The sequence below is a fragment of the Mesorhizobium sp. BR1-1-4 genome (assembly GCF_020165375.1).
GTDB classification, from domain to species: Bacteria; Pseudomonadota; Alphaproteobacteria; order Rhizobiales; family Rhizobiaceae; genus Mesorhizobium; species Mesorhizobium australicum.
The window spans coordinates 56203-111754 of sequence record NZ_JAIUIB010000014.1 but is presented as its reverse complement, the minus strand read 5'-3'; the positions used below and the strand labels follow the sequence as shown (position 1 = coordinate 111754).

Sequence of the window (55552 nt, the reverse complement as noted above, 5' to 3'; positions counted from 1 at the left end):
TGGCCGAGGAACTCGGCGACGACCAGGAGACCGAAGATTCCGAGGACAATGACGACAACCAGCCGCAAGGCGAGGAACAGAGCGAGGAAGGCGGCGAGGACGATTCCGGCTCAGAACAGTCGCAGTCCGAGGATGCCGAGGCATCGGCCGACGACGAGCAATCGGCGGAGACGGAAGCCTCCGATGCCACCGCCGACGATCTGTCCGACGATGACGATGCCGATGCCGAGACGCCCGGCGAGGCTAGGCGCAACGACAATCCCTTCACCAATCTGCCGAAGGAAATCGACTACAAGGTTTACACGTCAGCTTTCGACGAGACGGTCGGCGCGGAGGAGCTCTGCGAAGAGGAAGAACTCGACCGGCTGCGCGCCTTCCTCGACAAGCAACTCGCCAATCTGTCGGGCGTGGTCGGACGGCTCGCCAACCGGCTGCAGCGCCGGCTGATGGCGCAGCAGAACCGGTCCTGGGATTTCGACCTGGAAGAGGGCTATCTCGACCCGGCGCGGCTGGTGCGCGTCGTCATCGATCCGATGCAGCCGTTGTCGTTCAAGCAGGAGCGCGACACCAAGTTCCGCGACACGGTGGTGACGCTGGTGCTCGACAATTCCGGCTCGATGCGTGGCCGGCCGATCACGGTCGCCGCCACCTGTGCCGACATTCTGGCGCGCACGCTGGAGCGCTGCGGCGTCTCGGTCGAGATCCTCGGCTTCACCACGCGGGCCTGGAAGGGCGGACAGGCGCGCGAGAAGTGGCTGAAGGACGGCAAGCCGCCGAACCCCGGCCGCCTCAACGATCTGCGTCATATCATCTACAAATCCGCCGATCATCCATGGCGGCGGGCACGCCGCAACCTTGGCCTGATGATGCGTGAAGGCCTGCTCAAGGAGAATATCGACGGCGAGGCGCTGCTGTGGGCCCACAACCGGCTGATTGCCCGGCCCGAACAGCGCAAGATCCTGATGATGATCTCGGACGGCGCGCCGGTCGACGATTCCACGCTGTCGGTCAATCCGGGCAATTATCTCGAGCGGCATCTGCGCGCCGTCATCGAATTGATCGAGACGCGCTCACCGGTCGAGCTGCTGGCCATCGGCATAGGCCATGACGTCACGCGCTACTACAGGCGCGCCGTCACCATCGTCGATGCCGAGGAACTGGCCGGCGCCATGACCGAGCAGCTGGCTTCGCTGTTTGCCGAGGAAAGCGCGAAGGATACGCGTCGCGGCGGCATGCGGCGCGCCGGATGATCTTTTCGCGAGGCGGGTTTAGGCAAACGCTTTTCGCCGCCATCGTCCTGCTCGCCGGTGTGGCTCCGGCAGGTTCGGCCGGCTCGGCTCCAGTTGAACCTGTCGCCGTCTCGGCACGCCCGATCACCGAATTCCACATTGGCCGCGCCGACAAGCAATTCGGTCCGATCGAATTCGTCGGTGGGCTGGAAATGACCTCGCCATCGCGCGATTTCGGCGCGTTGTCGGCCTTTCGGTTTCTGAAAGCCGGCAGCGATTTCATCGGTGTTGCCGACACCGGTTACTGGTTCTTCGGCTCGGTGGCCCGCGACGCCGACAGGCGCCCCCTCGGCATCCAGAATTTTCGCATGCAGCAGATGGCCAACCAGAGCGGGCAGCCGATCGACGAAAAATGGGAAGTCGACGCCGAAGGCCTCGCGGTCAAGGACGGTATTGCCACTGTCGGTTTCGAGCGCAACCACCGCGTCTCCCAGTTCAAGATCGACCCGGACAACATGAAGGCGCCATTCAGGCAGCTGGATTTCCTGGTGCCGGCGTGGGAGTTGCGGCAGAACCGCGGCTTCGAGACAGTCACCCATTCAAATGCCAATGGCCAGCATGAAGGCGGCCTGGTCGTGGTCTCGGAGAAGAGCCTCGACAAATCAGGCAACATCTACGCCGCCATTATCGAAGGCCCGCATAGGGGCGTCTTCACTGTCAAGCGCAACGACGATTTCGACATCACCGACGGCGCCTTCCTGCCGGATGGCGACCTCTTGCTGCTGGAGCGCAGTTTCACGATGGCGGGGGGCCTCAAGATGCGGCTGCGGCGCATTTATGGAGAGAGCGTCGAGAAGGGCGCGGTCGCCGACGGGCCGGTGCTGCTGCAAGCCGACATGGGCTACCAGATCGACAATATGGAAGGGCTCGATGTCTGGAGCCGGGATGACGGCGCGTTGATGGTGTCGCTGATCTCCGACGACAACCACTCGATCCTGCAGCGCAATCTCTATCTGGAATTCATTCTGCACCAGGATTGAGGGGCAGCCCCTTCGCGACGCTCATTGGCGATTTTTTATGCGTCGGCCATTTCCGAGAATCCTGCCCTGACAAGCCAGGGGTTGCGCGGAGCTCGACAAGTCCAGACAGGTCCAAACACTGCTGCTGACGGCTCTGGTCTGGCCCGCTAGCTGTTGGTGGCGATCCAGATGACATGGCGCGCGCCGCGCTTGCCGTTGGCGCGCGTGTTGACTTCCTCGACAGCGAAACCTGCCTGTTTCAACCGCCGCGTGAAGCCGGCATCCGGCCCTTGCGACCATACGGCCAGGACTCCGCCCGGTCTTAGGGCGGTGCGTGCGGCGGCGAGGCCAGCCACGCTGTAGAGCGCGTCATTGCCCTTGTGGACGATGCCTTCGGGGCCATTGTCGACGTCGAGCAGGATCGCGTCCCAGGCAATGGGTGCGGACCGTACGAGCTGACCGACATCGGTTTCGTGGATGGTGACGCGGGGATCATCGAGCGAGCCGGCAAAAATCTCGGCCATCGGGCCGCGCGCCCAGGCGACGACGGCCGGCACCAGCTCCGCGACGACGATCTCGGCATTGTCGCCCAATTCGGCGAGGGCAGCGCGCAGCGTAAAACCCATGCCGAGCCCGCCGATCAGGATTCTCGGCCGACGATGACCCGCAATCCGCTGGCAGGACAGTTTTGCCAGCGCGTCCTCGGAGCCGCTCAGCCGGCTGTTCATCAGCTCGTTGGTACCGAGCATGATCGAGAATTCAGAACCGCGCTGTTTCAGCCGCAGTTCCTGCTGGCCATCAGGCGTTTTCGCGGACTCCAGCTGGATCCAGGGAATCACGGCTAGGCCGCGGCGGCGGCCGGCTGGCTCCAGCGGGCGGCGAGCAGCCGGTAAGGGATCAGAGCCACGACAGCGATGATCAGTTTCACGCTGAGGTCGCCGAGCGCCCAGGACACCCAGCGCATGGCGTCGACATGAAACACGCCCATCAATGGGGCGCTCTCCAGCGCAAACCCGTCGCTTGGGCCGACGAAGGCAAAGGCGGCTGAAAAGGCGACGCCGAAGAACACGAGGGTGTCGAACACCGATCCGACCAGCGTGCCGACGATCGGCGCCCGCCACCAGCTCTGCCGGCGCAAACGGTTGAACACGGTCACATCGAGCAATTGCGCGGACAGGAACGCCGCTCCGGAAGCCGCCGCGATGCGCACCAGCCGGTCGGCTGATGTCTCGAATTCGATCAGGCCATGGCGGAACAGGAAGGGCGGGACGAGGATCGAGCAGACCACCGCCGTCATGAAGCCGACAAAGACGATCCGGCGCGCCACGGCAGGCCCGTAACGGCGGTTGGCGAGGTCCGTGACCAGGAAAGAGAAGGGATAGGTGAAAGCGCCCCAGGTCAAAACGTCGGCGAGCGACAGGCCGCCGACGTTTCCCTGCATGGGAAACTGCACGAGGATGTTCGATGCCACGACGACAAGCGCCATGGCAGCCACGAAAGGCAGGTACCGCGAAAAAGAAGACATTTTTTTATCCTGGGTAATGGAACCAGCGGAGCATCATGCCGAGGCAGCGCTCGCTTCGTAATTGAGCATCGGAGTGTCGAACCTTGCGGATCTATCCGATGCTCAGCGGCCAGCAAGGAGGTTGGCCAGGCGGTCGTCCCCCCTTTATCTGGATGTTACGCAGCGACCTGCTCGGCAAGCTTCTTGGCGATCTGCTTCTTCAAGAGACGCGCGCGCTGCGACAGTTCCTTGACGTCGGCCTTGGCCAGGAAGGCATCGAGGCCGCCGCGATGTTCGACCGAACGCAGCGCGTTGGCCGAGATGCGCAGGCGTACATTCTGGTTCAGCGCTTCCGAAATGAGCGTCACATTGACGAGGTTCGGCAGGAAGCGACGCTTGGTCTTGTTGTTGGCGTGGCTCACATTGTTGCCGGTCTGGACTGCCTTGGCAGTGAGTTCGCAGGTGCGGGACATGGTTCTAACCTTCAGTTCTCTCGGGGCCTGCCAAACCTTTGTACCCGCGCCGGGTGGCGCGCGGTTCTGATCAGGCGGCCTTATGGAAAAGTTGGCGTTCCATAGTTGCATTTCACCGGGGCGTCAAGCTCCGGCTTCCGCAGGGAAGCGCCCGGCTTTTCATATTAAGGCCGGATTTCACCGTATAAGCGGTCTCATAGGGACACGCCAGACCGGAGTCGCCCGCTCCGGCCGAAACCAAGGATCCGATCCCGCCATGCCTCGTTCGTCTCACGCGCTTGTTGCCGCGCTTGTCATCGCGTTGCCGACCGCTGCGTCCGCGGCCTCGCCGCAGTCGTTCAAGGGCGAATACACGGTGTCGTTCCTTGGTCTCTCGATCGCCAGATCGACCTTTTCCAGCCACTATGAGAACGGTGCCTACGCGATCGAAGGCAGTGTCTCGGCGGCGGGTCTGGCCAAGCTGTTCGACGACACGCGGGGCACGATCTCGTCAAAAGGCACGATTTCGGGCCAGAAAATGGTGCCGCAGGCGTTTCGGGCCGACTACACTTCCGGCAAGAAGGCGTCTTCGATCGACATTCGCTTTAGCAATGGCAACGTGACCTCGACGCGGGTGATCCCCGCTCCGGGCAAGCGCGATCCCAAGGCCTGGGTGCCGCTCGGCGCCGGCGACCTGGCATCGGTGCTCGATCCGATGGCGGCGACCGTCATCCATGCCGACAGCCTCGACCAGGTCTGTGGCCGCAAGGTCAAGTTCTACGATGGTGAGATGCGCGCCGACCTGACGCTGACCTACGCCTCGAAAGGAACGATCTCGGTGCCGGGCTACAAGGGCGACACCGTCACCTGCCAGATGGGTTTCGAGCCGGTGGCGGGCTATCGCAAGGGCCGCAAGGCGCTCAATTATCTCAAGAACAAAAGCCGCATGATGGTGACGTTTGCACCGCTCGGCCAAACCGGCGTATATGCGCCGATCCACGCCACGGTCGGAACGCAGATCGGCACCTTGACCATCAGCGCCAGACGGTTCGAAGCGGTACAATAAGGCACGCCACCGGGGACAGAACGGGCGCGCCACTGGAGACAAAATGGGGCGCGCAACACTGATCGGCTTTTCGGCGGTCGCCATGTGGGCATTGCTGGCGTTGCTGACGGATGCGTCCGGCAAGGTGCCGCCATTCCTGTTGTCGGCCATCACCTTCTCGATCGGCACAGGCGTAGGGTTTGTCGCGCGACTGTTCATGCCGGCCACCGACAGGAGCCAAAAGATCCCTCCTCAGGTCTGGGTGATCGGCATTGCCGGCCTCTTCGGCTACCACTTCTTCTACTTCACCGCGCTGCGCAACGCGCCGGCGGTCGAGGCGAGCCTGATTGCCTATCTCTGGCCGTTGCTGATCGTGCTGGGCTCGGCGCTGATGCCGGGCGAGAAGCTGGCCTGGAACCATGTCGTCGGCGCGCTGCTCGGCCTTGCCGGCACCGTGCTGATCGTCACCAAGGGCGGCGGCCTGGCTTTCGATGCGCGCTACGCCTTCGGTTACGCCATGGCCGCCGTCTGCGCCCTGCTATGGTCGTCCTATTCCTTGCTGTCTCGACGTTTCCCGTCGGTGCCGACCAGCATCGTCACCTGGTTCTGCGCGGCAACCGCCGTGCTGTCGCTCGTCTGCCACCTGGCGCTGGAACAAACGGTTCTGCCTGACGGCGCCGGCCAGTGGCTGGCCGTGCTCGGGCTCGGCCTGATGCCGGTGGGCGCGGCCTTCTATGCCTGGGACATCGGTGTCAAGCGCGGCAACATCCAGGTGCTGGGTGCCGCGAGCTACGCGGCGCCGCTGCTGTCGACGCTGGTGCTGATCGCGGCCGGCGTCGCCGAACCGTCGCTGCGCATTCTGGCCGCCTGTGTGCTCATCACCGGCGGCGCGGCGCTAGCGGCAAAATCGCTGTTCCTGCGCAAGCCGGCCACGGAGAGCGGAGTCAGGGCATCCGAAGACGGAGCCAGGGCATCCGAAGGCGAAGCCAGGGCATGACGATGCCGTTTGCCGGGGGCATCGACGGCAACGCCAATGCGACGCTGATCTTTTCGCTGGTGGCGGCGGTGATCTATGGCTTCACGCTTGGCATGCCGCCGACGCTGGCCCGCTCGGCGGCAAAGACACTTGCCGTCGCGATGCTCGCCGTACTCGCCGCAATACAAGGCGGGCCGCTGCTGCTGGTCGCCGCCCTTGCGCTGAGTACCATTGGCGATGCCTTCTTATCGCGCGACGGCGAAAAAGCCTTTCTGGGTGGACTGGCCAGTTTTCTCGTCGCCCATATCGTCTATGTCGCGTTGTTGCTGCGCAGCGGTGCCGGATTGGAGTTGCTTGGCGCCGAGCCCTGGCGCAGCGCGATCGCGCTGGCCATGGCGGTGTTCGCGATCGTCATGCTGGCGGCGCTTTGGCGCCGCGTTGGTCCCGGCTTGCGTATACCGATTGCCGTCTATGTCGTGGCGATCCTGGCGATGGGCATGTCGGCGCTAACGACAAGCAATGTCTGGGTGATCGGTGGCGCCGTGCTGTTCATAGCATCGGACGGGCTGCTCGCCATGGAGAAATTTTTAGTGGCGGCCGTCTCGCAGCATCGCGCCTGGATGCGTTTCACCGTGTGGGTTTTGTACTATGCCGCCCAACTGGCGGTCACGCTGGGATTCCTGCTGGGTTAAATCGGCTTCGGCTGCCAGCCCGGCTCGGCCAGTTCGAAGGCGGCGAAATCAAAACCCGGCGCCACCGTGCAGCCGACCAGTGTCCATTCGCCCAGTGTGCGCGCCGATTGCCACCAGCCCGCCGGCACGGCGATCTGCGGCCGTTCACCCGCCGCGAGCTCGATGCCGAGCACCTGCTCGATAATGGCGCCGCCTTCTTCCCACATCGACAGCGCCAGAGGCGCGCCGGCATAAAAGTGCCAAAGCTCGGCGGCATCCCTGACCCGATGCCAGGCCGAAACCTGATGCTGTTCCAGCAGGAAATAGATGGCGGTCGAATGGCCGCGCGCACCGCCGGCTTCGTCGCGAAAGGTTTCCGCGTACCAGCCGCCTTCCGGATGCGGCTTCAGGGCGAGCGTTGCTATGATTTCCGCGGAACTGGTCATCGGCAGATAGCTGGCATGGTGGTCAGAAATTGTCCTTGCGCTTGCGGATTTCGGCGAAGACCTCGGCATCCCCGGCCTTTTCCATGCCGAGATGCCTGCGGATTGCCGGATCGTGCCAGCGCAGGAAGGGATTGGTCGACAGTTCCTCGCCGATCGTCGTCGGCAGCGTCGGCATGTTGTCGACCCGCAGCGCCTCGATCCGCGCGGCGCGCTCCTTCAACGCCGAATTGGTGGGGTCGACGCTCAGTGCAAAACGGGCATTGGCGAGCGTGTATTCGTGGCCGCAATAGATTGTCGTCTCGGCGGGAAGAGCCGCGAGCTTCTTCAGCGATTCGTACATCACCGGCGGCTTGCATTCGAACAGCCGCCCACAACCCAGCGCAAACAGCGTATCCGCGGTGAACGCCACTTTCGATAACGGCAGATGGTAGGAGACATGGCCAGCGGTATGCCCGGGCGTGGCGATCACTTCGATGCGCTCATGGCCGAGATGCAGGACGGAGCCTTCTTCGACGGTTTCATCGATGCCGGGGATCTTGGCCTTTTCCGCCTCCGGGCCGACGATGCGCAGCTTGAAGCGCTCCTTGAGCGCCAGATTGGCCTCGACGTGATCCATATGATGATGCGTCGTCAGGATCATCGTCGGCGTCCAGCCGGTGCGCTTGATCGCGGTCAGGATCGGCGCTTCCTCGGGCGCGTCGATAATCGCGGTCTGGCCGCTTTCGGGGTCATGCACCAGCACGCCGAAATTGTCGGTGCGGCACATGAACTGTTCGATTTCGACCGGCATCGCATTTCTCCATTTGCCGCCGCAGACATAGGGCGCCGCTGCGTGAATGTCATCCCGGATGAGAAAGCGAATGTCATCCCAGATGGGAGCAAAGCGAATGTTATCGTGGGATGTCAAATTGACATCCGCCGTGCCGGCCGCTTTGGCCTTTTGTTGAATCCGGCTGACATCACGGCTACATCCCTGACATGCATTCCGACATCGTCGACCTTCGTTCCTTCTATTCGACAACGCTCGGCCGGTTCGCCGAGCGCTCGATCACCATGGCGCTGTCGTCGATATGGGCCGCGGTGCCCAATGAGCGGCTGGTCGGCCTGGGCTATACCTTGCCCTGGCTGGAACGCTTCGGCACCGACGCCGAGCGGGTCTTCGCCTTCATGCCAGCGACCCAGGGCGCCGTGGTCTGGCCGGCGGCCGGGCCAACAGCGACGGCCCTGGTGTTCGACGAGGAACTGCCGCTGGTCGATTCCTGCATCGACCGCATGCTGCTCGTCCATTCGCTCGAACACGTCGAAAACCCGCGTGAAACGCTGAACGAGATCTGGCGGGTGCTGTCGCCGGCCGGGCGCGTCGTCATCGTCGTGCCAAACCGGCGCGGTGTCTGGGCGCGCTTCGAACATACGCCGTTCGGCAATGGCCGGCCCTTCTCACGCGGGCAGCTCACCGAATTGCTGCGTGAGGCGAATTTCACGCCCGCCGCCTGGTCGGATGCGCTGTTCTTCCCGCCATCGCGGCGGCGTTTCATGATGCGCTTCCACAATGTGCTGGAGCGCGCCGGCCGGAGGCTGTGGCCGATTTTTTCCGGCGTCATTGTCGTCGAAGCGCAGAAACGGCTCTATCAAGGCGTGCCGGTGGCCCAGCGTGCGTCCCGCCGCGTCTTCGTGCCGGTGCTGTCGCCGCATGGCGCGACACGGCTCGGCCGGCGGGCCGAGGCAAGGGGTGTGGCATCGCCCCGGCAAGTGACACCTTCGTGATCGCGATGGAAACTTGCATCGCGCCGCGTCTTTCCGACCTATCTGTCGTGCTGGGCTCGCGGAGTGGTTGAGGGGCTGCCGCCGTCGGCTCCCTTCATCCGGTTTCAGCTTCGCTACTGAACGCAAGGACCTCGGCCATGGCTGATCAATTGGACAATCAGGCCACCATTCAGCCGGTCGCCGTCGCCAGCAGCCTGCGCGATCAGGTGGCGACGATCAAGCGGGCGCTGATCGGATCGCCGGTTCGCAAGTGGTTGCTGTGGACGTCGCTCGGCATCATGGGCGTCATTATCGCGACGTCGATCGGCCAGGTCTTGCTCAACCGCTGGAACCAGCCCTTCTACGATGCCCTCGCGCGCCGCGACATGGCGGCCTTCCTGCATCAGCTGATGGTCTTTGCCATGATCGCCGGCGGACTGCTGGTGCTCAATATCGGCCAGACCTGGCTCAACCAGATGATCCGGCTGAAGTTGCGCGAGGCGCTGACGCTGGACCTGATCGACCAATGGATGCGGCCGGCGCGCGCCTTCCGGCTGGCCAATGCCGGCGCCATCGGCGTCAATCCCGACCAGCGCATGCAACAGGATGCCGCGCATCTCTCGGACCTGTCGACCGATCTTGGTGTCGGGCTGCTGCAGTCGTTCATCCTGCTCGTGTCCTTTGTCGGTGTGCTGTGGGAACTGTCTTCGGGCTTCGTCTTCCACGTCAACGGCTGGTCGCTGGCGATACCGGGCTACATGGTTTGGGCCGCGTTCCTCTATGCCGGTACCGCCTCGTGGCTGAGCTGGCTGGTCGGGCGGCCGCTCATCAGCCTCAACAGCGACCGCTATACGCGCGAAGCGGAGCTGCGCTCCTCGATGGTGCGCGTCAACGAGAATGTCGATGCCATCGCGCTGTACCGTGGGGAGGATGACGCCAAGCGACGGCTGCAACTCGACCTCGGCACGGTGCTGGGCGCCATGCGGCGCATCTACACCGCCCAGATCAATCTGTCCTGGGTAACCGATACTTATGGCTGGATCACGGTCGTGGCGCCGATCCTGGTCGCCTCGCCGGTCTATTTCTCGGGGGATATCAGCTTTGGCGGGCTGATGATGGCGGTCGGGGCCTTCAACCAGGTCCACTCCTCCCTGCGTTGGTTCATCAACAACATCGGCAGCATTGCCGACTGGCGCGCCACGCTGATGCGTGTCGCCGACTTCCGCATCGCGCTCGATGAAACCGATGTGCTGCACGACAAGGAGAAGCGCATCGAATTCGCCGACAACGCCAATGGCAGCCTGACGTTCGAGAAGCTTCAGGTGGCATCGCCGGACGGATGCACCAAGCTCGCCGACCAGCATGTCGAAATCCATGCCGGCGAGCGCGTCATGATCACCGGTGAGCCGGGCGCCGGCAAGACGCTGTTCTTCCGCGCCATTGCCGGGCTGTGGCCGTGGGGCAGCGGACGGATCGGCCTGCCGGCGGGGGAAACCATCATCTTCGTGCCGCGCGTCCCCTATTTGCCGGCCGGCACGCTGCGCGAAGTCCTCAATCACCCGAACGGGCATGCGCCGGCGAACGACGCCGACATTTCAGCGGTGCTTGCCGAGGTCGGTCTTGGACGGCTGTCGTCGTCGCTCGACCGCGTCGGACGCTGGGACCATGAGTTGGGCGATGACGAACAGCGATTGCTGGGCGTGGCCAGGCTCGCCTTGCGACAGCCAAAATGGGTGATCATCGACGAAGCCATGGATGCGTTCGACGGACCCTCGCTGCGGCGCGTGCTGTCGCTGCTGGAGAAGCGCCTGCCCGGCGCCGCGATCATCAACATCGGGCGCGGCCAGCACAACAATCAGTTCTTCCCGCGTTCCCTGACGATCGTTAAGGATTCCGACGCGCCCGCGCTGAAACCTGCCCACGTCAGGGCGGGTGCCATCGAGCCGCCGCCAGCCGCGGCAAGCCTCCACCACAGGAAGTAGCAGTTTTTCCCCCGTTGCGACCCGTTGCCTGGCCCCCAAGGCCCTGGCGGTCGGCATCTCGCTGCCGGACGAGAAGGAATGCGCCCTGCAACGCGCCGTGCTCGATCGCTGAGCTGTCGCCGGTCAGGCCGGTGGAATTCCAAACTTGCCACGAACTTCGTCGTAGAGGTCGCGCCGCCAGCGGCGGCCGTGGAGATAACCGTTGATCAGTTCCGGCAATGAATAACCAAGCGCGTCAGACGAGCGGTTGGCCATGTATCCCGCAAATGCCTGTGGTATTCGCCCCCGGAGAATATCGGCGATGATCTGCCGCGTGATCATAAAGGGAGGGACATGGGGGTAGGAGCGAGCGATGTGCGGATGCTTACTCATCAGGATCGCGTAGGCTTCGACATAGCCGTCCCTGCGGCCTGAAATCGAATTCTGCGAATTGTGCTTCGTCCAGTCGATATCTTCCGATAATTGCGCGCCGAAGCGCTGTGCGAAGCGCAGCAGAAGCTCGCGGTCCTGCATCCGGGGAATGTCGCTGTCATAGCCGCCGATGGCCAGCAAAGCCTCGCGTCTGGCTGTTATCGCCGATCCGGCTATGAAGGCCGTCTGCGCGACCACCGCCCGCTCCAGCATTGGCGGGTTCAGAAAAGCGCCGCGGTTGACGCAGGCGGTGCCGCGGCCACCCTTCACCGAGACATATGAGGAGAGCAGGACTTCGAGCGCTGGATTGTCGTCGAACCATGCCAGCGTCCGTTCGAGCCGGTGCGGCAGGAAGAGATCGTCCGAATCAAGAAAAGTCACCACGGGCGCCCGGGCTAGCTCGATGCCGGCATTCCTGGCGGCATTGGCGCCGCGCCACTTCGCGCCGACATAGATCAGCCGGGGGTCATGGATGCGGGCGAGCGCCGCCTCGGTCCCGTCCGTCGAACCATCGTCGACGACGATATGTTCAAATCGCGGCATGCTCTGGGAAAGCACGCTTTCGACGGCGCGGAGCACCGTTTCGCGCCGGTTGTGAGTCGGCGTGATCACCGTGACGAGGGGCGCCTGTTCGGTCTTCCCGATCATATCACGTCGGCCGCCTCCAGCGCGTAAACACCCTTCGCGCCAGGTCCTTTGATCATCGGGATGGCTAAATGGATCGGACTTCCCCCTGGATGGGCCTGATCGGATTCGGTGCGACGCTACAAAAAACAACCTGCCATGTCACCCCGTCGTGCCGTCGTTCGACCGACCAGGCATGATGAATTCCAGCTCATGGCGCTTCAACTGCAACACTTCGCACCCGCTGAAAGACGCGCGGCCACCCTCAAGGATTGGCAGTCGCGCCTGCGGGCGGCGCCCATTTCATTATCGCTTCAGCAGGAACACTGCTTGTTGGCCAAAGAAATTCCAGAACCACCATGGCATCGACAGGCCGATCTTCTGGCCGTTGGCGTCGAGCGCGGTCGCCTTCTCCACTGTCGCGCCAAGCTCTTCGCACAAATTGACGAAGTCTCGGATCGTGCAGAAGTGGATGTTGGGCGTGTCGTACCAGGAATAGGGCAGGTCGCTGGTCACAGGCATGCGGCCCTTGACGAACAGCGACAGGCGCACCCGCCAGTGACCGAAATTGGGGAAAGACACGATCGCCCGGTTGCCGATCCTGAGCAGCTCGTCGAGCACCAGCTTCGGGTTGCGGGTGGCCTGCAGGGTCTGCGACAGGACAACGAAGTCAAAGCCCTTGTCGGGATAGAATTCGAGATCGGTGTCGGCGTCGCCCTGGATGACACTGAGTCCGCGCGCCACACATTCGTTGACGCCACGCTGCGACAGCTCGAGTCCGCGACCGTCGACCTGCTTGGTGTCCTGCAGCAATTCGAGCAATGAGCCGTCGCCCGAGCCGACGTCGAGCACACGCGATTGCGGCGGGATGAGGTTGGCGACGACCTCGAGGTCGACGCGTTGGCTGCCGTTGACGCTCATGGCTTCGCCTCGTGGACGGCGCATGGCCTTGGTCCGAAACGTCTGCAACTTTTCGGGGTCATGCGCTGAGCCCCCTGGCGCGCGCGGCCGAGCCGATGAAGCCGTTGATGGCGGCAAACAGTTCCGGCTCGTCGAGCAGGAAGGCGTCGTGGCCGCGATCGGTCTCGATCTCGACGAAGGATACCGAGGCGCCGGCGGCGTTGAGTGCGTGGACGATGGAGCGGCTCTCTTCTGTCGGGAACAGCCAGTCCGATGTGAAGGACACCAAGCAAAAACGGGTTTTCGTGCCGGCGAAGGCGTCGGCCAGCCGGCCGCCATGGTCGGCGGCGAGGTCGAAATAATCCATCGACCGCGTCATGTAGAGATAGGAGTTGGCATCGAAGCGGTCGACGAAGGTCATGCCCTGGTGGCGCAGATAGCTCTCGATCTGGAAGTCGGCATCGAAGCCGAAGGTCAGCGCTTCGCGGTCCTGCAAATTGCGTCCGAATTTGCGGTGCAGGGCGGCTTCGGACAGATAGGTGATGTGGGCGGCCATGCGCGCCACCGCCAGCCCTTTCTCCGGGCGCTTGCCGTGTTCGAAATATTTGCCGCCATGCCAGTCCGGATCCGCCATCACGGCCTGCCTCCCGACTTCGTGGAAGGCGATGTTCTGTGACGAATGGCGCGCCCCGGTGGCGATCGGCAGCGCCGAGAACACGCGCTCGGGATAGCTCGACGCCCATTCCAGAACCTGCATGCCGCCCATCGAGCCGCCGAGCACGCAGAACAGTTTCTCGATGCCGAAATGGTCGATCAGCATCTGCTGCGCGCGCACCATGTCGCGGATGGTGATGACCGGCAGGTCGAGGCCATAGGCTTTACCCGTGGCCGGGTTGGTAGAGGCCGGACCGGTGGAACCCAGGCAGCCGCCGATGACATTGGAGCAGATGACGAAGAAACGGCTGGTATCGATGATCCTGCCCGGTCCGATCAGCACTTCCCACCAACCGGGCTTGCCGGTTACCGGATTGGTGCTGGCGACATGCTGGTCGCCGGTCAGCGCATGGCAGACGAGGATGGCATTGGAGCGGGCATCGTTCAGCGTGCCATAGGTCTGGTAAGCGATCTGGAACGGCGACAGCAACGTACCCGCATCCAGCTTGAGCGGCTTGTCGGGCCCGAACCGCAACACCGGGCTCGACGGTTGGTCGGCCTCGTTGTTGGTCTTTCCTGCACGCAGAGCGGCCATCACGTCTCTCTTGCTGCACCGTGCGCTCGTGGAAATCGCTGCCGATCTCCGCCGCCGATGCGTCCGTCCGGCCGGTCGCGGACAACAAAAAACCGGCATTGCCTTCGCAAAGCCGGTTACGTCACGCAAACGGCCCTTTAGCGAATTGTTTAACGTGGCTGCAAGCCGACCGGCCAAATCACCACGGAACTGTCAATCGTCTTTCTAGAACCCGCCTGCCTCGCCGTCAATGGCGGCGGCTGGCACCACTGCCACTCTCGACATTGCGTGCCATGGCTTGTATTTCCGCAGCGGCCTCCGGATGGAGGCGTTTTCGATGGATTTTGCAAGATATGAACCAGACACCGGATCAGGCACGTCCAACTCCGCGCGCGGGCATCATGGACATAGAGGCCTATGTGCCCGGCAAAAGCTCGGCGCCCGCCGGTGTCGCCAAGGTCTACAAGCTGTCGTCGAATGAGAATCCGCTTGGGCCTTCGCCGAAGGCGATCGAGGCCGCGCGCGAGGTCGCCCGCAAGCTCGACATCTATCCCGACGGCACCGCCAGGCGGTTACGCGAGGCAATCGCCGAGGTGCATGGCCTCAACCCGCAAAACATCATCTGCTCCAACGGGTCGGACGAAATCCTCGGCCTCTTGGCGCAGACCTATCTCGCGCCCGGCGACGAGGCTATGTTCACCGAACACGCCTTCATGGTCTACAAGATCTACATCCAGTCGGCAGGCGCCACCCCGGTCGTGGTCAAGGAGACCGACGAGCGCGCCGACATCGATGCGATGCTGGCGGCCGTCACGCCGCGCACGAAAATCGTGTTCCTGGCCAATCCCAACAACCCGACCGGCACCTATGTGCCGTTCCAGGAGGTGCGCCGCCTTCATGCCGGACTGCCGGGAAACGTGCTGCTGGTGCTCGACGCGGCCTACGCCGAATATGTCCGCCGCAACGACTACGAAGCCGGCATCGAGCTGGCCGGCAGCGCCGAGAACGTGGTGATGACCCGCACCTTCTCCAAGATAGGGCTCGGTGGCGCGCGCATCGGCTGGATGTATGGTCCCCTGCATATCGTCGACGCCATCAATCGTGTGCGCGGCCCCTTCAACGTCAATGCGACAGCGATCGAGGCCGGCATCGCCGCGATCCGCGACCGTGCCCATGTCGAGCGCAGCGTGGCGCATAACGAGACCTGGCTTACCTGGCTGAGCGGCGAAATGACCGGACTCGGGCTGCGCGTGACGCCGAGCGTCGGCAATTTCCTGCTCATTCATTTTCCCGACGATCAGAAGCATTCAGCGGCGGCGGCTGACGATTATCTGAGCGCCCGCGGCTATATTCTGCGGCGCGTTTCAGGCTACGGCTTTCCCAACGCGCTTCGCATGACCGTCGGCACTGAAGAGGCAAATCGCGGCGTTGTCGCCGCGCTCACGACATTTCTGAAAAGCTAGAACGTCTGAAGAGCTGGAACACCATGGCATCACCGATGTTCGAAAAGATCGCGCTGGTCGGTATCGGCCTGATCGGCTCGTCTCTGGCCCGCGTCATCCGACGCGAGGGCTTGGCTCGCCATGTCGCCATCTCGACGCGCAGTGCGGCAACGCTCAAGCGAGCCGAGGAACTGGGCCTTGGCGATTCCTACACCACCGATGCCGGGGACGCGGTGCGTGATGCCGATCTGGTCGTTGTCTCGGTGCCGGTCGGCTCATCCGGCGCTGTAGCGGAGGAAATCGCGCCGGCGCTGAAAAAGGGGGCGATCCTCACCGATGTCGGCTCGACCAAGGCCTCGGTCATCGCGCAGATGCAGCCGCATGTGCCTGAAGGCGTCCATTTCATTCCTGGCCATCCGCTGGCGGGCACCGAAAAATCCGGACCGGATGCCGGGTTTGCCGACCTGTTCGACAACCGCTGGTGCATCTTCACGCCGGTGCCGGGCACCGATCCGGAAGCGCTGGAACGGCTGTCGGAATTCTGGCGCCGCTGCGGCGCCAACATCGACACGATGGACCCGCAGCATCACGACATGACGCTGGCCATCGTCTCGCATCTGCCGCACATCATCGCCTACAACATCGTCGGCACCGCCGACGATCTGGAATCGGTGACCAAGACGGAAGTGATCAAATATTCCGCCTCCGGTTTTCGCGATTTCACGCGTCTGGCTGCCTCCGATCCGACCATGTGGCGGGACGTGTGCCTGCACAACAAGGATGCCATCCTGGAAATGTTGGCGCGGTTCTCGGAAGACCTGGCGTTCCTGCAGCGCGCCATCCGCTGGGGCGACGGCGACAAGCTCTTCGACCTGTTCACCCGCACCCGCGCCGTGCGCCGCTCGATCATCGAGGCGGGCCAGGATATCGACGCGCCCGATTTTGGCCGCCAGGCGGTCGAGCATCCGGCAAAGAGCTAGGTGATTTCAACCGGCCAGGCGGTTGCCATCATGGCGAGCGTCTCCGCCCGATCCGGCGCGCCCAGCCGGCCGCCGAAGCGCAGGCACTTGAGCGCGGCGGCCGCGCTGGCAAAGCGCAGTGCGTGCTCGACCGCCATGGCTTCCGCCAGCCCGACGGCAAAGGCGCCATGAAAGACATCGCCGGCGGCCAGCGTGTCGACCGCCTTGACCCTCGGTGCCTCGACATGGCGGGATGATCCGGCGCTTCGGTCGAACCACCAGGTACCCGCCGCGCCGCCGGTGACCGCGACGAACGCATCGGTGCGGGACGCCAAATCAGTGCAGGCGGTCTCCAGATCCAGCGCGTGGCCGCATATGATGCGGACCGCCGGCTCCGAGGCGACGATGTGCGAGGCGAGCGGCAATAATCGCTCCAGTACCGCCAGGGGCGCGGTATCGGCATCGAGTATGGCTGGGCGGCCGGCGGCGCGCGCCGCCTTAAGGGCAAGCGCCGCGGCGCCCGGCCAGCGCACGTCGGCCAGTACGGCGTCGAATGCCGTTATGTCGGTGAACGGCAAAACCTCGGGATCGGCCTGCGCGCGCGCGTCGTAGAAAGGCACGATGATCCGCTCGCCATGCGCATCGACCAGGATCGAGGCCAGTGCCGAGCGGGCGCCGCTGACGCGGCGTACATGGCTGCAATCGACGCCCTCGGCCTCTATCCCGGCAATCAGCAGATCGCCGACCGGATCGTCGCCGGCGCTCGCCCATAGCGACACCTCGGCACCCAGGCGATGCGCGGCGCAGGCCGCGCTCGTGGCCATGCCCGAGGCGATCTGGATGCCGTCCGAGGCGATGAATTTTCCCTGATGCCTGGGCAGCGATTCGACACGAAGAATGGTGTCAAGCGTCAGTGCGCCGACGCTCAGCAGCTTTGCCGGCCTCTCCATCGTTAATTGACCGGTTTGATCTTGCCCAGCGGAATGAAGCCGAGGGAAGCCTTGCCCTTGACCACTTTCAGCGGCATCGACGGTTCGCTGCCAAGCAGCGCCAGGGCGCCAAAACCCTGCTCGATCGCATTCTTCTGCTCGGGTATGGCGCCGGCAAGAATAGATGCCACCGCCTTGGGATCCTTGATCCTGATCATCAGGTCGGCGTCGACGAGACCCTCGGCATCGACCGACAGCGGCCCGGAAACGGTGACCCGCGCCGTGCCGGACGACAGATCGAGGTTGCGGATTTCGATCCGCTGGCCGCGCAGGCTTTTCACCTGCGTGCCGATCAGCGCCACGCCGTTCTTCAGTGTCACGTCGCCGCTGGCATCGAGCGCCGGCAACACCCGCCCGCCGATCGCGTCGGCATCGATCTCGAGATCGCCAAAGCTGCCGACATAGTCGAGATCGCCGTTGTTGGGCTGCAATTGGCCTGACGCCTTGCCGGCACTGAACAGTTCCACCGGATCGGTGTCGTCGGCCGGGTCGGTCTGGCCGGACAGGCCCTCGGCCTGCAGCGCTACGCGCCGCGGCAGCGGGTACCACAATTTGACGTTGGCCTGCAGATTGTCCCAGTCGATCCAGAGTGGCATCATGCCGGGGACCGAGGTCCGGAGCGGACCGCGTAGATTGGCAACAGGCGACAAGGGCTGGACGATCTGGGCGACGGCGTTGAAGGAGCCGGCCGAGGCGGCAATGTTCTTGGCGTCGTCTTCATACGCCAGACTGTCGCAGGAGACCGTGAAGCTCAGTGGATAGCCACCGACCTGGAGATTGGCGCAGCCGGCCTCGATGCCGCTCTTGTTGAGCGTGGCAACCGCCTTTTCGGCCTCGGACCGGACCCTGCTGGCCAGATAGAACCAGCCGGCGCTGTAAATGGCGAACAGCACGAGGATGAACGCGGCAAGCCACCACAGGCGGCGACGGTTACCCGGTTGGCGTTCGTCACTTGACGTCATGCTTTGGCTCTCATTAACGCATGGATGGTGTGGACGGATTCTCAGGTTCCGAACACTAGGTAGACAGAGACGGATGGAAAAAACACCGGTTACCGGTGCGGTGCTGCCATTCTTTTTGCAATCAGGCGCGGTGATATGGGCGATTTTTGGGTGTTCGGCTACGGTTCGCTGATCTGGCGACCGGGTTTCGCTCATGTCGAGACACGACGCGCCCGCCTGCATGGCTATCGCCGCTCGCTCTGCGTCTATTCCTTCGTGCATCGCGGCACGCGCCAGCGGCCCGGACTGGTGCTTGGCCTCGACCATGGCGGCTCCTGCGTCGGCCTTGCGTACCGCGTCCCTGGCGAATTGCGCGACGAGGTCATTGCCTATCTGCGCGAGCGCGAACTCGTCACCAGCGTCTATCTCGAGCGGACGCTCAAGGTTCGCCTCGACGGCGGTGGCACGGTGGAAGCCGTGGCCTACGTCGTCGACCGCAAGCATGAGCAATATGCGGGCGCGCTGGACGCGGCGGAGGCGGCGGCCGTGGTGCGCGGCGCGGTCGGCCGATCCGGTGACAACGAGGATTATGTGCTGAGCACGCTGAAGCATCTGGAAGCGCTCGAGATTCGCGACCACTGGCTGGAGGATGTGGCGCACCGGATAGCGACTTTGTGAAGCGCTGGCTCCGCGGAAAAGGTGGCCAGGCCTTTGATCTCGATGCGGCAAGACCTAGGTTAGGCTCCGAACCCAGCCAGCGGGCGGCATCCGCCCGGTCCCAATCACCACGGAGATCCGTCTTGCAGAAACGCCGTCTCGGTCGCACCGACCTTTTCATCGCGCCGCTGGTTCTGGGTGGCAATGTCTTCGGCTGGACCGCCGACGAGAAGACTTCTTTCGATCTGCTTGATCGCTTTGTCGGGGCCGGCCTCAATGCCATCGACACGGCCGACGCCTATTCGCGCTGGGTTCCCGGTAACAAGGGCGGTGAATCGGAAACCATCATCGGCAAATGGATGAAGGATCGTGGCAATCGCGACAAGGTCGTGGTGGTCACCAAGGTCGGCTCAGACATGGGGCAGGGCCACAAGGACCTGTCGGCCGCCTATATCGAAAAGGCTGTCGATGCATCGCTGAAGCGGCTGCAGACCGAATTCATCGACCTTTACCTGTCGCACTGGCCGGATCCGGCCACGCCCTATGAGGAAACCCTCGGCGCCTATGAGAAACTGCTCGCCAAGGGCAAGATCCGCTATGCCGGCTGTTCCAACCTCGACGCCGGCCAGTTGCGCGCGGCACTTGACGTGGCAAGCCTGCGCGGCCTGCCGCGCTACGAGGTGCTGCAGCCGGAATACAATCTCTATGACCGCTCCTCCTTCGATGGCCCGCTGCGCGATCTCTGCGTGGCGGAGAATATCGGCGTCATCACCTATTTCAGCTTGGCCAAGGGCTTTCTCAGCGGCAAGTACCGCAGCGAGGCCGATCTCGGCCAAAGCGAGCGCGGCGGCGGGGTGAAAGACTACCTCAATGCGCGTGGCATGCGCATCCTGGCGGCGCTGGACGCGGTGTCGGCCAGGCATTCGGCCAAACAGGCGGAAGTGGCGCTTGCTTGGGTTATCGCGCGGCCCGGCGTCACCGCGCCGATCGCCAGTGCGACCAAGCCTGAGCAGATGGACAGCCTGATCCGCGCGGCGTCGCTGAAGCTGTCCGCGGACGATATGGCCGAACTCGACAAGGCCAGCGCCTGAGGCTGCGACGCTGGTGCTGACCACGGTGCTGGCGGTGTACGGCTGACGGCCCGTGGTCAGGGGGCTTCAGGCCTTCGCGCCGAGCTCCCGAAGCCGTTTCACCGCCGTTCGCGGCAGGGCCGGCGGGTTGGATGCGCGAGATGCCTCGAGGAGAAGCTGGTCGCAGGCAGCTTCGGTCTCACCGATCAGCCGCGCCATGAACTCGTCCTTGCCTAGGCCAGGCGGTATAGGCGGCAGGAAGCGCGCCTTGACGGTGCCGGGATAGCGCAGGAACTTGCGGCGCGGCCAATAGAGGCCAGCGACATGGGCGACCGGCACGACGGGAACGCCGAGCTGCGAATAGATTTCGACGATGCCGTATTTGTAGGCCGGCTCGTCGCCCGGCGCCCGGCGCGTGCCCTCGGGATAGATGATCAGCTGGCGCGGGTTGCGCGCCATTTCTTCCTTGGTCGCCGCGACCACCGCCTTCAAGGCCTTGGAGCGGCTGCCGCGATGCACCGGGATCATCCGCATCTTCAAGATGTACCAGCCGAAGAAGGGGATCCAGGTCAGCTCGCGCTTGAGGATGTAGAGCGGGTCCTGGAGGAAGGGGAAGAAGGCGATGGCGTCCCAGAAAGACTGGTGCTTGGGCGCCAGGATGAAGGAACCCTCGGGCAGGTTTTCCTGCCCGGTGATGTCGTTTTTGGTGCCGGCGATCTTGTCATAGAGCCACATCGAGGTGCGCGACCAGAATTTCGGCACGAACCAGGCGCGGTGGCGGGGCGACAGGAAATAGTACGGGGTCCAGAGGATCATCTGGACGATCAGATTGACGTAGAAGACGAAATTGAACGCCAGCGATCTGACATAGAGCATGGGGGAGGTCCGGTGAGGAAGTGTGCGTTGGTTACACCAAGCGCGGAGAAAAAGGAACGGTGCGATACTGTCCGTCCTACCAGGTCGCCTGCGCCAGGCGTTCCCTCAGGCGGGGGGCGGCGAAGTCGAGGAAGGCGCGCAGTTTCACCGGCAGCCGGCCCTGGCCCGCATGCACCAGGTTTACCGGCCAAGGCTCGGGTTCGAAATCCCTGAGCACGGGGCGCAGTGTTCCCGAGCGTGCGGCGGCGACGATCTGGTAGGAAAGCACCCGTGTCACTCCGACACCGGCGATCGCCGCATCAATCGCCGCCTCGGCGGTGTTGACCCGGAGCCTTGATCGGACCGGCACGACAAAATCAGCCTTGTCCACGGTGAAGGTCCAGGTGGCGAGCGAGCCAAGGCCCTCGAAGGTAATGCAGCTGTGCGTCTCGAGATCTCGCGGAGTTTCTGGAATGCCGCGTCCTGCCAGATAGGCGGGGCTTGCGCAGACAACATGACCGATCGAACCGACCCTGATGGCGACCATGCGCGAATCCGGCAGCCTGCCGATACGGACGGCGAGGTCGATATGATCCTCGGCCAACTGGCTTATCCTGTCGCCGAGCGTCAGGCGGATATCCACCAGGGGATAGGCGGCGAGGAAGTCGGTGACGACCGGTAGCACGTGAAGGCGGCCGAAGACGATCGGCGCGGTGACAATCAATTCCCCTGTCGGGGCGCTGTATTCGCCGCCGGCGGTGCGTTCGGCGTCGCCGACCTCGTCGAGGATGCGGCGGCAGGCAGCGAGATAGGCATGGCCGGCGTCGGTCAGTGTCAGCCGCCGCGTCGAGCGGTTCAACAGGCGTGTCTTCAGGTACCGCTCCAGTTCGGAGACCTTGCGGCTGACTGTTGCCAACGGAACGTCCGAATGGCGCGCGGCGGCGGAAAGGCTGCCGCCCTCCGCCGCCGCGACGAAAAGGGACATGGCTTCGAGACGATCCATCATTTCTTCCAGAAAATGGAAGGGTTGGTTGCAAATATGGCATCTACATCCGCAACATGGAAGGCTGCATATAATGGGGGCACACCTCAACCAGGAAATCTCTATGCCCCGCATCGCTACGCCTTCGTCCATCGCTGCCGCTCCCGCCGCCGCGCAGCCCATGCTGCAAGTGGTGGAAAAACAGCTTGGTGTCGTGCCGAACCTGTTTCGGATGGTCGCCAACAGTCCGGCGGCGCTGGAAGGCTATCTCGGCATGATGGGCGCGCTGGCCAAGGGCCGGCTTCCGGCGCCGACGCGCGAGCGCATCGCGCTGGCGATCGCCGAGATCAATGGCTGCAACTACTGCCTGTGCGCGCACACCTATCTCGGCAAGACGCTCGCAAGCCTCGACGATGCCGAGATGATGGCCAATCGCCATGGCGGCTCCATGGACCCCAAGGCAGCCGCGGCGGTGGGTTTTGCCGCCCGGGTTGCGCAAAGCCGCGGACATGTCGCCCAGGAGGATATCGCCGCTGTCAGGCTCGCGGGCTATGACGACGGAGAGATCATCGAGATTGTCCAGCATGTCGCCCTGAACGTCTGGACCAACTATATCAATGAGGTTGCCCAGACCGAGATCGATTTTCCGGTTGTTACCGCCCGCAATGCTGCCTGAATCCGGATAGGAGCGGCGATGCCCGCCGGTCCCCACCTCATGCCGCAGAGGAAATCCCATGTCTGAGAGCCGCCCGCCGCTTCCGCCCTTCACCGCCGAGACGTCAGCCCAGAAAGCGCGCATGGCCGAGGATGCCTGGAACTCGCGCGATCCGGCGCGGGTGGCGCTCGCCTATACGGCGGACAGCCGTTGGCGCAACCGCGCCGAGTTCCTGCAAGGCCGCGATGCCATCCAGGCGTTCCTGACGCGCAAATGGAGCCGCGAACTCGACTACCGGCTGATCAAGGAGGTCTGGGCCTTCCACGGCAACCGCATCGCCGTGCGCTTCGCCTATGAATGGCGCGACGACAGCGGCTCGTGGTTCCGCAGCTACGGTAACGAGAACTGGGAATTCGACGACCACGGGCTGATGCGGCTGCGCATCGCCAGCATCAACGACCTGCCGATCGCCGAGGCCGAGCGCAAATATCACTGGCCGCTCGGCCGGCGGCCGGACGACCATCCGACGCTGTCGGAGCTCGGTCTTTAGAAGCATTCAGGCAAGGAGGTTTCGATGAACGCACACGCTTTTACCAGCGATGTCGCCTTCACGCCGACGGTCAAGGCGATCCAGGCGCGCAAGGGCTCGCGCCAGTCCTACGCCCGCGTCGAGGAGCGCGGCGGCTGGCAGTCGGCGATCACACCGGACCTCGCCGCATTCATCGAAATGCAGACCAGCATCTTCCTGTCGACGGCCAATGGCGATGGCCAGCCCTACATCCAGCACCGCGGCGGCCCTGCCGGCTTTCTCAAGGTGCTCGACGAGAAGACAATCGGCTTCGCGGATTTTTCCGGCAACAGACAATTCATCACGCAGGGCAATCTGGCCGACAATCCGAGGGCCTTCCTGTTCCTGATCGACTACATGATGCGCCAGCGCATCAAGATCTGGGGTACGGCGCGCGTTGTCGAGGACGATGCCGAGTTGACGACGAGGCTGATGCCGCCGGACTACAAGGCGCGTCCCGAGCAGATCATCCTGTTCACCGTCTCGGCATGGGATGCCAATTGCCCGCAACATATACCGCAGCGCTTCGAGGCGGCTGATGTGGCAGCCGCGCTTGGCGAGCGCGACCGGCGCATCCAAGACCTTGAACAAGAGATCGCGCGCCTCAAGGGCGTTTCAGGGGCTGTCGCCAAGCAATGACGCGGCTCAGCCGCCGGCGGCGGTCTCGGCCAGGGCGATTCCCTCAGGCGTCGGCTTCACCGGGATAAACCCGCGAGCCAGCGCCAGCAGGTACTTGGTGTATTCGGTGAACAGCACGCGCACCGCGCGCGGCTTGGTCAGCCAACTGCCATTATCCAGGTTGGAATTGACCACCGGGTAGGGTTCGAGCTTGGCGCCATGCAGCAGCCGGCCCATCTCCAAAAGGCTGCGCGGCATGTGATAATTGTTGGTGACCAGGATCACCGTGCCATAGGCATGGTTTTCCACCCATTTGGCGCTTTCCTCGGCATTGCCGATCGTGTCGAGCGCGGCGCGATCGATGTCGACACAGCAGGAAAACAGTTTCTTGTCGCCGCCGGTGGCCGCCTGAAGCTGGCGCCGGCTGGCCGAGGGGTGCACGCCGCTGATCAAGAGCCGCTCGCCCTTGCCGGATGCGAGCAGCTCCATCGCGGCGTCGAGGCGCGACTGGCCGCCGGTCAGCACAATGATGGCGTCGGCCTTGGCCGGGTTGGCGGGCGTGGTCAGATGACTGACCTTGCTGGCGAACCAGCCAAAGCCGCCAGCGAACACTGTTGCAAGCACAAGCAGGGAGAGAGCGGAGAGGCGCAGGGCGGTCCTTAGATGGCTAACCTTGCCATGGCCGCGCCAACGGTCAACCACCACTGGCAACTGTCCAGCCGTCCCGGTCGAATCCCGCACGTCCATGGTCATATAGTTAATCCTCAAATGCGGCCTTTGATAGGTAAAAGACGCACTTTGCGTTACGCGAATTCTTTCTCCGTGATCGCCCTGTTTCCGTCCAAGCCAAGACGAGGTCCTTTCATGCATCGGGTTGGCGAACGTCGATGTCGCTGAGATAGGCAACGACGGTGACGTGCGAGGTTGCCGCCGTCAGCGCGCCAATCACCAGCACCATCAGGACGACACCTGCGTAACCCGCCGAGCCGATGGCGAAGTTGCCGAACAAAGCGGTCGCCTGATCGGCCTGCGGCGTTGCCATGTTGCGTGACGACCACCAGGAGAACACGATGAAGACGAGCACCGCCGCCGCTCCGCCGGCGGCCGCGCCCTTCATGCCGGTGACCAGAAAATGCCGGCGGAATTCGCGTGCGATGAAGCGCGCCTCGGCGCCGACGAAATGCAGCACCTCGATGATGTGGCCGTTGCCGTCCATGGCCCCACGGGTCGCGAACACCACGGTCAGCACCGTCGCCGACAGCATCAGGGCCAGAACGGCGACGCCTATGGTCACCGTGGTGCGGGCCATGGCCACCAGCCGGTCGACCCAGGTGCGGTGGTCGTCGAGCGATGCACTCGGCAGTTTCGGCGTGATCGCGGCGCGCATGGCGGCGAAGTCAGGCGGGCTGCTCTCGTCGATGGTGACGATGATCAGGCGCGGCACGGGCAGGTCGTCGATGTTGAGGCCCGAACCCAGCCAGGGCTCCAGCAGCCTTGCGGTCGCTTCGCGGTCGATGATCCGGGTCGACTTCACGCCAGGGAATTCGCCGGCGATCCGCGAGGCCTGGGTAAGCGCCGCCTCCATGTCGAGGCCGTCGGCCGGCTTGATCTGAATCGTCGCCTCGCGCGAGATCTGGTTTTCCCAAACCGAGGCTGTGTCGCGCACCAGTGTCACCGCGCCGAAGGTCAGGCAGGACAGGAAAGTCATGATGGCGATGACCAGCACCAGAGCGCGGCCGGCAATGTTCTGCGCCGGCACGATCGGCGCCATCTTGCGTTGTGCGCGCGGCCTCGCCTCCACCGCCTCGGCATCCTGCTCCTCGAAATGGTCGGCCGATAGCTCGGTCTCAGTCATAGATATCAAGCCTTCCGCCGGCCAGGATCATGCGGCGCGCGTCAACCTGCTCCATCAGGCCAAGGTCATGCGTGGCGATCACAACGGCGGTGCCAAGCCGGTTGAGCTCGATGAACAGCCGCAGCAGCCGCCGCGCCAGCGGCGGATCGACATTGCCGGTCGGCTCGTCGGCGAGCAGGATCTCCGGCTGCTCGATCAGGGCGCGCGCGATCGCGGCGCGCTGCTTCTCGCCTCCGGACAGGACCGGCGGCAGCACATGCATGCGCTCGCCCAGCCCCACCCATTTCAACAACTCGGTGACGTCGGTGCGGTAGCTCGCTTCCTCGCGCCCGCGCACGCGCAGCGGCAGCGCCACATTCTCATAGGTGGTCATGTGGTCGAGCAGGCGAAAGTCCTGAAACACCACGCCGATGCGGCGGCGCAGATGCGGCAGTTCGGTGCGCGAGATGCGCGAGCGGTCCTTGCCGAAGATGGTGATCAGTCCACGCGTCGGTTTCAGCGACATGAACAAAAGGCGCAGCAATGTCGTCTTGCCGGCACCCGAAGGCCCGCTCAGGAACTGGAAGGAGCGCTCCGGTATGTGCAGGGAGATGTCGCGGAGGATTTCCGGACCCATGCCATAGCGGAGGCCGACATTTTCGAAGCGAATCAATTTCAACGACCTGAATTTCCTGGCCGCGGCGAACCGGCCTGTTTTGTGAAAAGACCATCGGCCGGCATGGTTAACCGGCGGTTAATTCCTGGCTCGTTTAGGCTCTTCAAGAGGGCTCCGGTGGGGAAGCGTTAACCATTTGTGTTTACGCAAAAGAAACGAAAAGCGAACACGCGCAATACTGGGGCCATGATGGCTGACGAACGAACCGCGCGCCCGGTTTCCGGCGAAATCATGACCGATCCCGCGGCAATTGCCGCAGCGGACCGGATCTTGCGCGCCCCGGCGGCTGATATCATCGATGCGGATTATATGGTGTTGCCGCGGCCGGCCCCACCAGTCGGAAATGTGACGCCGCTGCCGCGTGCGATTGTCCCCCCGGCCATCGAAGGCATGGACATGCTGCGCAAGCCGGAAATGCCAGCGGAACGGCCGCCGGCCTCGCGCGGCGGTCCGATCTTCTGGATCGCCGGCATCGGCGCCGCCCTTGCCGCCTTCTGGGTCTCGGGCGGCCATGCGCTGGTGCGCCAGGCACCGTTCCTGCCCGGCGCGCAAGCGTCGGCGCTGACCATTTCAGGCGTGACGTCACGCATCGATGCCTCCGGCGCCAATCCGGTGCTGTTCGTCGACGGCGAGGCCGCCAATGACGGGACGAGGCCCGCGACAATGCCGCCACTCGAAATCCGGGTGACGGGCAATGACGGCCGGACAACCCGCTATACGCTGGGGACATCTGGCCATTCGCTGGCATCGGGCGAAAGATTCGGCTTTGCCAGCCGGCTCGACGTGCCTAAGAACGGGGTAAGGACCGTTTTGGTCACCTTCGCCGAATAGCGTGTGTCGATATTCAGGTGAAGCCGGCCTGCAAACGGTGGTTCCCTGCGCTTCCGGTGCTCACGTACGCTCCGCTCCGGTTCTCGGAAACCACTGCTTTCGGCTCGGTCTGACCTGACTCTCAACACACGCTCGGTGTGAAGGCGTTTCGGAAAAAAACTGGAGGGGGCGAGAAATGCCAAACGTGCGCGGCAAGGACATCGAAGTCCTGTTTTCGGCATCGGCGATCGCGCGGCGCAATCTCGAACTCGCCAAGGAGATCGCCGGGCACGATTATCACGATCTCCTGGTGATTTCGGTGCTGAAAGGCTCGTTCATCTTCGCCGCCGACCTGATCCGCGCCATGCATGATGTCGGCCTGTCGCCGGAAGTCGAGTTCATCTTCATCTCCAGTTATGGCGCCGGCACAACCAGCGGCGAGGTGAGGGTGCTGCGCGACATCGACAACGAGGTTGCAGGCCGTGACGTGCTGTTGATCGACGACATTCTGGAATCGGGCAAGACGCTGAGCTTCACGCGCGACCTGATGCTGTCGCGTGGCGCGAAAAGCTGTTCCATCGCCGTGCTGCTCGACAAGCGCATGCGCCGCCAGACCGCGCTCAATGCCGATTATGTCGGCTTCGACTGCCCCGATTATTTCGTCGTCGGCTATGGCATGGATGTGGCGCATGCTTTCCGTGAATTGCCGTTCGTGGGTGTGGTGAAAGGCGATGTGTAAGGCGAGTGCCTCGCATCGGTGAATCCTGAAAAAGGCCTTAACGGTGTCAGGAAAATTAGTCTGGGCGAGCGCCTGGGTTTTCAGGAAAAGTCAACGTTTCGCCACCAAATATGCCGGCCATGGCAAAGCTTTTGATCGTCGAGGACGATGAGTCCGTCCGCACCCTCGCAGCCCGCGCGCTCGAGCGCGCCGGCCACGCAATCGATATCGCCGCCGATGGCGCGCAGGGGCTTTCGCTGATCCGCGCCGCAAAAGGCGGGTACGATCTCGTCGTCTCCGACATACGCATGCCGGAGATGGACGGCATCGAGATGGCGGTTGCGGCAGCCGCGCTTTTTCCCGCGATGAAGATCATGCTGATGACCGGCTATGCCGACCAGCGCGAGCGCGCCGATGAATTGAACGGCATCATCCTCGATGTTGTGCAAAAGCCCTTCACGCTCGCCGAGATTCGCTCTCGCGTCGAACGGGCGCTGATCTGCTTCGCCTGATCAGGCTGGATCCCTGGCGACAAGCGCCGGTGCCGGGCTGGCGCGGCGCTCGGTGTTGAATGCCAGCAGACCGGCGCCGATGATGAGCGCCGCGCCGATCACCGTCGCTGACCTGGGCACCTCGGCGAAGAACAGGAAACCCCACAGCGGCGACCACAGGATGCCGGTATATTCGAAGGTGGCGACGCGGTTGGCCTGCGCCAGCCGGTAGCCTTGCGAGAGCAGGATCATGCCGGCCGAGGCGACGAAACCGCAGGCGGCCATCTTGAGAAAATCCGGCAGCGTCGGCGCGATCCATGGTCGCACCAGGAATTCGAGGCTCGGGTGGACGGCGTGGGTTATGCCCGCAATGTGGAACGTGCCGGCGACGACGGCCGCGCCGACGAGATAGGCGCCGTTCTGGTAGAAGGCCATGACAGTGGACGATTCGGTATCGCCGATCTTGCGAGCCATCAGCTGCGAGAAGGCGTAGAGCACGGCCGAGCCCAGCGACAGCAAGGCCGCCCAGTCGAACAGTCCGGCGCCGGGGCGCAGCATCACCAGAACGCCAAGCATGCCGATCAGCACGGTCGACAGCGTCCGCCAGGAAACGCGCTCGCCGAGATAGGGGCCGGCCATCGCCATGATGCAGAGCGGCGCCATGAAATAAAGCGCCACGGCGTCGGCCAGCGGGAGGGCGGCGATGGCCAGGTAATAGACCGTGTAGGAGGTGAACTGGATGAAGGCGCGTATCGTCAGCAGGCCGAACCGTTTCGACAGGATTGCCCGCAGCCCGACATCGGCGTGAACCAGAACGATCAGGATCGGCAAGGCTACGATCGAGCGGATCGCCATCACCTCGGTCACCGGGTAGCCGCTCGACACGGCTTTGACGAGCGGATCCTGCAGCGAGAAGACCAGCACGCCCAGGCACAGGCTCAGGATGCCGCGCACCATCCTATTCTGCATCCGTTCAGGCTCCCGCGCATCCGATCCGGCGACGCTCACCAGATCAAAAAGAACCCGCCACCGTTTTCGGGTAGCGGGCACGAGTGAGGACTCTTGATTGGTCCGCAGCCGATTTCGCGACTGCATATCCAATGGGTGAGGCGATTATCGTTCGGCGTTTGACATGTTGCAAACGAATTGAAATGATGCCAGCGATCAAATCTGCTTATGATGGATGCCATGCGGCCAACCCTCGACAGTGATCTCCTGCGTACCTTTGTCGCCATAGCCGAGGCCGGCAATTTCACGAGGGCCGCCGAGCAGGCCGGCCGCACGCAATCGGCCGTGTCGATGCAGATGAAGAAGCTCGAAGAGCTGGTCGGCGACAGCCTGTTCGAGCGAGGTTCACGCGGCGTCGCGCTGACGCGGCGTGGCGGCGAACTCATCGTCAATGCCCGCCGTATCGTTTCGCTGCTCGATGAAACGGCGGCGTCGATGGCGGCGGCGCCGCTCGGTGGGCCGGTTCGCATCGGCATTCCGGAGGAATATGGCCACGCCATCCTGTCGCGCGCGCTCGGCGCATTTTCGAAGCGTCACACCAAGGTCGAGGTCACCGTACGCTACGCGCATTCGGAGGCGCAGATCGCGGCGCTCGCCGCCGGCGAGCTGGATTTATGCGTGGTGTTCGAATGGCAGGATCCTTCCGGCGGCGAAGTGCTGATGCATGATCCTACGGTCTGGGTGACGTCGAACCTGCATCACATGCATGAGGAGCGCCCGGTGCCGATCGCGCTCTACAACCGCGCCGGCTGGTGTAAGGACTTCGCCATCAAATCGCTGGAGCAGCGCGGCCTTGCCTATCGCGTCGCCTATACAAGCGATACCAATGGCGGCCTGAAGCTTGCCGTCACCTCGGGGTTGGCGATCGCGCCGATCTCACGCAGCAACATTCCGGCGGACTGCCGAGAGCTGACGTCCGCGGACGGGTTCGGCGACATCGATTCCTCCAATGTGGTGATGCATCGCAACCCGAATGCGTCAGGCGAAGCAATCGACGGCATGCAGGAGGCAATCCGCGAGGCGTTCGTCAACAGGTAGACGGCTCCATGGAAATGAAGCTGATCCCTCTCGCCGCTTCCTATTTCAGCTCCAGCAGCCGTTCCAGATAGCTGCGCTCGATGTCGGGGCTGAGCGCATTGCCGAGCCGCTTGCGAATCGCTTCCAGGATCTGGCGCGCGCGCTGGACGTCGATCTCGTCGGGCACTTTCACCGAATCGCCAAAATCGGGACCCTGGCTGGCGCGCGGCCGGCCGAGCGGGTCGCGGTCGGCATCCTGCTGGCGGCCGCCTTCCTGGCTGCCGCCCTGATCGCCCTGCATGGCCTGCATCTGTTTCATCATGTCCTTGGCGCCCTTGCGCAGCGCCTCAAGCGCCCGGCCCTGGTGGCCGACGGCCTCGTCGCCCTGGCCCTCGCCAAGCGCCTGCTCGGCGCTGCCCATGGACTTGCCGGCCTCGCCAAATCCTTCATTGGGCTCCATGCCCATGCCCTCGAGGCCTTTCTTCAGCTGCTCCAGATCGCTCTTCAGCTGGCCCTGGCCCTCCTGCAGCTGCTTCAGCGCATCGGCGAATTCCTGCGGCGTCATAGGCTTTGGCTCGCCATTCTCGCCGGGCTTGCCGTTTTCGCCAGATTGACCTTGCTCATCGTTCTGGCCAAGCTGCTCGTCGCGGTTGCGGCCGCGCTGGCGCTCGCCGCGCTGCATCTGATCCATGCGGAAGGTGTCGTTCATCATCTCCTGCTGCCGCCGCAGGATCTCGCCAAGCTTGTCCATCTGCTGACGCATCTGGCTGTCCTGCTCGCCCCCCTGCTGCTGGCGGCCGGCCTGGAGGTTGTTCATCATGTCCTGCAACTGAGACAGCAATTGCTGGGCCTTGTCGCGATCGCCGGACTTCGCCAGATTTTCGATCTGGTCCATCATGCGGTCGATGTCGCTCTGGCGCAGCTCCTGGCCGTTCTGCTGCATCTGCGGCGCGTTCGGGTTCTGCTTGGCGCGTTCGGCGAACTCCTGCAGGAACTGGTTCATCGCCTCGCGCAGTTCCTTCATCGCCTTCTCGATCTCGGCATCGCTGGCGCCATTCTTGATGGCGTCCTGCAGTGCCTGCTGGGCTTGGCGCAGCCGCTTTTCGGCCGCCGAGAGGTTGCCCTCCTCGATACCAAGCGCGATCTCCCAGAGGTAGGCAACCTCGCTGCGCAATTGATCGTCGTTCACCGCCAGCTTCAGCCGGCTCATTGCGCTCATGATGGCGAGGTAGTGGGACATGGTATCGAACGTGTCTTCAGGCCGCAGCGTGATGGCCTCCATCAGGTCGAGCACGCGCGGCTTGGCATTGGCGTCGAGCGCAAGCAGGCGGCGCTGTTCGATCACCGCGCGTGCCAGCGGGTTGGTGAACGGCCGCTCGGGCATCGCGAGCGTCTTGGTTTCGCTTGAGGCGGTGTGGCCGGCGTCGTCGGTGGCGACCAGCGTCAGCTTGATGCTGCTGCCGGCCCAGACATGCTCGGTCAGGTCTTTCGTGGTCTTGGCGGCATTCGACTTGCCGCCGCGGCGCGGCAGTGTCAGCGGCATTTCGGGCGGACCATAGAGCGGATGCGCACCCGGCGGCTGCGGGTCGGCCAGCGCGAAGACCGCCTTGGCGGTGGCGGCGCCGTAATCGTCGTCGATCTGATAGTTGAGCTCGAAGGCGCCGTTGGCGGCGCGCTTGGGCTCGCCGACGAAGCGGATCTGCGGCGGCTTGTCCGGGATGACGGCGAAAGCCCAGCGGCCAAGCTGATCCTCCCCCGATTTCAGCGTCAGCGTCCCGTCGCCGGTCAGCTTGCTGGCGAACTGGCGCACCTTCGAAGGCGAGGCGGACGACACCGCCGGGCTTGCTGCCGGCTTGGCGGCGGCTTGCGGGCTTGCGGGGTCGATGGCGCGCGCATTGCCGTCCTTGTCGGCATAGGCAAGCGTTTCCTCGCCCGAGCCTCCGGTAACGCGCAGGGAGACGTCGCTTCCCTCGGGGACATGAAAAGTCGGCGTCGCCTGGTTGGCGTCGGCAGTCAGGAAGATCGGCGGCTTGCCGGTATAGGCCGGCGGCGTCACCCATGCGTCGATGCGCGGCGGTACGGCGTCGAGCGTGCCATGTGCGCTGAACCCATCTGTCAGCCGGCCGCCGGTCGGCCCGAAGGAGAAGGCAAAGGCAGTGACCAGCAGGAGCGCCGCCACGGCGCGCAATCCCCACGGGTCGCGCTCCGGCACGCGCGTGCGCGGCAGATCGGCGCCGAGATTGTCGAGCTTTCCAGCCATTCGCTTCTGGTGCTCGCGCCAGAGCGCCTGCGAGAAACTGCTTTCCTGGCCGCTGGGCCGGTCGCTCTGCACCTGCACCGGGCTGTGCAGCAGTCTGTTGGCGGCTTCGATGCGGCGATCGATCTCGGCCGCGCCAGGTATGCGGAAAAAGCGCAGCGGATAAAGCGCCGCCAGACCTGCCAGGCAAAACATGGCGATAAGGCCGATGCGCACCACGTCCGGCAGCCGGGGAAAAATACCGAACCAGGAGACGCTGAGAAACAGGCCGACGACGATAATGAGCGGAAGCAGCAGCGGCCAGCCACGCTCGATCGCCATCGAGACCCGCGTCGCCAGCCGGCTCAAGGCCAGGCGTCCGGCCAGGCCGCGATTGCTGCTGAAGGTGGGTCGTTCGGTCATCGGCCCTTCCTGGAGCCCTGTTCCGTCCTGAAGGACCGCAATGGGCTCTATCTCTTTGGGCATGATCTGTTCCGAAACTTGGATTCTATTTTTCGGGATCATGCGGCGAGGCGGACGGGATAGCCCAAGCCTCACGACTCGAAGAATACCAGTAAACACGGCAAAGGCGAGGCAGTTTGAGAAAACGTGAAGCCTGCCGAAATGGTTGCAATCAGAAATTGGCGGGGTTTGCGTTGGCCCCACAGACCAGCACGGCGACCCGTTCGCCCGGTGTCGGCGCGTAGCGGCCGGACAGGATCGCGGCAAAGGCGGCGGCACCACCCGGCTCCGAGATGATGCGCACGCGGTTCCAGAGCGCCTTCTGGGCGGCGATGATGTCGTCGTCGCTGACCAGGATGGAGCGTTCGACGAAGGCTTCGGCGATCGGGAACATCATCTCGCCGACCCGCTTGGGCGCCAGCGAATCGGCGGCGATGCCTTCCGCCGGCGCGTCCACCGGATGGCCGGCCTCGAAGGCGCGATGAAGCGTCGGCGCACCCTCGGGCTCTACGGCGACGATGCGGATGCGGCCGGCATACCAGGCGGCGATGCCGCCGATCAGGCCGCCACCACCGACGGCGACCAGCAGCGTGTCGATCTCAGGCAGATCGCTTTCGATTTCGAGCCCGAGAGTGCCTTGGCCGACCAGCGTCTCCTCCTGGTTGAAGGCGTGGATCTGCAAGGCGCCGGTTTCCTCGGCGAACCGTTCGCTGGCGGCCAGCGCTTCGGCATAGCGGGCGCCGCCGACAACGAGGTCGGCGCCATAGGCCCGGATGCGGTCCAGCTTGGCCTGCGGGCTCACTTCGGGAACGAAGATGGTTGCTCTGTGGCCAAGCCGCATGGCGGCGTAGGCGACGGCAGCGCCATGATTGCCGCCCGATGCGGCGACGACGCCGGCCTCGGGAACCGGCCGCTCCAGGAGGTTGGTGAAGGCGCCGCGGGCTTTGAACGAGCCGGAATGCTGCAGGCATTCGAGCTTGAGGTCGATCGCCAATGGCCCCCGATCGAAGTCGGCCATGTCGACGCGCAGAACCGGTGTGTGCCTGATATAGGGGCGGATGCGCGGTTCCATCGCGGCGATGCGTCCGCGTGTGACGACGTTGCCCTGCGACATCAAAATCTCCTTGGGATTGACAGCAATTAGTAACTTGGCAAAATGGCTAAATGCAAGAGGTTGATGTCTTCAAGGCGATCGCCAACGAGCGCAGACTGCAGATTCTCGACTGGCTCAAGAATCCACGTGCGCATTTCCGGGCACAGGCGGATGGCGATCTGGTCGAGGACGGCGTCTGCGCGCTGCTGATCGCCGAGAAGCTCGGCATCACTCAGGCGACGCTTTCCGAGCATATGCGCGTGCTCGTCCAGGCCGGCCTGCTCAGAACCAAGCGCATCAGGCAATGGACCTTCTACCGCCGCGACGAGGACAGGATCGCCGACGCAAGGGCACTCATCCAGAACCGGTTATAGCGCAGAACCGGGTTATAGCGTCGCGGCAGGGCGGCTTACGCAAGCCAGTCCGGCACCGAATCCAGCCCGATCAGCTCGTCATAGGTCGGGCGCGGACGCACGACATGGAAACGGTCGCCGTCGACCAGCACCTCCGGCACCAGCAGGCGAGTGTTGTAGGTGCCGGCCTGGACCGCGCCATAGGCGCCGGCGGTGGAAACGGCGACGAGATCGCCCGCCATCAGCCGGGGCAGGTCGCGGTCGAGGCCGAGATAATCGCCGGTCTCGCAGACTTGGCCGACCACGTCGACCATCATGCGCGGCGCGTCGGCCGGCGGCTGCACGACCGGCCTGATCTCGTGGAAGGCATCATAGAGCGTCGGCCGGATCAGGTCATTCATGGCAGCGTCGACAACGAGGAAATTCTTGGCGTCGCCTTCCTTCACGAAAATCACTTCCGAGACCAGGATGCCGGCATTGCCAACGATCAGCCGGCCCGGCTCGAACATCACCTTGAGACCCAATTTGGTGACATGCTTGCGGACGATCTGGGCATAGGCGTCGGGCAAGGGGGGCGGGTTGTTGTCGACGCGGTAGGGAATGCCGAGACCGCCGCCGAGATCGACATGCTCGATGGCGTGGCCGTCGCCGCGCAGCGCTCCGACCAGGTCGACCAGCAGGGCGAAGGCGTCGTCGAAGGGCTGCAACTCGGTGATCTGGCTGCCGATATGGGTATCGATGCCGGTGACCTTAATGCCCGGAAGCGTTGCCGCGCGGGCATAGACCTGGCGCGCCCGCTGCCAGGGAATGCCGAACTTGTTTTCAGCCTTGCCGGTTGAGATTTTCTTGTGGGTCTTGGCGTCGACATCGGGATTGATGCGTAGCGAGATAGGCGCCACCTTGCCGAGCGCCACGGCACGTGCCGACAACAGCTCGAGTTCCGGCTCGGATTCGACGTTGAAGCAGAGAATGCCGGCTTGGAGCGCAAAGTCCATTTCGCGGGCGGTCTTGCCGACGCCCGAGAACAGGATCTTGCCGGCCGGGACTCCTGCGGCGAGAGCCCGGCGCAATTCGCCTTCCGAGACGACGTCGGCGCCGGCGCCGAGCTTGGCCAAGGTCCGCAGCACCGCCTGGTTGGAATTGGCCTTCATGGCGTAGCAGACCAGTGTGTCGAGCCCGGCAAAGGCCTGGACGAAGACACGGTAGTGCCTGGTCAGGGTCGCCGTCGAATAGCAATAGAACGGCGTGCCGACCTGTGCGGCGATATCAGGGATCGCCACGTCCTCGGCATGCAGCACGCCATCGCGGTAGTCGAAATGGTTCACGAGTGTGGTTCCGGAAGTTGAGGCACGATGCGATCGGGTTTGGACAAGACCAATCCCGCCTTCACCGGCGCTAGATCAGCGGGTCGAGAATGAACTTCTTGTCCACGACCGGTTTTTCCGGTTCCGGCGGCACGGGCTGGTGGGCCTTCTCGGCATCCTTGCGTGCCTGGACAGCCGCCTCATAGGGCGTGTCCAGGCCCGCCTTGCGGCCGCAGGCGGTCACGGAGGCAAGCGCCGCAAGCAGCGTCAGCGTCACCAAAATCCTGCTTCCGGTCATCGATCCATCCGTCCGAAACTCTCTGTCCGCCGCTGCTTTTAGCCGAGTTCTCGGTGCATTGCACCCCGGATATTGCTGATCGCGATATCCGGCATTACGCCTTGGCGAGACGCTTTTTCCAATAGCGGATCTGCTTTCTCACTTCCGACGGTGCGGTGCCGCCGAAGCTGGTGCGACTCTTGACCGAGTTCTGCACCGCCAGCACCGAGAATATGTCGGAAGTGATGCCTGGGTTGATCGATTGCAGATCCACCAGCGCAAGCTTTTCCAGGCTCAGCTTCTTCTCTTCGGCCAGCGCCACCGCCCGGCCCGTTACATGATGCGCCTCGCGGAACGGCAGGCCGAGCGTGCGCACCAGCCAGTCGGCAAGGTCGGTCGCGGTGGCGTGGCCGGAGCCGGCGGCCTTCTTCATCGCCGCGGCATTGACCGTCATGTCCGCAACCATGCCGGTCATCGCGGCCAGCATCAGGTCGAGCGTCTCGGCCGCGTCGAACACCGATTCCTTGTCTTCCTGCATGTCCTTGCCATAGGTCAAAGGCATGCCCTTCATCACTGTCAGCAGGCCGACCAGATGGCCGGTGACGCGCCCGGTCTTGCCACGCACCAGTTCGGCGGCATCGGGGTTCTTCTTCTGCGGCATGATGGAGGAGCCGGTCGAAAAGCTGTCCGACAGCCTGATGAAGCCGAATTGCGGCGTCGACCAGATGATGATTTCTTCCGCCAGCCGCGACAGATGCGTGGCGCATATCGCCGCCAGTCCCAGGAATTCCAGCGCGAAATCGCGGTCCGAGACGCTGTCCAGCGAATTGCGCATCGGCTCGCGGAAGCCGAGCGCGCTCGCGGTCTGGTGGCGGTCGATCGGAAAGCTGGTGCCGGCAAGGGCGGCCGCACCCAGCGGGCTTTCGTCCATCCGTTCGATGGCGTCGCGCACGCGCGACAGGTCGCGCGAAAACATCTCGACATAGGCCATGCAATGATGGCCGAAAGTGACCGGCTGCGCCGCCTGCATGTGGGTGAAACCCGGCATGACGGTCGCCGCATGTTCCTCGGCTCGCGCCAGGAGGGCCATGATCAAGCCTTTCAACGCCTCGGCGACACGAAAGCATTCGTCCTTGACCCAGAGCCTCAGATCGACGGCCACCTGGTCGTTGCGAGAGCGAGCCGTGTGCAGCCGGCCGGCCGCCGGACCGATGAGATCGGCAAGGCGGGCCTCTATGTTCATGTGGATGTCTTCCAGCCGCGTCGAAAACTCGAAGCTGCCGCCCTCGATCTCTTTCAGGATCGTGCTCAGACCGTGAGCGATTTTTTCTTGATCGGCCGCCGAAATAATGCCCGTTTGCGCCAGCATCTCGCTATGAGCGATCGAGCCTCTTATGTCCTGCGCGTAGAGTTTGCGGTCGAACGAGATCGACGCGTTGATCGCTTCCATGATCGCGGCCGGACCCGAGGCAAATCGTCCGCCCCACATCTGGTTGCTGGTCTTCTTGTCGCTCATGGCTATAACCCGTGCTTCGGAGCAGTTTGAGAATATGGCAGACGGAAACAGATTTTTCCCGGCCCGGCGCCTGATCCTCGCCGCCCTGGTGGCGGGAGCGCTGGCCGGCGCGGTCGCGGTATATGTCAGCGAGAGCCGGTCTGGCAACAACGCCGCGCCCCAAACAGCCGCCGGCGACAGCAAGGACGATGTCGCCTGCGCCGCCAAGAGCGATCGCGCCAAGAAGGTCGCGGCCGCGGCCACCGGCGAGGTCGCGGCACTTTTGCCGGCCGATCCGCCGCAGTCGATGAGGAGCCTCGCCTTCCACGGTCCGGACGGCAAGCCGATGACGATCGCCGATCATGCCGGCAAGACCGTGCTGCTCAATCTCTGGGCCACATGGTGCGCGCCCTGCCGTGCCGAAATGCCGGCGCTCGATGCGCTGCAAAAGGAGAAAGGCAGCGACGCCTTTCAGGTCGTCGCCGTCAACGTCGATGCCGGCGACGACGTGAAACCGAAGAAGTTTCTCGCCGATACCGGTGTGCACACGCTCGGCTACTACCGCGATTCGACGATGACACTGTTCAACGACCTCAAGACGCGCGGTCTGGCGCTCGGCCTGCCCGTCACCATGCTGATCGACGGCGAAGGCTGCCTGATCGCCCACATGAACGGTCCAGCCGAATGGGCGGGCCCCGATGCAAAGCGGCTGGTCGAGACGGCGCTCGGGTCGTGAGCCAGAGCACCTCCAGGATAGTGTGTAACGGTTCTCCGTCCGGAATTGCGTAAAAACAAAGAGCTCTAGGCCGAGCGTACGCTCGGCTTGAGCAATACGAGGCTGCCATCCTGGCGGTCGGCGCCTCGCGCCCGAACACGCTTGCCGTGGCCGGTCAGGTCTCCGAACGCCTCGATCGGCGCCGGCTTGCCGAGATAATAGCCCTGGCCGATCTCGCAGGCCTCGGCGTCGAGGAACTTCAACTCGCCGAGCGTCTCGACGCCCTCCGCCAGCACCGGCAGACCCAGGCCGCGCCCCAGCCCGAGCACGGCGCGCACGATCGCCGCAACCTGGCCGTTGGTGTCGACGGACTTGATGAAGGAACCGTCGATCTTGATCTTGTCGAAAGGGAAGGCGCGAAGGTTGGAGAGGGAGGAATAGCCGGTTCCGAAATCATCCATGGCCACGCGCACGCCAAGCGCCTTGACCTGTCGCAAACTCGCCAACGCGCGCGGCATGTCCTTCACCAGCGCCGTCTCGGTGATTTCGAGTTCCAGCCTGGCTGCCGCGAGACCGGACTTGAGCAAGGTCTCGTGCACCTTTCGGCTGAAGTTCGGATTGTGCAACTGCACCGCGGAGACGTTGACGGCCACCGTCAGTGGATTTTCCCAGCTGGCGGCCTCCCGGCACGCTGCCGTCAGCACCCAATCTCCGATCTGGCCTATGGCGCCGCTGTCCTCCGCCAGCGGAATGAATATGGACGGGGGAACATCGCCGCGTTCGGGATGCCGCCAACGGATCAAGGCTTCGAAGCCGACCATTTTGCCGCTGCTGATCTCCTTCTGCGGCTGATAGACGAGATAGAATTCGTCGCGCGCTACTGCCTGGCGCAGTTCGTGCTCCATGACGCGCTTGTCGCGAGCCTCGGCGCCCATCGAAGCCTCGAAATAGCGATAGGTGTCCCTGCCTTCGGTCTTGGCGCGATAGAGCGCGGTATCCGCATGGCTGATGAGGCTGGCCTGGTCTTCCGCGTCCAGCGGATAGAGCGCGATGCCGATGCTCCCCGATACCAGCCCGCCACCCGCCGAGAGCCGGTTCTCCTCGCGCATCGCGGCGAGCACCGCGTCGGCGATCCGGCTCGCCGCCTGCGGGTCGGGCAGGTTGGGGGCGATGATGGCGAATTCGTCGCCGCCCAGGCGCGCCAGCATCTGTCCGTGGCGAAGAACGCCGGAGACACAGTTCGCCACCTTCTGAAGCATCGCGTCGCCGGCGCCATGCCCATAAAGATCGTTCACCTCCTTGAACCGGTCGAGGTCGAGCAGCAGAAGCGCAAGATGCCCGCCCCTCGCGCCCTTGCCGGCTTTTGCGTCTCGGCTCGTGGCGGCGATTTCGGTATCAAGCCGGCTGGAAAAGCTACGGCGGTTGGCGAGCCCCGTCAGCGGATCGAAATGAGCGAGGCGAAGGATTTCCTGTTCCGCCTTCTTGCGTTCGCGAATGTCGCGGACGGCGACGACATTGTGAGGCTTGCCGCAATAGTCGATGCTTCTGGCGATCAGTTCGACGGGAATTCTCATCCCGTCGCGATTGCTTAGTTCCGCCTCCCACGGCTGTCCCTGGAAGTTGATCAGGTCGGATGCGGTGCGCTCATCGAAGAGGTCGCCAAGTTCCCTTCCGTTCAGTGTCGTGGCGACCATGCCGGTCAGCCTGGCCATGCTGTCGTTGACACTGACGATGCGATTGCCATCGCAGACGATCAGGCCTTCCACCGCGGCGTTGGCTAAGCCGTGCATGCGGTCGACCTCAAGCTTTTGGCGGCGGAAGCGAAGGTCGATCCACAGCGCGGTGGCCGAAAGCACCAGGATCACCAGAGTGGCCGCAGCGGCGGCGAAGGCCTGCGAGGTCGGTGCGACGGTGTGTTGGGATATGGCGATCGAGGAATCCGGGAAGATCGAGACGGCAGCCATGGCGATGAAGTGCAGGCCGCAGATTGCCAGCGTCAGCAAGACCGCACCGGCAAGCGTCGCAGGCAGCGACGAGCCGCGCAGGACGACGCGCAAAGCCAGCGCCGCGAGCGTCACGCCGGCCAGCAAGGAGACGGCGACGAGGAGCAGGTTCCATTCGATCCGGCCCTCGACCTCGAATGCCGCCATGCCGATGTAGTGCATGGCGGCAATACCGCCGCCCAGAACGGCGCCGCCGACCAGATGGTAATCAAGCTCGTCGCGCAAGGTGGCGACCCACATGCCGGCCGCCGTAACCGCCACCGCGCCAGCGAGCGAGAGTACTGAAAGTCCGGGATCATAGGCGTTGGGGATTCCCGGCGTGAAGGCAAGCATGGCGATGAAGTGCGTTGCCCAGATGCCGAAACCGGTCGAGGTGGAGGCGATCGTCAGCCAGGCAAGCCGATTTCGATCCGTCGAGCGACCTATGTGATGAAGAAGATTGACGGCTGAAAAACAGGAAATTCCACAAATCAGCGCTGCCAGTGCAACCAGCCTCAGATCGTGCTGGTTCACGATGCAGTTATAGACCGTCAGCATCTTATTCCCCCTGGCCCGCAGGAAATAAAGAAAGAAATATGACTGATTAATGCTTGGCTGTTGAAGGATCGATAAAGCCGCCTGCAACCATAGCGTGCTTTTGCGGCGCAAGCTGACCGCAAGAGCACAAGCTAGGTCAGCCGCATCGATTGAAGACGACGGTTATTTCAGGCGGACGGTCACTGTCAGGGCGTCATGATCCGAGCTTGGGCTGCCATCCGGCAACACCGCCGGAAGAACCGCCGGCGCGCTGGCCGCGAGGCCCCGCGTGAAGAACCAGTCGATTCGGCCAACCGGGGTGCCGGCGGGCCGACGCTGGGTGGGCAGGTCCAAATTGTTGGCGGCCTGCCAATCATAGCCGCGCTCGGCAAGGGCCGCGAACAGCGGCTCGTGACGCTCGGCATGGATCAGCCGGTCCGGTTCGGCCATGACCCGAGCCATCCACGCCCGTGGGTCGTCATGGCGCTCCTCGTGGCTTGCCGTCAGCGTGTTGAAATCGCCGCCGAGCAGTACCGGCGCTTGCGCATCATAGTTGTCGATCGCGTCGAGGAGTTTGCGTGTCTGAGCTGCCCTGCCAGCCGGATCGGTTCGGTTTTCAAGGTGCACCGAGACGACCGTCATCCTGCGGTCGCCGATGCGCACCTGGCCGCCGATCGCCATGCGTCCGCCGATGCGCGGTTGGCCGCGCTCCGGCCGAAACCAGCCGCCGGCGGCGTCCAGGCGCACCAGGAAGGGTCGCAGCAACGGCATGCCACTGGTCACGGCATTGCCGTGAAAGCCTTCCGCGTTGGCGGCTTCACCGGTTGCCATGCGCTCGGCCTCGTTGCCGCCAGCGAGTTCGACGAACTCGACACCATAGGCGAAGGCATGGCCGAGCCGGTCGGCAAGCACGCTGAGCGGATGGCCGTTGCCGGAGCGTGCCATGCCCTTGTCCACCTCGGACAACAGCACGATTTCGGGGGCCTGCCCGGCAAGCGTTCGTGCAATGGCATCGACATGACGGAGCCGCTCGACGTTCCAGGCCACCACCTTCAAGGCCTCGCCGACGTTCGCGCGCGACGCCTTGCCGCCGATTTCGATCTGGCCAAGAGCCGGAATGGCGGCTGCATGCCGCAAATGGGTGGCGCTGTCGCGCGGGCCTTCGCGCATCGCCTGCCTGTCGGTAATGGGCACGTGCGTCAGCTGCTTCACCAGCATTTTATCATCCCCTTTAGCCGGGTAACAATGACGGCCTTTACGTCCTTGGCAGTCGCCCTAGCTACCTAAGGCGCCGGTGTGACGTTTTCATGCCGCTGTATCCGCCGGAGGGGAGGAAAGACCAGCTGTGCACAGGCCCGGGAGGCCACAACAGAACTGTCACATACCTTCTCTAAGAGAGCGGGCAAGGACTTGCGCAAGACCCTTGTCAACAGTCATTCAAGAGGGAAGAAATCATGACGATCATCAAGCGGGGCTTTGCTGCCCTTGCCGCTGGCGTGCTCAGCTCCGCGCTGGCGATGCCTGCCTTCGCGGAACCGGTAAAATTCGATTTCTGGTTCGGTCTTTCGGGCGATCTCGCCCGGGTCGTGGACACGCTGTGCAAGAACTTCAACGCCTCGCAGAAGGACTATGAAGTCGTCTGCACCAGCCAGGGCAATTACGACGCCACCTTGCAGAACACCATTGCCGCCTTCCGCGCCGGCAAGCAGCCCACCGTCGTTCAGGTCTATGACGTCGGCACCGCCACCATGATGCTGTCGGGTGCCTACAAGCCCGCCGACAAGCTCATGGAAGAAAACGGCTACAAGATCGACTACGCCGATTATTTCCCAGGCATCGCCCGCTATTACGCCACCTCGAAAGGCGAGATGCTGTCCTTCCCGTTCAACTCGTCTACGGCGTTGATGTACTGGAACAAGGACGCCTTCGCCAAGATCGGCAAGACCGAGGCGCCGAAGACCTGGGAAGACGTCGGCGCCGACCTCAAGGCAATGAAGGACGCCGGCTATGAATGCCCGATGGCGATCAACATCTCGGCCAATGAAAGCTGGCAGCTGATGGAGCAGTTCTCCGCCATTCACAACCAGCCGATCGCTACCAAGAACAATGGCTATGACGGCCTCGACGCCCGCCTCGAAGTCAACAAGACCAAGTTCGTGCAGTACGTCACCGACCTCAAGAAGTGGTATGATGCCGGCCTGATCAAGATCAAGTCGAAGGATCTCGGCCAGGATATGGTCCAGGCCTTTGCCACCGGCACCTGCCAGGTCATCCTGACCTCGGTCGGCGATCACGGCACGGTTGGCCGTACGCAGAAGGAAGGCATGAACTGGGACGTCGCCGAACTGCCCGTCTATGCCGGCACGGAGCGCAAGAACTCGCTCGTCGGCGGCGCATCGCTGTGGGTTCTCTCCGGCAAGTCGGATGCTGAATACAAGGGCGCGGCCGCGTTCCTCAACTTCATCCACGATCCGAAGACCGCCCTGTTCTGGTCGACCAACACCGGTTACATCCCGGTGACCAAGTCGGGCTTCGACTACATGAAGGGCCAGGGCTTTTACGACAAGGCGCCTTACAAGGGCCGCGAAGTCGCGATCGCCAGCCTGACCGCCTCCGAGCCGACCGAAATCACCCGCGGCATCCGCCTGGGCAATTTCACCCAGATCCGCGCCGAGTTCGGCACCCAGATGCAAGCGATCTTCGCCAACAAGGTCACCGTGCAGGAAGGTCTCGACACGCTGGTCAAGAACGGCGACGCCATCCTCGACCGCTTCCAGCAGACATATCCAGGCAAGACCCTGCCCTGATCCAGGGATTTCCCAGACCGCCCGCCGACCCATTTGAGCATGATCCCGAAGACCGGTTTCCAGTTTTCGGGATCATGCCTGGGTCGACGGGCGGGCATTTCGTTATTAATCTCTCGCTTGCTTTAAGCTGACCACCCTGCGGCAACGGCGGACCGATGGAAAAACGCGTCACTTTCGGCAGTTGGACAATCGGCATTCTTTTCGCGGTGCCGCAGCTCCTGCTGATCTTCACCTTCTTCTACTGGCCTGCCGGCCAGGCCGTATACTGGTCGCTGACGCTGCAGCAGCCCTGGGGCGGCGGCAACATCTGGGTCGGTCTCGACAATTTCCGCTCGATCCTGGCCAACGCCGATTACTGGAACTCGATCACCGCCAGCCTTGTCTTTGCCGGCATCAGCACCGGGCTTGCGATGTTCGTCGCGCTCGTGCTCGCCGCGCTCACCGACCGCCAGCTAGCCGGCTCATGGCTGTATCGCGTGGTGCTGATCTGGCCCTATGGCATCGCCGCGCCCGCCCTGGCGCTGGCATTCCGCTTCATCCTGGCGCCGGAAGCCGGCTTCATGGCCGTCGTCAACCAGGTCTGGCCCGGCTTCTGGGATCCCGGCCTGGACGGCGCCGACGCCATGGCTTCGATCATCATCGCCTTTTCCTGGAAGTATGTCGGCTACAACTTCATCTTCTTCCTCGCCGCGTTCCAGGCGATCCCGCGTTCCCTGATCGAAGCCGCCGCGATGGACGGCTCTGGTGTCATGAGGCGCTTCTGGGACATCCAGTTTCCGCTGATCACCCCGACCATCTTCTTCCTGCTTGTCATCAACATCACGGAAAGCTTCCAGGATTCCTTCGGCATCGTCGACATCATGACGTCCGGTGGGCCGGCGAATGCCACCAATCTGATGGTCTACAAGATCTACTCCGACGGCTTCAAAGGCCTCGATTACTCCGGTGCCGCCGCGCAGAGCATCATCCTGATGCTGCTCATCATCGTGCTGACCATTTTCCAGTTCCGCTTCATCGAGCGGCGCGTCCATTACAGGTGAGACTGATATGGTCGAGCGCACCCCGTTCCTCAATTTTTTCACGCACCTGATCTTGTTCGTCGGCTTCGTTTTCTGCGTGGCGCCGTTCGCCATCGTGGCGATCGCGGCCTCGCATAATCTCAGGGATGTCAACGACGTGCCGATGTCGCTGCTGCCGGGCAGCGATTTCTGGATCAACATCAAGACCGCCTGGGTGACGGCCGACCTTGGTCCCAAGCTGCTGAACAGCTTCATCGTTGCGACCGGCGTTGCCGCAGGCAAAGTGATCGTCTCGGCGCTGACCGCCTTCGCGATCGTCTACTTCCGATTTCCCGGCCGCACGCTGATCTTCTGGCTGATCTTCATCACTCTGATGCTGCCGCTTGAAGTGCGCATCGTGCCGACCTACGCGGTGGTCGCCAACGTGCTCGAGCCGTATCAGGCTATCCTGGACGCGACCGGCCTGAGCTGGCTGATCGAAACGGTTTCGGGCGTGCAGGTCCAGCTCAGCGTTGGGCTGCTCAACTCCTATCCCGGCCTGATTCTGCCGCTGGTCGCCACGGCGACCGGGACGTTCCTTTATCGCCAATTCTTCCTGACCGTGCCGGACGAATTGACGGAAGCCGCACGCATGGATGGCGCCGGGCCACTGCGCTTCTTCATCGATATCCTGTTGCCGCTGTCGCGCAACAACATGGCGGCGCTCGGAACCATCATGTTCCTGTGGGCATGGAACCAGTATCTATGGCCGCTGCTCATCACCACCGACCAGTCGCATGCGATGGCGGTGACCGAGCTCAAGCAGCTCATCCCCAATGTCGGCGGCACTCCGGAGTGGCATATCGCCATGGCCGGCACTCTCATCATTATGCTGCCGCCGATGATCGTCGTGGTGCTGATGCAGCGCTGGTTCGTGCGCGGCCTGATCGCCACCGAGAAGTAACAAGGAGACAAAAAATGGCCTCCATCGCAATACGCGGCGTCAAGAAGAACTATGCCAAGACGCAGGTCGTGCACGGCGTGGATCTCGACTTTGCCTCGGGCGAATTCGTCGTCATCCTCGGGCCGTCCGGCTGCGGCAAGTCCACGCTGCTCAGGATGATCGCGGGGCTGGAAGAAATTTCCGACGGCACGATCGCCATAGACGGCACGGTGGTCAACAAACTCGAGCCACGCGAGCGCGGCTGCGCCATGGTGTTCCAGAATTACGCGCTTTATCCGCATATGAGCGTGGCCCAGAACATCGGCTATTCGCTGAAAGTCGCCGGTGTTCCCTCGGCCGAGCGCAACCAGCGCATCCAGGCGGTGGCCCGCACGCTGGAACTCGAGCAACTGCTCGACCGCAAGCCGATGGCGCTTTCGGGTGGCCAGAGGCAGCGCGTCGCCATGGGCCGCGCCATGATCCGCGAGCCGAAGGTGTTCCTGTTCGACGAGCCTCTGTCCAATCTCGACGCCAAGCTGCGCGTGCAGATGCGCTCGGAGATCCGCAAGCTGCATCGCCGGCTGAATGCCACCTCCGTCTTCGTCACCCACGACCAGGTCGAGGCCATGACATTGGCCGACCGACTGGTGGTGATGAATGGGGGACGGGTCGAACAGGTCGGCACGCCAGGTGAAATCTACACCCGCCCGGCCAGCCGCTTCGTCGCCACCTTCGTCGGCGCGCCGGCCATGAACATCCTCGAAGGCACCGCCGAACTCGACGGATTGTCGCTGCTCGGCGGCAGCCGGCGCCTGGCGATGGCTCGCGCCGGCCTGCCGGTCGGCACGAAAGTGGCGATGGGCATCCGGCCGGAGGCGGTGCGGCTGGTGGCGCCGGAAACGCCGGGCGCGCTCGATGCGACTGTCGACCTGGTCGAGGAATTGGGCGCGGGGCGGGTGATCTATGTCGACCTCGACGGCGCGCCGTTTTCGGTGATGACCTCGGAGCCCGTTCACCCCGAGCCCGGCAGCACCGTCGGGCTGAAGATCTCGCCTGACGACATGCACTTCTTCTCGTCGGAGACAGGGACCCGTCTCGATGTCTTCAAGGCTTCGGTGCCAGAGCCAGCGCTTTGATTTCCAGCACGCGCGCCGCCAAAGAGACGTACATGAAAATCATCCAGGTCACCGACGTGCATCTCGGTCGGCAAGGTGAGCGCCGCTATGGAGCCGACCTGCACCAGCGGCTGGATCAGTGCATCGCGCACATCAATGCGCATCACGCCGACGCCGCGCTTTGCGTCTTCACCGGCGACCTGACGGAGACCGGTGCGCCGCGGAGCTATGCCGATCTGCGCGCTGCCCTGACCACGCTGTCGGTGCCGTACAGGCTGCTGCCGGGCAACCATGACCGGCGGGCAAATCTCATCGCCGCGTTTCCCGACGTTCCGGTCGACGAAAACGGCTTCGTGCAGTCGGTCCACGATACCGGCAACGAAGTGCTGTTGTTTCTCGACTGCCTGGCGGAAGGGCGCATCGAGGGCGAACTGTGCGAGAGGCGGCTTGCCTGGCTCGAAGCCCGGCTGGAACAGTCGGGCGGCCGGCCCGCTTACGTGTTCCTGCATCATCCGCCGGTCGCGCTCGGCCTGCCTCAACTCGATCCGCTGGCGCTTCAACAGCCCGAGCGGTTGCTCGGCCTGTTGCGGGGCCATGGCAACGTCCGGCATATCTTCTTCGGCCATGTCCATCGCGACATTGCCGGCACCGTTGCCGGCATCCCGTTCTCGGCGCAGCGCGGCCTGCATGCCCGCTTCGAGCTTGCTCTCGAGCGATCGAGCGAGATCGTCGAACAAGCGCCGCCGTCCTACGCCGTCATCCTCATCGACAGCGCCAACGCGTGCGTGGTGGTGCACGGTTGCGATTTTATCGAGCAATGGCCGATCTATTCAGCCGAAACCGGCGAACGCATCACGGCGTGAGCTTGCCACTTCGCTTTGGTTCAAGGGCTTAAAATCGTCGGGCTCAGGCAAAGACGTGCGCCTTGCCCGATACGGTCAGCCGCACGATCTCGCCGACCGCCGGCGCGTCCATGCCGGATTTGCGCAGGATCAGCGGCGTGCCGCCGATGGCCGCGGCGTCGGGCGGATCGGAATTGTTCAGGAGCCGTACCGCGATCGTGCATGTCGAGCCGGCGAATTCCGATTCCGTTACCTCGCCGAACGGCATGTCCGATGTGCCCGACATGCCCTCGCGCGAGGTGCGTTTCAGGCCGATCTGCTCCGGCCGCAGCATGATGCGGGCGACATCACGGCTGTCCGGCGCGTCGACGGCGATGCGGCCCAGCGGCGAACTGGCGAAGCCGCCCGAAATGCTCGCCGGCAGGATGATGGCGTCGCCGAGGAACTCGGCGATCATCCTGTCCTTTGGCTTGAGATAGAGCTCGCGCGGCGTGCCGACCTGGGAAAATTTCCCATCGCGCATTACCGCCACCTGGCTGGCGAAGGAGAGTGCCTCGGCCTGATCGTGCGTCACCAGGATGGTGGTGATGCCGGCCGCCTCCAGAAGTTCGGCCACCGCCTTGCGCATCGAGGCGCGCAGGCCGGTGTCGAGTGCCGAGAACGGCTCGTCGAGCAGCATCAGCCGCGGCTTCATCGCCATGGCCCGGGCTAGCGCCACGCGCTGCTGCTGGCCGCCGGAGAGCTCGTGCGGGCGGCGTTTAAGGATCGCCTTGTCGAGTCCCACGATGTAGGCAAGTTCGACGATGCGCTCGGCGCGCTTGTCGTCGTCCCGTGCCATGCCGAAGCCGATATTGTCCGAGATGGTCAGATGCGGGAACAGAGCGCCGTCCTGCGCCACCACGCCGATACCGCGGCGATGCGCCGGGACAGCGGCGCCGCCATTGGCCAGCACCTGCCCGTCGAGTACGATGCGGCCTTGGTCAGGCGCCTCGAAGCCGGCGATCAGCCGCAGCAAGGTCGTCTTGCCGCAGCCGGAAGGTCCCACGATCGCCGTGCGGCTGCCGCTGGCGACGTTCAGGTTGACGCCGGCCAGTGCGGCTACCGGGCCGTAGTGCTTGTGCAGATTACCGAGTTCGAGAAAGCTCATCGTCCTGCCATCCGCTTCGACTGGACGTAGAGCAGCCAGGTCAGGGGCAGCGACATCGCCACCATGATGAAGGCGTAAGGAGCCGCCGAGGCGTAATCGATCTCGCTGCTGTAGGACCAGAACGCCATGGCCAGTGTGCGGGTGCCGTTCGGCGCCAGCATCTGGGTCGCGGTCAGTTCGTTCATGATGCCGAGCGCCACCAGGGCCATGCCGGCCGCCGCACCGGGCGCCGACAGGCGGATCGTCGTCGACCACAGCGCATGGAGCGGCCGCCGGCCGAGGCTGGACGCGGCGCGTTCGAGCTCGACCGGCGCTTGCGCGATCGATGCACGCAGGCTGACCAGCGCGCGCGGCAGGAACATCAGTGCATAGGCGACCAGGATAGTGAACAAGGTCTGGTAGAGCGGCAGTGCGATGCGCACCGTGATGGTGACCAGTGCCAGCGCGATCACGACCCCGGGCAGCGAGCCGACGATGTAATTGCATCCCTCGAGCAAGCGCTGCAACGGACCCGGCGCGCGGATAGAGATCCAGGCCATCGGCATGGCCGCGACAGTGGCAAGCAGGGCGCCAGCGAGGGACAGGAACAGCGTCTGGCCGAGTGCCAGGCCGATCTCGTCGAAGCGCCAGACATCGGCGCCGCCGGCGGCGAGCCAGCGCCCGATGGTCACGAACGGAACGCCAAGCGCCAGCAGTGTGGTGACGGCGAGCAGCAGCAAGCTGGGCAGGGTGGCGCGGCCGAGGTTCATTCGTTGCTGGTATCGCGCGGCACCGGAGCCGACACGGGCATAACGCTCCTCGCCGCGGACCAGCACTTCGAGGCCGAGCAGCACGAAGCAGCAGGTCACCAGCACGCCGGCCAGCATGTTGGCGGCCGGGCCGTTGAAGGTCGACTGGAACTGATCGACGATCGCGGTCGTGAAGGTGTCGAAGCGAATGAAGACATAGAGGCCATATTCGGCCAGCAGATGCAGGCCGACCAACAGCGAGCCGCCGCATATTGCGAGCCTGAGCTGCGGCAGCACGACGCGCCAGAACACGCGCCAGGGTCCATGGCCAAGTGCCGCGGCCGCGTCCTCGAGAGCGGGATCGAGACGGCGCAGGGCCGCCGACACCGGCAGATAGAGGAAAGGGAAATAGGCGATGACGGACACCAGCACGCCAGCCCACAGGCCGTGCAGCCCGGGCACCAGGGTGATCCAGGCATAGGAGTGCACGAAAGCGGGGATGGCGAGCGGCGCCACGCAGAGCCAGGACCAGAGCCGGGCACCGGGCAGGTCGCTGCGTTCCGTCAGCCAGGCAAGCGTAACCGACAAGGTGATGGCGATCGGCACCGCCAGCAGGACGAGCAGGCCGGTGTTGACCAGCAGTTCGCCGACACGCGGCCGAAAGACCAGTGCCGAGACCGTCTCCCAGCCGGTCTGCACCGCGACCCAGATGATGAAAGCGAGCGGCAGCAGCGCCAGCAAGGAGACAAATATGGCGGCGGCGACAAGCCAAGGCGCCGCCCGCCGCTGCGCCCGTCGACGCATTTTGGACGGCAGGCCGGGACGCGCGAGATCGACCGCGGACTGCATCAGTTCAGGCGCCATACCGTTGCGACGCGGCAGAGGCAATCATGGGACCACGGTCGCGGTCAGGAACGAAGCGTGTCGTCATGGACGAATGCATCTCGAAACAAAACGCTCCCGCGAAAGGTGAATTCCCGCGGGAGCACGATCTGACGTCCTTATTAGGAAGAACGGCAACTAAAGCAAGCCGGCTGCCGTCATCAGGTCGGTGACCTTCTTGGAGTTCAGCGTCGTGGCATCGACCTTCGGCGCCTGCAGGTCGGCCAGTGGCACCAGCTTCGGATTGGACTGCGCGCCCTTGCCGACCGCGTATTCGAAGGAGGTTCCGTTCTTCAGAACGTCCTGGCCGCCCTTGCCGGTCACCCATTTCAGGAAGGCCTGGGCTTCCTTGGGATGCTTGCTTGAGGCCAGCACGCCGCCGCCGGAAACCGATACGAAAGCGCCCGGATCCTGGTTCTTGAAGTAGTGCAGCGCGACGTTCTTGGAGTTTTCGCCGGTTTTGGCCTGATCGCCAAAGTAGTAGTAGTGGTAGATCACGCCGCCTTCGATCTCACCGGCATTGACCGCCTTCATCACGGTGCTGTTGCCCTTGTAGGCGGTGAAGTTCTCCTTCATCGCCTTCAGCCAGTCGGCCGTGGCGGGCTCGCCCTTGAGCTGCAGCAAAGCGCTCACGATGGCCTGGAAATCGGCGCCGGAAGGCGAAGCCGCCCAGCGGCCCTTCCAGCTCGGGTCGGCGAGATCGAGCATCGACTTGGGCAGCTGGTCTGTCTTGAGCTTGGTGGTGTTATAAGCAAACACGGTGCTGCGCGCGGCCACGCCCACCCATTTGCCGCTGGTGGCCTGATAGTCTTGCGGGACTTGAGCCAGCGTATCGGCGTCGACCGGCGCGAACAGGCCGGCATTCTCGACCAGCACCATGGCCGGCGAATTTTCCGTCAGGAACACGTCGGCGGGCGAGGCAGCACCTTCGGCGACGATCTGGTTGGAGAAGTCGCTGTCACCGCCGTTGCGCAATGTGACCTTTATCCCCGTTTCCTTGGTGAACCCTTCCGCCCATTCCTTCGCCAGGCTTTCATGCTGGGCGTTATAGACGACGATGCCGGCATCTTCGGCCGTCGCCGGACCAGCGGCGAGGCTGATTGCAAGCGCGGCTACGCTGGCAAGGGCAAGAAGGGGGGATTTCATAAGGGTACTCCTCGGGTTGTCCCGCACTGGGGTGCGTCCGAGTACCAATTCATGAATGCACTAGTCAAGATTGAAAGACGACGGGCATCATCACGGTTTCGCGTGTCGGACGCCGATGGCATCACCCGATATGCGGGGCTGGTGGCTGCTCCTGCGGGATGCAGCCATCGACCATCGGATGAATGGTCCACCGCTGGTCCAGCCCCTGCTGTGTTCGTTTGGTCTCGGGATCGAACGCTTCGTTCAGCATGGCGCACCAGGTCCTGCGCAGATTGTCGCAGCGCGTCCGGAACGCCGCGCTGCCAAGCCCGTCACGGATATCCTGCGCGGTCAGGTCGGTGGTCTCGCCCGGCGGTTTGGGCGGAACCGTCCCCGTGTCGGCAAAGTCCGGATCCCACTGCAGATAGTGTTTCGCGTCGACACTGGCGGCCGCATCGAATTTGACCACCGCCATCAGCGGATGAAACTCGTGCCAGCCCTTGTGGTAGCCGTCATAGACATGTTCGCCGAGGACGGCGACATGATCGCCCATCCTGATGGGGCCGAGCGCCTTGTCGCCAACATTGGCGTCCTCGACATTGCCGGGGTTCCAGTTGAACAATCCCTGCAGGACCGGCTTGACCCCGCCGAAATAGGATGCCGCTCCGCCGATGGCGCCGCCAATGGCCGCTCCGAGCAATCCTCCCAGGAACGAGCCGATGGCGCAGCCCAGCGCACCCAGGAAGAACGATCCTATGGCGCAGCCGACAGCCGCTCCGGCACTGGCGCCGGCGGCCGCCGCGGCCACCGTGACGACCAGGGCCGCCGTCAGCAGGATGACGATGGCCGGCGCCCATTGGCGCATCTTGATCCAGAAGTCGCCCTCGGCCTCGCAGTGCAGGCCCCAGCGGGCATGATCGTCGGCCGGTGCGTAGCCCAGATCCGTCTTCAGGTCGTCGCGTGGCAGCAGCAGCTCATGACCCTGAAAGCCGTCATTGAGAATATCGTTGGCCGGATGGGCCGCGACGCTGGCGGCGAATTCCGCCGCGACGGTGCCGTCGGCATTGTAGCGATTGGCCGCCGCCAAGGCCGCCTCGTTGGTCTCGGCGTTGAGAATTTCCGTCGTCGGATGCGGCATCAGTATGACGTCGAAATACTGGTCGTTGTCGAAGGCGCCGAGATCGCTGCGGAACGGATTGTAGGAGACGATGCCGATGGCGCATTTCGGATTGTCCTTGTCGAGGCAGACCAGGCGGTGGTTGAGCCATTCCCCGGCGGCCTTGTCGATCGTCGCGGTGGCGGACGCCAGAAATGCGATTGCCGCGGCAAGTGCCGCACCGACCGGCCCCAGCAGCAGGCCGAAGGCGGCCGCCAACCCGGTGATCACGATGATCTGCAGCGCCTGGCCGGCGAGGAAAGCCAGCCGATCGTCCTCGTTGTAGGGCTTGCCACCGACCGGATAGAGAAAGCAGCTCGTATAGTGCTTGTAAGCCATCGGAGCGCCTCAGCCTTTCGTGGCGGTGAGCGTCACGCCGCCGGTCATGGTGCGCGATCCACTCTCGCCGATCGTGAAGACGTGGACGTTGAAGGTCTTTGAGCCGCGGAACGCGGTGTCCTTCGGTTCGATTTCGACAGCGATCTCGGTCAGCTGGCGGGGCTGCAGCAAAAGCGTTCTTGGGACGATCCTGACCGACCAGTCGTCCGGCACGGGAAACCGGCCATACGCCTGTTCCTCGAGGGCCTCGGCCCAGCGCGCCTTGCTTTCGGCGAGCCGCGGCTGTGGGGTGTCCGTGCGCTCGTCTCGACCCTGGCCGCGTGGCGGGATACATGGCCGCAGCTTCGGCAGAGCGTAGCAGTCCGCCTCGATCTGGAAACGCCGGACGACCGAGGCCTCGTTGCGCACGCTGAAGACGAACTTCGCCGGTGAGCGCATCTCGGCAATGTTGACGTTCTTCTGGCCAAGGTTGTTGCTGGGGTTGGCGTCATCGCCCCAGGAAAGCTGTGCTTGAAGGCAGTAGTGGCCGCCGGTGGCGGGCGTGGTCCAACTGAACTCGGCATAGGCAGGGCAATCGATCGTGCCCTTGGCTCCGAGATTGATGGCGACGTTGGCGATCGGACGGGAAATGGTCTGGGCGCCGAATGACAGGTAGGATAGTGCCACCCCGACGCCCACCGCTGGGGCGTCATAGGACCCGTTCCAGACGCGCACGCGAACGCGATATGCATGTGCTGGCTGAAGCGCGCCGCTGACCGGCAGGGTGCCGTCGAAAATGTCGATGTCGGGATTGTCCCAGGTGACCGCGAGCCCCTGCGCCATCAGATAGTACTGGGCATAGAGAAGAGGATCGGCGCGCTTGTAGATGTCGGGCGGTAGCTGGATGCAGCAATCGTTCTGCGCCGGGCTGGGCAGCCGCTGGCCCTTGGCCAGCCGGCACAGCAGCCTGCATATCGTGGCAAACAGCACCTTCAGCCCGGCGGCCAGACGCTTCCAGAATTCGGCGGCGAACAACAGCAAGGCCGCGGTTCTGATGTGGTTGACCAGAGATCCTGCCATGTCGTGTTTCCCACGCTGAGAGGACGCAACGGTAATGTTTTCCTGGCGGACCTGTCTCCGCCGGTTGTCTAGAGGCTATTTCTTCAGTGATCCCTGTCTTCTGTAGAAGTAGACGGCGGCGACAAGGACTATGGCCGCAATGACAAGGCTGCTCTCGAAAGTTCCCGAGCCATTGTCGGGAGAAAATCCAAAAATGCGTTCAATGAAATCCATTTCGGCCGCCCTCCGATCCCTTGACGCTACAGAAGGGTTTACCTTACGTCAATCAAAGGTTGGTCCCGCGCCGCTCCTCACGCATGAGCTGGGAACCAGAGAACCCGTCCGGGAATTTAGCGAGCCATCCCGCAAACTTTCGTGATTTGCCCGTAGTTTGGCTTGGACATTATTTCGCCGGCCACGTAACAAATCAGTGCCGAGGCGCGAAGATCGGGGAGTGAACTCTTGTGAGCGGCAAGGACGAGGCCGAGCTTTCCCGGCTGATGCGGGCCGCGATCGCGGGGGATGAAAAGGCCTATGCCGACTTTCTGCACCGGATTGCCGCGCTGGTGCGCGGTTTCGTCAGGCGCAAGATCGTGCAGGGCGGGGTCGATCCCGAGGATGTCGTGCAGGAAACCTTGCTGGCCATTCATGTGAAACGGCACACCTGGCGCCAGGACGCGCCGGTGCTGCCCTGGGTCTATGCGATTGCCCGTTTCAAGCTGATCGATGCGTTCCGGCGGCGCGGACGGCGCATCGAGATCGATGTCGACGACATCGCCGAGACGTTCGCCGAGCCCGAAACGGAAACCGTCAGCGAGCGGGACATCAACCGGGCGCTCGACGGGCTGCCGCCGGCACAGCGTTCGGTGGTTTCAGCAGTATCCGTGGAGGGCCGCTCGATCGGCGAGACGGCGGCTAAGTTCGGCATCAGCGAGACGGCGGTGCGGGTGTCGCTGCACCGGGGACTTACCGCCATAGCCAGGCGATTCGGGCAGGGGCGGTTCGGGCGGGAATGACATGAAGACCGACGATCTCATCAAGGCGCTCGACGCCGATGCCCGCAGCAAGGCGATGCCATTGCGCTCGGCCTGGTGGCTGGCGGCTGGCGCGGCCGCCTTGGTCGCGGCCGCTGTCTTCATGATGACGATCGGGCCGCGCCCCGATTTCATGGTGGCCGCGCACACGGTGCGTTTCCTGTCCAAATTCGTTTTCACCATCGTGCTCGCCATCAGCGCCTTTGCCCTGATCCGTGCCCTGTCGACGCCGGGCGCGGCGACAGGCCGGGCTATGGCGGCGATGATCGCGGCGCCGCTGCTGGTCGCGGTGGCCGTGGTGCTGGAGCTCTTCGTGGTGCCGCAGGCCCTGTGGAGCACGCGCATGATCGGCTCGAACATGATGATCTGCATGGGCTTCATCCCGCTGATCGGCATCGGCCCGCTGGCCATCTTCCTGTGGATG

The 55552-nt window shown here is 63.8% G+C and carries 55 protein-coding genes and 1 riboswitch (2 of these 56 running past the window's edge); of the genes, 27 read left to right on the top strand and 28 right to left on the bottom strand.

Annotated elements, in window-relative coordinates:
• Both cobT and LB571_RS26240 read left to right on the top strand, forming a co-directional pair.
• Nucleotides 1-1250: the 3' portion of a cobaltochelatase subunit CobT gene (gene cobT, locus LB571_RS26245; protein ID WP_015315507.1), read on the top strand. The gene continues 649 nt to the left of window position 1, outside the view; only the last 1250 of its 1899 coding nucleotides appear in the window; its start codon lies beyond the left edge, outside the window; the stop codon is at nucleotides 1248-1250.
• Nucleotides 1247-2269, top strand: coding sequence for an esterase-like activity of phytase family protein (locus tag LB571_RS26240; RefSeq protein ID WP_224599197.1), 1023 nt, complete (start codon nucleotides 1247-1249; stop codon nucleotides 2267-2269). The genes cobT and LB571_RS26240 overlap by 4 nt, the downstream gene beginning before the upstream one ends.
• A gap of 146 nt (nucleotides 2270-2415) precedes the next feature.
• On the opposite strand, the gene LB571_RS26235 is transcribed toward LB571_RS26240, so the two are convergent.
• The 3 genes from LB571_RS26235 to rpmB form a co-directional block, all read right to left on the bottom strand.
• Complete coding sequence (locus LB571_RS26235; RefSeq protein ID WP_224599195.1) at nucleotides 2416-3087, bottom strand: spermidine synthase; 672 nt, start codon at nucleotides 3085-3087, stop codon at nucleotides 2416-2418.
• A 2-nt stretch (nucleotides 3088-3089) separates the two neighbouring features.
• Nucleotides 3090-3773: a queuosine precursor transporter gene (locus LB571_RS26230; RefSeq protein ID WP_140712837.1), complete on the bottom strand. Its 684-nt coding sequence runs from the start codon at nucleotides 3771-3773 to the stop codon at nucleotides 3090-3092.
• 155 nt (nucleotides 3774-3928) lie between these two features.
• A complete protein-coding gene (gene rpmB, locus LB571_RS26225; RefSeq protein WP_010911765.1) occupies nucleotides 3929-4225 on the bottom strand; it encodes a 50S ribosomal protein L28 in 297 nt (98 codons plus the stop codon).
• Nucleotides 4226-4481: 256 nt separating this feature from the next.
• On the opposite strand from rpmB, the gene LB571_RS26220 reads away from it, so the two are divergent.
• The 3 genes from LB571_RS26220 to LB571_RS26210 are packed head-to-tail and all read left to right on the top strand — an operon-like array spanning nucleotide 4482 to nucleotide 6917.
• A complete protein-coding gene (locus tag LB571_RS26220; RefSeq protein WP_015315511.1) occupies nucleotides 4482-5270 on the top strand; it encodes a DUF3108 domain-containing protein in 789 nt (262 codons plus the stop codon).
• Between the two features lie 43 nt (nucleotides 5271-5313).
• Nucleotides 5314-6246, top strand: a complete 933-nt coding sequence (locus LB571_RS26215; protein ID WP_140823981.1) for a DMT family transporter — start codon at nucleotides 5314-5316, stop codon at nucleotides 6244-6246.
• Entirely contained in the window at nucleotides 6243-6917 is a 675-nt protein-coding gene (locus LB571_RS26210) for a lysoplasmalogenase (RefSeq protein ID WP_224599193.1), read from the top strand. The genes LB571_RS26215 and LB571_RS26210 overlap by 4 nt, the downstream gene beginning before the upstream one ends.
• Here the strand turns inward: LB571_RS26210 and LB571_RS26205 are convergent.
• Nucleotides 6914-7342: a cupin domain-containing protein gene (locus LB571_RS26205; RefSeq protein ID WP_224599192.1), complete on the bottom strand. Its 429-nt coding sequence runs from the start codon at nucleotides 7340-7342 to the stop codon at nucleotides 6914-6916. The two genes, LB571_RS26210 and LB571_RS26205, sit on opposite strands and share 4 nt — an antisense overlap.
• 22 nt (nucleotides 7343-7364) lie before the next feature.
• A complete protein-coding gene (gene gloB, locus LB571_RS26200; protein WP_224599189.1) occupies nucleotides 7365-8132 on the bottom strand; it encodes a hydroxyacylglutathione hydrolase in 768 nt (255 codons plus the stop codon).
• 188 nt (nucleotides 8133-8320) lie between these two features.
• On the opposite strand from gloB, the gene LB571_RS26195 reads away from it, so the two are divergent.
• Together LB571_RS26195 and LB571_RS26190 are read left to right on the top strand one after the other, a co-directional pair.
• The gene (locus LB571_RS26195; protein WP_015315516.1) at nucleotides 8321-9106 is read left to right on the top strand and encodes a class I SAM-dependent methyltransferase; all 786 of its coding nucleotides are present in this window, start codon (nucleotides 8321-8323) and stop codon (nucleotides 9104-9106) included.
• A gap of 137 nt (nucleotides 9107-9243) precedes the next feature.
• Nucleotides 9244-11067, top strand: a complete 1824-nt coding sequence (locus LB571_RS26190; protein ID WP_224599187.1) for an ABC transporter ATP-binding protein/permease — start codon at nucleotides 9244-9246, stop codon at nucleotides 11065-11067.
• Between the two features lie 123 nt (nucleotides 11068-11190).
• On the opposite strand, the gene LB571_RS26185 is transcribed toward LB571_RS26190, so the two are convergent.
• From LB571_RS26185 to metX, 3 genes are all read right to left on the bottom strand, one after another.
• Nucleotides 11191-12126, bottom strand: coding sequence for a glycosyltransferase family 2 protein (locus tag LB571_RS26185; protein ID WP_140616813.1), 936 nt, complete (start codon nucleotides 12124-12126; stop codon nucleotides 11191-11193).
• Nucleotides 12127-12408: 282 nt separating this feature from the next.
• Entirely contained in the window at nucleotides 12409-13023 is a 615-nt protein-coding gene (gene metW, locus LB571_RS26180; protein ID WP_015315519.1) for a methionine biosynthesis protein MetW, read from the bottom strand.
• A 58-nt stretch (nucleotides 13024-13081) separates the two neighbouring features.
• Complete coding sequence (gene metX / locus LB571_RS26175) at nucleotides 13082-14251, bottom strand: homoserine O-acetyltransferase MetX (protein WP_224599186.1); 1170 nt, start codon at nucleotides 14249-14251, stop codon at nucleotides 13082-13084.
• 117 nt (nucleotides 14252-14368) lie between these two features.
• Nucleotides 14369-14446: riboswitch (SAM riboswitch) on the bottom strand.
• A 137-nt stretch (nucleotides 14447-14583) separates the two neighbouring features.
• On the opposite strand from metX, the gene hisC reads away from it, so the two are divergent.
• Entirely contained in the window at nucleotides 14584-15693 is a 1110-nt protein-coding gene (gene hisC / locus LB571_RS26170; protein ID WP_224599183.1) for a histidinol-phosphate transaminase, read from the top strand.
• Between the two features lie 23 nt (nucleotides 15694-15716).
• Nucleotides 15717-16652 carry a prephenate/arogenate dehydrogenase family protein gene (locus LB571_RS26165; protein ID WP_181166418.1) on the top strand — a complete coding sequence of 312 codons (936 nt, stop codon included), beginning with the start codon at nucleotides 15717-15719 and terminating at the stop codon, nucleotides 16650-16652.
• Here LB571_RS26165 and LB571_RS26160 read toward each other — a convergent pair.
• Nucleotides 16649-17581, bottom strand: coding sequence for a sugar kinase (locus LB571_RS26160; protein ID WP_224599180.1), 933 nt, complete (start codon nucleotides 17579-17581; stop codon nucleotides 16649-16651). The genes LB571_RS26165 and LB571_RS26160 overlap by 4 nt on opposite strands.
• A 2-nt stretch (nucleotides 17582-17583) precedes the next feature.
• Nucleotides 17584-18582 (bottom strand): DUF2125 domain-containing protein, encoded by a 999-nt coding sequence (locus LB571_RS26155; protein WP_140874968.1) that lies wholly within the window; start codon nucleotides 18580-18582, stop codon nucleotides 17584-17586.
• 135 nt (nucleotides 18583-18717) lie between these two features.
• On the opposite strand from LB571_RS26155, the gene LB571_RS26150 reads away from it, so the two are divergent.
• On the top strand, nucleotides 18718-19239 hold the full coding sequence (locus LB571_RS26150; RefSeq protein ID WP_015315525.1) for a gamma-glutamylcyclotransferase: 522 nt from the start codon (nucleotides 18718-18720) through the stop codon (nucleotides 19237-19239).
• A 122-nt stretch (nucleotides 19240-19361) separates the two neighbouring features.
• Nucleotides 19362-20309 (top strand): aldo/keto reductase, encoded by a 948-nt coding sequence (locus tag LB571_RS26145; protein ID WP_224599179.1) that lies wholly within the window; start codon nucleotides 19362-19364, stop codon nucleotides 20307-20309.
• 66 nt (nucleotides 20310-20375) lie between these two features.
• Here the strand turns inward: LB571_RS26145 and LB571_RS26140 are convergent, their stop codons facing one another.
• The gene (locus LB571_RS26140; protein WP_224599178.1) at nucleotides 20376-21164 is read right to left on the bottom strand and encodes a lysophospholipid acyltransferase family protein; all 789 of its coding nucleotides are present in this window, start codon (nucleotides 21162-21164) and stop codon (nucleotides 20376-20378) included.
• 76 nt (nucleotides 21165-21240) lie between these two features.
• The gene (locus tag LB571_RS26135; protein WP_140616819.1) at nucleotides 21241-22146 is read right to left on the bottom strand and encodes a LysR family transcriptional regulator; all 906 of its coding nucleotides are present in this window, start codon (nucleotides 22144-22146) and stop codon (nucleotides 21241-21243) included.
• 103 nt (nucleotides 22147-22249) lie between these two features.
• Between LB571_RS26135 and LB571_RS26130 the strand changes: the two genes are divergently transcribed.
• Genes LB571_RS26130 through LB571_RS26120 form a run of 3 tightly spaced genes read left to right on the top strand, consistent with a single transcriptional unit; the run spans nucleotide 22250 to nucleotide 23987 of the window.
• Nucleotides 22250-22801 carry a carboxymuconolactone decarboxylase family protein gene (locus LB571_RS26130; RefSeq protein WP_224599177.1) on the top strand — a complete coding sequence of 184 codons (552 nt, stop codon included), beginning with the start codon at nucleotides 22250-22252 and terminating at the stop codon, nucleotides 22799-22801.
• A gap of 58 nt (nucleotides 22802-22859) precedes the next feature.
• Nucleotides 22860-23330, top strand: a complete 471-nt coding sequence (locus tag LB571_RS26125) for a DUF1348 family protein (RefSeq protein WP_015315530.1) — start codon at nucleotides 22860-22862, stop codon at nucleotides 23328-23330.
• Between the two features lie 24 nt (nucleotides 23331-23354).
• Nucleotides 23355-23987 (top strand): pyridoxamine 5'-phosphate oxidase family protein, encoded by a 633-nt coding sequence (locus tag LB571_RS26120; RefSeq protein WP_015315531.1) that lies wholly within the window; start codon nucleotides 23355-23357, stop codon nucleotides 23985-23987.
• A 6-nt stretch (nucleotides 23988-23993) separates the two neighbouring features.
• Here LB571_RS26120 and LB571_RS26115 read toward each other — a convergent pair whose 3' ends face one another.
• From LB571_RS26115 to ftsE, 3 genes are all read right to left on the bottom strand, one after another.
• Nucleotides 23994-24719 carry a YdcF family protein gene (locus tag LB571_RS26115; protein WP_140662847.1) on the bottom strand — a complete coding sequence of 242 codons (726 nt, stop codon included), beginning with the start codon at nucleotides 24717-24719 and terminating at the stop codon, nucleotides 23994-23996.
• A 109-nt stretch (nucleotides 24720-24828) separates the two neighbouring features.
• Complete coding sequence (locus LB571_RS26110) at nucleotides 24829-25821, bottom strand: cell division protein FtsX (protein ID WP_140662845.1); 993 nt, start codon at nucleotides 25819-25821, stop codon at nucleotides 24829-24831.
• Entirely contained in the window at nucleotides 25814-26473 is a 660-nt protein-coding gene (ftsE, locus tag LB571_RS26105; protein ID WP_010911739.1) for a cell division ATP-binding protein FtsE, read from the bottom strand. Before ftsE ends, LB571_RS26110 begins: the two co-directional genes overlap by 8 nt.
• 189 nt (nucleotides 26474-26662) lie before the next feature.
• On the opposite strand from ftsE, the gene LB571_RS26100 reads away from it, so the two are divergent.
• The 3 genes from LB571_RS26100 to LB571_RS26090 all read left to right on the top strand — a co-directional run bounded on the left by LB571_RS26100 (nucleotide 26663) and on the right by LB571_RS26090 (nucleotide 28516).
• Nucleotides 26663-27307, top strand: coding sequence for a cadherin-like beta sandwich domain-containing protein (locus tag LB571_RS26100; protein WP_140616825.1), 645 nt, complete (start codon nucleotides 26663-26665; stop codon nucleotides 27305-27307).
• 175 nt (nucleotides 27308-27482) lie between these two features.
• Complete coding sequence (gene hpt, locus LB571_RS26095; RefSeq protein ID WP_015315535.1) at nucleotides 27483-28025, top strand: hypoxanthine phosphoribosyltransferase; 543 nt, start codon at nucleotides 27483-27485, stop codon at nucleotides 28023-28025.
• Nucleotides 28026-28144: 119 nt separating this feature from the next.
• A complete protein-coding gene (locus LB571_RS26090; RefSeq protein ID WP_015315536.1) occupies nucleotides 28145-28516 on the top strand; it encodes a response regulator in 372 nt (123 codons plus the stop codon).
• Here the strand turns inward: LB571_RS26090 and LB571_RS26085 are convergent, their stop codons facing one another.
• On the bottom strand, nucleotides 28517-29464 hold the full coding sequence (locus LB571_RS26085) for a DMT family transporter (protein WP_224599176.1): 948 nt from the start codon (nucleotides 29462-29464) through the stop codon (nucleotides 28517-28519). It lies immediately after the preceding gene.
• Nucleotides 29465-29683: 219 nt separating this feature from the next.
• On the opposite strand from LB571_RS26085, the gene LB571_RS26080 reads away from it, so the two are divergent.
• Nucleotides 29684-30541, top strand: a complete 858-nt coding sequence (locus LB571_RS26080; RefSeq protein ID WP_015315538.1) for a LysR family transcriptional regulator — start codon at nucleotides 29684-29686, stop codon at nucleotides 30539-30541.
• Between the two features lie 40 nt (nucleotides 30542-30581).
• Here the strand turns inward: LB571_RS26080 and LB571_RS26075 are convergent, their stop codons facing one another.
• Together LB571_RS26075 and LB571_RS26070 are read right to left on the bottom strand one after the other, a co-directional pair.
• Nucleotides 30582-33179, bottom strand: a complete 2598-nt coding sequence (locus LB571_RS26075; RefSeq protein WP_224599175.1) for a TIGR02302 family protein — start codon at nucleotides 33177-33179, stop codon at nucleotides 30582-30584.
• 211 nt (nucleotides 33180-33390) lie between these two features.
• The gene (locus LB571_RS26070) at nucleotides 33391-34332 is read right to left on the bottom strand and encodes a threonine/serine dehydratase (protein WP_140662836.1); all 942 of its coding nucleotides are present in this window, start codon (nucleotides 34330-34332) and stop codon (nucleotides 33391-33393) included.
• 50 nt (nucleotides 34333-34382) lie between these two features.
• On the opposite strand from LB571_RS26070, the gene LB571_RS26065 reads away from it, so the two are divergent.
• Complete coding sequence (locus tag LB571_RS26065) at nucleotides 34383-34685, top strand: ArsR/SmtB family transcription factor (protein ID WP_015315541.1); 303 nt, start codon at nucleotides 34383-34385, stop codon at nucleotides 34683-34685.
• Nucleotides 34686-34720: 35 nt separating this feature from the next.
• Here the strand turns inward: LB571_RS26065 and lysA are convergent, their stop codons facing one another.
• The 3 genes from lysA to argH form a co-directional block, all read right to left on the bottom strand.
• The gene (gene lysA / locus LB571_RS26060) at nucleotides 34721-35989 is read right to left on the bottom strand and encodes a diaminopimelate decarboxylase (protein WP_140662834.1); all 1269 of its coding nucleotides are present in this window, start codon (nucleotides 35987-35989) and stop codon (nucleotides 34721-34723) included.
• A 70-nt stretch (nucleotides 35990-36059) separates the two neighbouring features.
• Nucleotides 36060-36266, bottom strand: a complete 207-nt coding sequence (locus LB571_RS26055) for a lipoprotein (protein WP_015315543.1) — start codon at nucleotides 36264-36266, stop codon at nucleotides 36060-36062.
• Between the two features lie 94 nt (nucleotides 36267-36360).
• A complete protein-coding gene (gene argH / locus LB571_RS26050; RefSeq protein WP_224599174.1) occupies nucleotides 36361-37761 on the bottom strand; it encodes an argininosuccinate lyase in 1401 nt (466 codons plus the stop codon).
• A 34-nt stretch (nucleotides 37762-37795) separates the two neighbouring features.
• Here argH and tlpA point away from each other — a divergent pair, with 34 nt between their 5' ends.
• Nucleotides 37796-38476, top strand: coding sequence for a thiol:disulfide interchange protein TlpA (gene tlpA, locus LB571_RS26045; protein ID WP_224599173.1), 681 nt, complete (start codon nucleotides 37796-37798; stop codon nucleotides 38474-38476).
• Nucleotides 38477-38541: 65 nt separating this feature from the next.
• Here the strand turns inward: tlpA and LB571_RS26040 are convergent, their stop codons facing one another.
• Together LB571_RS26040 and LB571_RS26035 are read right to left on the bottom strand one after the other, a co-directional pair.
• On the bottom strand, nucleotides 38542-40995 hold the full coding sequence (locus LB571_RS26040; RefSeq protein WP_224599171.1) for an EAL domain-containing protein: 2454 nt from the start codon (nucleotides 40993-40995) through the stop codon (nucleotides 38542-38544).
• Nucleotides 40996-41157: 162 nt separating this feature from the next.
• Nucleotides 41158-42192 carry an endonuclease/exonuclease/phosphatase family protein gene (locus tag LB571_RS26035; protein ID WP_224599169.1) on the bottom strand — a complete coding sequence of 345 codons (1035 nt, stop codon included), beginning with the start codon at nucleotides 42190-42192 and terminating at the stop codon, nucleotides 41158-41160.
• Between the two features lie 236 nt (nucleotides 42193-42428).
• Between LB571_RS26035 and LB571_RS26030 the strand changes: the two genes are divergently transcribed.
• The 5 genes from LB571_RS26030 (at nucleotide 42429) to LB571_RS26010 (ending at nucleotide 47700) form a co-directional block, all read left to right on the top strand.
• Nucleotides 42429-43781, top strand: coding sequence for an extracellular solute-binding protein (locus tag LB571_RS26030; protein WP_224599160.1), 1353 nt, complete (start codon nucleotides 42429-42431; stop codon nucleotides 43779-43781).
• A 155-nt stretch (nucleotides 43782-43936) separates the two neighbouring features.
• Complete coding sequence (locus tag LB571_RS26025) at nucleotides 43937-44821, top strand: carbohydrate ABC transporter permease (RefSeq protein WP_015315549.1); 885 nt, start codon at nucleotides 43937-43939, stop codon at nucleotides 44819-44821.
• Between the two features lie 7 nt (nucleotides 44822-44828).
• Nucleotides 44829-45743, top strand: coding sequence for an ABC transporter permease subunit (locus LB571_RS26020; protein ID WP_140662826.1), 915 nt, complete (start codon nucleotides 44829-44831; stop codon nucleotides 45741-45743).
• Nucleotides 45744-45757: 14 nt separating this feature from the next.
• On the top strand, nucleotides 45758-46858 hold the full coding sequence (locus LB571_RS26015) for a sn-glycerol-3-phosphate import ATP-binding protein UgpC (protein ID WP_224599156.1): 1101 nt from the start codon (nucleotides 45758-45760) through the stop codon (nucleotides 46856-46858).
• 32 nt (nucleotides 46859-46890) lie between these two features.
• The gene (locus tag LB571_RS26010; RefSeq protein ID WP_224599153.1) at nucleotides 46891-47700 is read left to right on the top strand and encodes a phosphodiesterase; all 810 of its coding nucleotides are present in this window, start codon (nucleotides 46891-46893) and stop codon (nucleotides 47698-47700) included.
• Nucleotides 47701-47743: 43 nt separating this feature from the next.
• Here LB571_RS26010 and LB571_RS26005 read toward each other — a convergent pair whose 3' ends face one another.
• The 5 genes from LB571_RS26005 to LB571_RS25985 all read right to left on the bottom strand — a co-directional run bounded on the left by LB571_RS26005 (nucleotide 47744) and on the right by LB571_RS25985 (nucleotide 54115).
• On the bottom strand, nucleotides 47744-48826 hold the full coding sequence (locus LB571_RS26005) for an ABC transporter ATP-binding protein (RefSeq protein WP_224526232.1): 1083 nt from the start codon (nucleotides 48824-48826) through the stop codon (nucleotides 47744-47746).
• Nucleotides 48823-50403, bottom strand: a complete 1581-nt coding sequence (locus tag LB571_RS26000) for an ABC transporter permease (protein WP_411961375.1) — start codon at nucleotides 50401-50403, stop codon at nucleotides 48823-48825. The genes LB571_RS26005 and LB571_RS26000 overlap by 4 nt, the downstream gene beginning before the upstream one ends.
• 171 nt (nucleotides 50404-50574) lie before the next feature.
• On the bottom strand, nucleotides 50575-51582 hold the full coding sequence (locus LB571_RS25995; protein ID WP_224599151.1) for an iron ABC transporter substrate-binding protein: 1008 nt from the start codon (nucleotides 51580-51582) through the stop codon (nucleotides 50575-50577).
• A 121-nt stretch (nucleotides 51583-51703) separates the two neighbouring features.
• Nucleotides 51704-53056 carry a hypothetical protein gene (locus LB571_RS25990; RefSeq protein ID WP_224599148.1) on the bottom strand — a complete coding sequence of 451 codons (1353 nt, stop codon included), beginning with the start codon at nucleotides 53054-53056 and terminating at the stop codon, nucleotides 51704-51706.
• 9 nt (nucleotides 53057-53065) lie between these two features.
• Nucleotides 53066-54115 (bottom strand): hypothetical protein, encoded by a 1050-nt coding sequence (locus LB571_RS25985; RefSeq protein WP_140720256.1) that lies wholly within the window; start codon nucleotides 54113-54115, stop codon nucleotides 53066-53068.
• A gap of 443 nt (nucleotides 54116-54558) precedes the next feature.
• Here LB571_RS25985 and LB571_RS25980 point away from each other — a divergent pair, with 443 nt between their 5' ends.
• A complete protein-coding gene (locus LB571_RS25980; protein WP_015315559.1) occupies nucleotides 54559-55110 on the top strand; it encodes a sigma-70 family RNA polymerase sigma factor in 552 nt (183 codons plus the stop codon).
• A gap of 1 nt (nucleotide 55111) precedes the next feature.
• Nucleotides 55112-55552 carry the 5' portion of an NrsF family protein gene (locus LB571_RS25975; protein ID WP_140662812.1) on the top strand. Its footprint extends 198 nt past the window's final position, so 441 of the gene's 639 nt are visible here — the first part of the coding sequence; its start codon is at nucleotides 55112-55114; its stop codon lies beyond the right edge, outside the window.

Bases quoted from the DNA above. Each gene is read 5' to 3' on its own strand.
- LB571_RS26240 (WP_224599197.1), top strand. From the start codon at position 1,247: ATGATCTTTTCGCGAGGCGGGTTTAGGCAAACGCTTTTCGCCGCCATC.
- LB571_RS26230 (WP_140712837.1), bottom strand. From the start codon at position 3,773: ATGTCTTCTTTTTCGCGGTACCTGCCTTTCGTGGCTGCCATGGCGCTT.
- rpmB (WP_010911765.1), bottom strand. From the start codon at position 4,225: ATGTCCCGCACCTGCGAACTCACTGCCAAGGCAGTCCAGACCGGCAAC.
- LB571_RS26220 (WP_015315511.1), top strand. From the start codon at position 4,482: ATGCCTCGTTCGTCTCACGCGCTTGTTGCCGCGCTTGTCATCGCGTTG.
- LB571_RS26215 (WP_140823981.1), top strand. From the start codon at position 5,314: ATGGGGCGCGCAACACTGATCGGCTTTTCGGCGGTCGCCATGTGGGCA.
- LB571_RS26210 (WP_224599193.1), top strand. From the start codon at position 6,243: ATGACGATGCCGTTTGCCGGGGGCATCGACGGCAACGCCAATGCGACG.
- LB571_RS26205 (WP_224599192.1), bottom strand. From the start codon at position 7,342: ATGACCAGTTCCGCGGAAATCATAGCAACGCTCGCCCTGAAGCCGCAT.
- gloB (WP_224599189.1), bottom strand. From the start codon at position 8,132: ATGCCGGTCGAAATCGAACAGTTCATGTGCCGCACCGACAATTTCGGC.
- LB571_RS26195 (WP_015315516.1), top strand. From the start codon at position 8,321: ATGCATTCCGACATCGTCGACCTTCGTTCCTTCTATTCGACAACGCTC.
- LB571_RS26190 (WP_224599187.1), top strand. From the start codon at position 9,244: ATGGCTGATCAATTGGACAATCAGGCCACCATTCAGCCGGTCGCCGTC.
- LB571_RS26185 (WP_140616813.1), bottom strand. From the start codon at position 12,126: ATGATCGGGAAGACCGAACAGGCGCCCCTCGTCACGGTGATCACGCCG.
- metW (WP_015315519.1), bottom strand. From the start codon at position 13,023: ATGAGCGTCAACGGCAGCCAACGCGTCGACCTCGAGGTCGTCGCCAAC.
- metX (WP_224599186.1), bottom strand. From the start codon at position 14,251: ATGGCCGCTCTGCGTGCAGGAAAGACCAACAACGAGGCCGACCAACCG.
- hisC (WP_224599183.1), top strand. From the start codon at position 14,584: ATGAACCAGACACCGGATCAGGCACGTCCAACTCCGCGCGCGGGCATC.
- LB571_RS26165 (WP_181166418.1), top strand. From the start codon at position 15,717: ATGGCATCACCGATGTTCGAAAAGATCGCGCTGGTCGGTATCGGCCTG.
- LB571_RS26160 (WP_224599180.1), bottom strand. From the start codon at position 17,581: ATGGAGAGGCCGGCAAAGCTGCTGAGCGTCGGCGCACTGACGCTTGAC.
- LB571_RS26155 (WP_140874968.1), bottom strand. From the start codon at position 18,582: ATGACGTCAAGTGACGAACGCCAACCGGGTAACCGTCGCCGCCTGTGG.
- LB571_RS26150 (WP_015315525.1), top strand. From the start codon at position 18,718: ATGGGCGATTTTTGGGTGTTCGGCTACGGTTCGCTGATCTGGCGACCG.
- LB571_RS26140 (WP_224599178.1), bottom strand. From the start codon at position 21,164: ATGCTCTATGTCAGATCGCTGGCGTTCAATTTCGTCTTCTACGTCAAT.
- LB571_RS26135 (WP_140616819.1), bottom strand. From the start codon at position 22,146: ATGGATCGTCTCGAAGCCATGTCCCTTTTCGTCGCGGCGGCGGAGGGC.
- LB571_RS26130 (WP_224599177.1), top strand. From the start codon at position 22,250: ATGCCCCGCATCGCTACGCCTTCGTCCATCGCTGCCGCTCCCGCCGCC.
- LB571_RS26125 (WP_015315530.1), top strand. From the start codon at position 22,860: ATGTCTGAGAGCCGCCCGCCGCTTCCGCCCTTCACCGCCGAGACGTCA.
- LB571_RS26120 (WP_015315531.1), top strand. From the start codon at position 23,355: ATGAACGCACACGCTTTTACCAGCGATGTCGCCTTCACGCCGACGGTC.
- LB571_RS26115 (WP_140662847.1), bottom strand. From the start codon at position 24,719: ATGACCATGGACGTGCGGGATTCGACCGGGACGGCTGGACAGTTGCCA.
- LB571_RS26110 (WP_140662845.1), bottom strand. From the start codon at position 25,821: ATGACTGAGACCGAGCTATCGGCCGACCATTTCGAGGAGCAGGATGCC.
- LB571_RS26100 (WP_140616825.1), top strand. From the start codon at position 26,663: ATGATGGCTGACGAACGAACCGCGCGCCCGGTTTCCGGCGAAATCATG.
- hpt (WP_015315535.1), top strand. From the start codon at position 27,483: ATGCCAAACGTGCGCGGCAAGGACATCGAAGTCCTGTTTTCGGCATCG.
- LB571_RS26090 (WP_015315536.1), top strand. From the start codon at position 28,145: ATGGCAAAGCTTTTGATCGTCGAGGACGATGAGTCCGTCCGCACCCTC.
- LB571_RS26085 (WP_224599176.1), bottom strand. From the start codon at position 29,464: ATGCAGAATAGGATGGTGCGCGGCATCCTGAGCCTGTGCCTGGGCGTG.
- LB571_RS26080 (WP_015315538.1), top strand. From the start codon at position 29,684: ATGCGGCCAACCCTCGACAGTGATCTCCTGCGTACCTTTGTCGCCATA.
- LB571_RS26075 (WP_224599175.1), bottom strand. From the start codon at position 33,179: ATGACCGAACGACCCACCTTCAGCAGCAATCGCGGCCTGGCCGGACGC.
- LB571_RS26070 (WP_140662836.1), bottom strand. From the start codon at position 34,332: ATGTCGCAGGGCAACGTCGTCACACGCGGACGCATCGCCGCGATGGAA.
- LB571_RS26065 (WP_015315541.1), top strand. From the start codon at position 34,383: ATGCAAGAGGTTGATGTCTTCAAGGCGATCGCCAACGAGCGCAGACTG.
- LB571_RS26055 (WP_015315543.1), bottom strand. From the start codon at position 36,266: ATGACCGGAAGCAGGATTTTGGTGACGCTGACGCTGCTTGCGGCGCTT.
- argH (WP_224599174.1), bottom strand. From the start codon at position 37,761: ATGAGCGACAAGAAGACCAGCAACCAGATGTGGGGCGGACGATTTGCC.
- tlpA (WP_224599173.1), top strand. From the start codon at position 37,796: ATGGCAGACGGAAACAGATTTTTCCCGGCCCGGCGCCTGATCCTCGCC.
- LB571_RS26040 (WP_224599171.1), bottom strand. From the start codon at position 40,995: ATGCTGACGGTCTATAACTGCATCGTGAACCAGCACGATCTGAGGCTG.
- LB571_RS26035 (WP_224599169.1), bottom strand. From the start codon at position 42,192: ATGCTGGTGAAGCAGCTGACGCACGTGCCCATTACCGACAGGCAGGCG.
- LB571_RS26030 (WP_224599160.1), top strand. From the start codon at position 42,429: ATGACGATCATCAAGCGGGGCTTTGCTGCCCTTGCCGCTGGCGTGCTC.
- LB571_RS26025 (WP_015315549.1), top strand. From the start codon at position 43,937: ATGGAAAAACGCGTCACTTTCGGCAGTTGGACAATCGGCATTCTTTTC.
- LB571_RS26020 (WP_140662826.1), top strand. From the start codon at position 44,829: ATGGTCGAGCGCACCCCGTTCCTCAATTTTTTCACGCACCTGATCTTG.
- LB571_RS26015 (WP_224599156.1), top strand. From the start codon at position 45,758: ATGGCCTCCATCGCAATACGCGGCGTCAAGAAGAACTATGCCAAGACG.
- LB571_RS26010 (WP_224599153.1), top strand. From the start codon at position 46,891: ATGAAAATCATCCAGGTCACCGACGTGCATCTCGGTCGGCAAGGTGAG.
- LB571_RS26005 (WP_224526232.1), bottom strand. From the start codon at position 48,826: ATGAGCTTTCTCGAACTCGGTAATCTGCACAAGCACTACGGCCCGGTA.
- LB571_RS26000 (WP_411961375.1), bottom strand. From the start codon at position 50,403: ATGCAGTCCGCGGTCGATCTCGCGCGTCCCGGCCTGCCGTCCAAAATG.
- LB571_RS25995 (WP_224599151.1), bottom strand. From the start codon at position 51,582: ATGAAATCCCCCCTTCTTGCCCTTGCCAGCGTAGCCGCGCTTGCAATC.
- LB571_RS25990 (WP_224599148.1), bottom strand. From the start codon at position 53,056: ATGGCTTACAAGCACTATACGAGCTGCTTTCTCTATCCGGTCGGTGGC.
- LB571_RS25985 (WP_140720256.1), bottom strand. From the start codon at position 54,115: ATGGCAGGATCTCTGGTCAACCACATCAGAACCGCGGCCTTGCTGTTG.